This is a genomic window from Providencia sp. PROV223 (assembly GCF_028479245.1).
Lineage (GTDB): Bacteria > Pseudomonadota > Gammaproteobacteria > Enterobacterales > Enterobacteriaceae > Providencia > Providencia rettgeri.
In genome coordinates, this window is the sequence record NZ_JAMPNG010000001.1 from 230,687 (window position 1) to 288,357 (window position 57,671).

Here is a 57,671-nt window from a genome sequence, read left to right on the forward strand (position 1 = left end):
TTCATTCTTAGCCACTAGAGCGGTTAATGGCTCAAATCGCACATCACCTTCGCTGAGATGCGTATCATTTTCATCAATATAGGGTGGATTACTGATAATCATATCAAATTGTTGAATTGATAGTGAAGCAAACCAATTACTTTGTATAAAATTGACATTTGAAATATTCAAGCGCTGCTGATTTCGTTGTGCTAAAACAACTGCATCAGGGTTAAAATCAACACCGATAACCTGGCTTTGCGGCATTTCAGATGCCAAGGCTAGTGCAATTGCCCCAGTCCCAGTACCTAAATCTAAAATTTGATTTTTTTGCTCTGTTAACCTGGATAAGGCTTGTTCAACAATGCATTCGGTATCTGGCCGAGGTATTAATGTCGCAGGAGAGACGTAAAGAGGAAGGGACCAGAACTCACGTTCACCGATAATATAGGCAATAGGCTCACCTTTCTCACGGCGTTGCAAAAGACATTCAGCTTGTTGGCATTCTTCAGCATTGAGTTCTGTCTCACCAAATGCAAAAAGATAGGTACGGCTGCGACCTGTGACATGCTCCAGTAAAATTTCAGCATCTCGCTTCGCGCTGTCACTTGCAGACAGCCGATTGACTGCCTGCTTGACCCATTCGATATACTGCATTATTCCTGCTCAGACAACGCAGAAAGTTGGTCTGCCTGGTATTCATTGATGATAGGTTGGATAAGTGAATCCAATTTTCCTTCCATCACTTCATCCAAACGGTATAACGTTAAGTTAATACGGTGGTCAGTTACTCGACCTTGCGGAAAATTATAGGTACGAATACGGTCAGAACGGTCACCAGAACCTAGCAGATTACGACGTTCAGATGCTTCTGCAGCTTGGCGTTTATCCATTTCGGCTTGGCGAATACGCGCACCTAATACAGACATCGCTTTCGCTTTGTTTTTATGCTGTGAACGTTCATCTTGGCACTCAACAACAATGCCTGTCGGAATATGGGTAATACGTATTGCGGAATCGGTGGTGTTAACGTGCTGCCCACCCGCACCCGATGAGCGGAAAGTATCAATACGTAAATCCGCAGGGCTGATTTCAGGTAATTCAGCTTCTGGCAGCTCAGGTAAAATCGCTACAGTACAAGCGGATGTATGAATACGGCCTTGAGATTCCGTTTCGGGAACACGTTGAACACGATGACCACCTGACTCAAATTTTAAGCGACCATAAACGCTATCACCGGAAATTTTCGCGATGACTTCTTTAAAACCGCCATGTTCGCCATCGCTCGTGCTCATTAATTCAACGCGCCAGCGGTTGTTTTCTGCATAACGGCTATACATACGGAATAAATCACCCGCAAAAATTGCCGCTTCGTCTCCCCCAGCACCCGCACGGATTTCAACGAAACAGTTATATTCATCATCAGGATCTTTCGGAAGCAGCAACAATTGTAATTGCTGTTCGAGCTCTTCATTGCGCCCTTTGGCTTCTTTAAGCTCTTCTTGAGCCATTTCTTTCATTTCAGGATCGTCTAACAACATTTCAGCTGTTTCTATGTCATCCTGTACTGTGCGCCATGCACTAAAGCATTTAGCGACATCAGATAATTGGGCATATTCTTTTGATAAAGCACGAAAACGGTCTTGATCGGCAATTACACCTGCATCAGCAAGGTGCGCTTCAATTTCTTCGTAGCGTTCTTGTAATGCTTCTAGTTTTGCGACAATAGAAGGCTTCATTCGTTATATAAGACCTATGATTAAAATGTGGTTATTGATGGTCCAGCCCTAGGCTGTCCCTAAGTAGATTTAGACGCTCGACATCCCCATTACCTGCAGCTTGCTGCAAAGATTTGGTTGGAGCGTGAATAAGGCGGTTGGTTAATTGTTGCGATAATTGCATGATCACTTGCTCAGGGTCTGCGCCTTGACGGATAGCGGTCAACGCTTTTTCAGTCATGTTTGCCCGAATGGCCTCAGCTTGTTCTCTATAATCGCGAATTGTAGACACTGCCGCTTGTGAGCGCAACCAATCCATAAAGTGGCTACTTTCTTGCTCAACAATATATTCAGCTTCAACGGCTGCAGCTTTTCGCTGAGCAAGGTTCTGTGCAATGATAGATTCCAAATCATCCACAGTATAGAGATAAACATCTCTTAATTTTTCAACATCTTGTTCGATATCTCGAGGAACGGCAATATCAATTAATAACATCGGTTTACTACGACGTATTTTCATTGCCCGCTCGACCATCCCTTTCCCTATGATGGGTAAAGGACTTGCCGTTGAACTAATGACAATATCCGCTTCTGCTAAGCGGTTATCAATATCCGATAACGAAATGACTTGTGCATTGACCTCATTGGCCAATAACTCCGCCCGTTCACGTGTTCGGTTAGCTATCATCATTTTTTGTACGCCATGTTCACGTAAATGACGCGCCACAAGCTCAATTGTTTCCCCTGCACCCACTAACAAGATGTTTAAATGTTTGAGTGATTCAAATATTTGGCGAGCAAGTGTACAAGCCGCAAATGCAACAGAAACTGCATTCGCGCCAATATCGGTTTCTGTGCGCACACGTTTTGCAACAGAAAACGATTTCTGGAAAAGACGCTCAAGCTCGCTCGATAACGAGTGGTTACCTTGTGAAAGCGCAAACGCCTTTTTTACTTGCCCTAATATTTGTGGTTCACCCAAAACAAGTGAGTCCAAGCCACTAGCGACACGCATTAGGTGACTCACCGCGCGGTCGTCTTGGTGCCAATAGAGACTCGGTTGTAAATCTTTTTGGGTTATACCATGAAAATCACACAGCCATTTTACTAGCTGTTCTTGAGCTTGTTCTTGCGATTCAAGGCTCAAGTAAAGCTCAGTTCTATTACAGGTAGACAGCACAACGCCACCATTCACTTGAGGCTGTTTGAGAAGTTCCTCAAGTGCATGGTCAATTTTTTCAGGACCAAAAGTCACCCGCTCACGCAGGGCTACTGGTGCTGTTTTATGGTTGATGCCTAAGGCTAATAAGGTCATTGTGCTTTACGACTTGCTCACATTGCTTACAGTGCTAATTATTTTCAGTCATGCTCGATGGGTATTTCCTACCAATTTTGCAATACTGTTATTTATATTGTTCTATTGTAGATGATCCGCGTCTCTCTTTCTACGGTTTGCATAAGCCTATCCTTCAGAAAGATGACCCATGCCAAAAAATAAACCGAAATAACAGACGTAATAGCGATTTTATCAGTCAAAACTGATCGTAATTTTATCGTTTATTTATACTATATAAAACTGATTATCAGCCATATCATTATTAACAATGATAAATTAACTGCGATAAGATGCATAGAGGATGCAATTATTTCGCACAGAAAGCAAATGGTGACGAGCTTGGATTGGTTTAATAGCCACTTTAGAAAACCATTCCCGCTGTCAATGCACTATGTTATTTGTATACAAACAGTAAATCACTTACAGATTTTTATCGGTTAGGTATATCATCGAGTGCAATAGATGACTCAGATAGCCATATCGCGCTAAACTAAACCTCTTTAAATGCAAGTAACTCAATAGAGACTGCTATCAGCGCCCAATACAACTTTGAGATTTGATATGCAATTAACTCAAGCTTTACCGTTTATGCACATAAATAAGCACTTTTTTCGCCTCTTACCACTTTCATGCGTCTTGCTAACTGCTTGCGTGACAACGTCACAAACAACCACGAAAGGAACCAGCTCCGCATCGGATGCTAAGTGGAAAGCACATCAACAAGAATTAAGTCAGTTACGTGACTACCAAACACGTGGCTCCTTTGCCTATAACGGAGGAGAAACAAAAACGTACGCTAAGTTTTTCTGGCAACAATATACACCGGAAAAATACCGTTTATTGTTAACCAACCCATTAGGTAGCCGCGAACTTGAACTTACCGTTGAACCTGATTTAGCTCGATTAACTACCAAAGATGGTCAAACCCATATGAGTGACGTGCCGAGCGAGTTGATTTATCAGCTCACTGGTATGGAAATCCCAATTGATGACCTAACCGCTTGGTTAACTGGCTCGCCCGGACGTGCAACAGATTTCACCTTAGATGAAAACCACTTGCTAAAAAGTGTTACGTTTAAAAGCAATGGTGAAACATGGCAGCTCAACTATATTTCCTATGACAGCAAAACAACACCAATGCTGCCAAACTATCTCGAGTTACGCCAAGGGGATAGACTTATCAAATTGAAAATGGATAGTTGGACACTGAAAAAATGACGTTAACATGGCCTTCTCCGGCAAAATTAAATCTTTTTTTGTACATCACCGGCCAACGCCCTGATGGCTATCACGAGTTACAAACTCTATTTCAATTTGTCGATTATGGCGATGAAATCACTATCACAACACGTGATGACGACCAGTTGAATTTATTGACGGATATGCAAGGGGTTCCCCCCGAAAAAAACCTAATTTTACGGGCTGCTAGATTATTACAATCCTATTGCCGCGATACGTTGCAACACAGTGGCCCACTAGGTGCCGATGTCCGTATTCATAAAATATTACCAATGGGCGGTGGTATTGGTGGAGGCTCATCAAACGCAGCAACTACCTTAATTGCGCTTAACGAACACTGGAAAACACAGATTTCTGATGAAGTCCTTGCGCAATTAGGCGCATCATTAGGAGCAGATGTTCCTGTGTTTGTTCGTGGGCATGCAGCTTTTGCCGAAGGGGTTGGTGATATTTTAACCAAAGCTTCCCCTAAAGAGAAATGGTATTTGGTGGCTCATCCCGGAATTGAAATATCAACCCCGATGATCTTCACAGATCCACAATTAAATCGAAATTCTCCAAAACGCTCCCTAGCCGCATTATTACTGGCTCCGTACGCAAATGACTGCGAACCAATCGCAAGAAAACGTTTTCGTGAGGTTGAACAGCTTGTTTCTTGGCTGTTAGAATATGCTCCGTCTCGCCTTACAGGAACAGGCGCATGTGTTTTTTCTGAATTTGAAACACAAGCGGATGCCCTGCAGGTGTTAAATAAAGCCCCATCGTGGGTGCAAGGGTTCGTCGCTCAAGGCGTTAACGTTTCCCCACTGCACAAGTTCCGCGCTGGGATAACCCGTGTATTGCACCAATAAGCCTTGTCGCTGTTGGTCAACAATATCTCTCTGGACGCAAGCCTGAGGTTTTTCTCGTGCCCGATATGAAGCTTTTTGCTGGTAACGCTACACCGGAACTAGCACAACGTGTTGCTAACCGCCTTTACACTAATCTTGGAGACGCGGCTGTTGGTCGTTTTAGCGACGGCGAAGTCAGTGTTCAAATTAATGAAAATGTTCGCGGTGGTGATATTTTTATCATCCAGTCAACTTGTGCACCAACCAACGATAACCTGATGGAACTGGTTGTTATGGTCGATGCCCTACGCCGTGCATCTGCTGGTCGTATTACCGCTGTTATCCCTTACTTCGGTTATGCAAGACAGGATCGTCGCGTACGTTCTGCCCGTGTACCAATCACCGCTAAAGTTGTTGCCGATTTTCTGTCAAGTGTAGGTGTAGACCGTGTGCTCACTGTCGATTTACACGCAGAGCAGATCCAGGGCTTCTTTGATGTTCCTGTGGATAATGTATTTGGTAGCCCTATTCTTCTGGAAGATATGTTACAGAAGAATTTGGAAAACCCAATCGTTGTATCTCCAGACATCGGCGGCGTGGTACGTGCTAGAGCTATCGCAAAACTCCTGAATGACACCGATATGGCCATTATTGACAAACGCCGCCCACGTGCGAACGTTTCTCAAGTCATGCATATCATTGGTGATGTTTCAGGTCGTGATTGCATCTTAGTGGACGATATGATTGATACCGGTGGTACGCTGTGTAAAGCAGCAGAAGCACTGAAAGAACGTGGTGCGAAGCGTGTATTTGCATACGCTACACACCCGATTTTCTCAGGTAATGCTGTAGACAACATCAAAAATTCAGTCATTGATGAAGTCATTGTTTGTGACACTATTCCTCTTTCTCCTGAAATCAAAGCGCTGAGCAATGTTCGCACCTTAACGCTTTCAGGTATGTTAGCTGAAGCTATCCGTCGTATTAGTAACGAAGAGTCAATTTCAGCAATGTTTGAACACTAATTCTCCAATATTGGATTTTAGCGTTCAACCGTGATGAAAAAGTCACAAAAAAATATAAGCCCCTGCAATGTCATTTGCAGGGGCTTTATGATTTTGGCAGAAAAAGCCACTGGGGCTCATTTTTATATTTTATCACCGATCATAGTGGTGATTTCACATTATGAAACGACAAAAATAGCCATCTAAAATAACTAACAATATTCACGACAAAAGAGCAAAATTCTTTGGGATTTCACTCTTCTTAATGCCTAATTATCAAACTCGTTCACCATTATCAGCAATTAATTGCTCTAGACTATTTATGTTATGGATAGCGGTGATTATCTCTGCGTGAATGATATTGTTGTTTCAATTGCCAGTAACGGTCTGCAACTTTTTCACGGCCGCCGATCCTAGCACCGACTAACCATACCATCGCACCGATAAAAATGCCGAATAAGGAACCGTTCGTGATAAGTTCTGAAAGGCCTAAGTTAACGATATGAGAGAATAAGTTGACACCGATACTCCCGATCATCAACACCATTCCGATTCCCATGAAGACATTACCAAGAAGATGAGCGCTTTTCCGTTTCATATATACCTCCAGTACCAGTAAACTGATAAGCAAGCATGTGTAAATAAATTCGGTCATACTTTATATTTATGTAATGATTATAGTGCATTAAGTAAAATTTTTTGCGATAGACATCACAAGGAAGGAAGTTAGCAAGAATATCTGTACAAAAAATGCTTTTCATCAAAAAATCAGAAAACCCGAATAGTTTATTAAGCAATTATAATCATAGTTACTTTATCCATCACAATTTTGTACATCCTGCATTTCACAAGGTAAACTAGGGCATTATTTTCATAACTGATAGTGAAATCACCACCGTGAGCAAAATTAAGTTAATTGTTGGACTTGCCAATCCGGGTGCTGAATATGCACAAACGCGCCATAATGCAGGTGCATGGTATGTTGATTTACTGGCTGAGCGCCATAATCAGCCATTGAAAGAAGAAGCAAAGTTTTTTGGTTATACCGCACGTATTAATATGGGCGGTAATGACATCCGTCTGCTGGTTCCAACCACATTTATGAACCTAAGTGGTAAGTCGGTTGCCGCTATAGCCAATTTTTATCGCATCAATCTCGATGAAATTTTAGTCGCCCATGATGAACTCGATTTACCCCCCGGTGTAGCTAAAATGAAATTAGGGGGCAGCAATGGCGGCCACAATGGGTTGAAAGATATTCAAAGTAAATTCGCCAATAACCCGAATTTTTATCGTTTACGCATAGGTATTGGCCACCCGGGTGATAAAAACAAAGTGGTTGGCTTTGTTTTGGGTAAGCCACCGTTATCTGAGCAAAAACTCATTGATGATGCAATTGATGAAGCGGCTAGGTGTACAGATATTCTGCTAGCAGACGGAATGGACAAAGCCATCAATCGTCTACATGGCTTCAAAGCAACTGCATAAGAGTTCATTTCATCCGAATCGACTTTTTGTGTATAATCAGCGCCAATTTCTAAACATTGGGTGCAGCGTATGTCTGCCCCTCGCTATTAAGGTGAGAAACATATGGGTTTTAAATGCGGTATCGTTGGTCTGCCTAACGTGGGTAAATCCACTCTGTTTAATGCATTGACCAAAGCCGGCATCGAAGCAGCCAACTTCCCTTTCTGTACAATTGAACCAAACACGGGTGTTGTGCCAATGCCAGACCCACGTCTTGATCAATTAGCTGAAATTGTGAAGCCACAGCGTATTTTACCAACTACGATGGAGTTCGTGGATATCGCGGGCTTAGTCAAAGGGGCATCTAAAGGTGAAGGCCTAGGTAACCAATTTTTAACGAATATCCGTGAAACCGAAGCCATTGGCCACGTTGTTCGTTGTTTTGAAAATGACAATATCATCCACGTTGCAGGCCAAGTTGACCCTGCCGCAGATATTGAAGTCATTAATACTGAATTAGCACTTGCTGACCTTGATACCTGTGAGCGCGCTATCCATCGTGTCCAAAAACGCGCAAAAGGTGGCGATAAAGACGCAAAAGCAGAATTAGAAGCATTAGAAAAATGTTTGCCGCACCTAGAGCAAGCAGGTATGTTGCGTACATTAGAGTTATCTAATGAAGATAAAGCCGCTATCCGCTACTTGAGCTTCTTAACATTAAAGCCAACGATGTACATTGCTAACGTTAATGAAGATGGTTTTGAAAATAATCCCTTCTTAGATGTGGTGTATAAAATTGCAGAAGCCGAAGGCTCTGTAGTTGTTCCCGTCTGTGCAGCGATTGAGTCTGATATTGCAGAACTTGAAGACGAAGAGCGCGATGAGTTTATGGCTGATTTAGGTATTGAAGAACCGGGTCTTAACCGTGTTATTCGTGCCGGCTATCAGTTATTAAACCTGCAAACTTATTTTACTGCTGGGGTGAAAGAAGTGCGTGCATGGACTATCCCTGTCGGTGCAACGGCACCACAAGCCGCAGGTAAAATCCATACTGACTTTGAAAAAGGCTTTATCCGTGCGCAAACTATCGCATTTGATGATTTTATCCAGTACCGTGGTGAGCAAGGCGCAAAAGAAGCCGGTAAAATGCGCGCAGAAGGTAAAGACTATATCGTTAAAGACGGCGATGTGCTGAACTTCTTGTTTAATGTGTAAGCCTACACTCTAGTCTCATACTGTTTCACAAAGTATCACTTAATAAGAAAATAGCATAAAATTCATGACATTAACTGGGTTTTATGCTTTTTTATGTCTCATTAAGTTTCATAAAAGCTCGCGATTAAATGAGTACGCAACTGAGTACAATTTATTTATCTTCCCTTTTTAAGTGAGTATAATAATATCAACTTACATAACTCGTTGAACTCATTATGCTTACTGATACAAAATGCCGAACTGCAAAACCTAAAGAAAAACTTTATCGAATCAATGACTTCAACGGTTTGTACCTTGAAGTGAAACCTAATGGTAAAAAAGCATGGCGATTCCGTTTTCAAATAAATGGAAAATCAAGCATGCTTGCATTGGGCAACTACCCATTGGTAACACTAGCTGAAGCCAGATCTAAATGTGATGATGCCAGAAAACTCGTATCAGAAGGAATTAATCCAACACAAGCTAAGCAACTAGATAAGATTAGAAAAGCGAACGAATCTGCAAATACATTTCAAATCATCGCAAAGGAATGGTTGCAAATGAAAGATTGGGCTGATGTGACCAAATACCGTCGCCTTGATATGTTGGAGCGCATTGTATTTCCTTCTATCGGCACATTACCAATAAGAGAAATTACATCTCACCATATTCTCAAAATATTGCAACGTGAGGTTCAAAGAGGTGCTCCAACAGTTGCTGCTGAAGCTAAGCGGACTATATCCTCGATTTTTGAATTTGCTGTTGCCACATTAAGAGCTGATAGTGATCCAGTATGGGCAATAAGAAAAGCTCTCCCAGCAAACAAAACACAACATAAAAAAGCCCTCACTACGGATCAAATAGGTCAACTACTCAATAACTTTGATAATAGCCGTGGCACCTTTCAACTGAACTATTGTATGTGGTTAATGTGGTGGACGCTTTCTCGTCCATCTGAAGTCGCTGAGGCTGAATGGTCTGAATTCGATCTTGATAATGCACTTTGGACTATCCCAGCTGAGCGTATGAAAGCACGAAGAGAACATATTGTTCCTCTGCCTACACAAGCTATTACGATTCTAAGATCTCTTTATGGTTTTACTGGTAACCGCAAACATTTATTTCCCGGTCGTGATTCTTGCCATAAACCAATGTCTACTAACTCGCTAAGGCAATTTCTTAAAACGAGAGGTTGGAGTGGTATATATAGCCCTCATGCGACACGTACAACAGGCAGCACACGATTAAATGAGTTAGGATATCGACCTGATGCTATCGAAGCACAATTAGCCCATATGGACTCAAATAGCGTTAGACGTTCATATAATCATGCAACTTATCTTGAAGAGCGCAAAATCATGATGCAAGATTGGGCTGATAAACTTGATATTTGGGTAAAACAGGCCAACCTAGAATCAAAATCATGATGCATGGGTGTGTTAGCTTTGAAATATAACGATATTTATTAATTTTTCAGCAAAACCTATAATTTAACCTACACTTAATTAATCCTTTGATTTATAGGTAGTTATTATTTATTTGATGTTTTTAGCATTATAACGTACAAAATTCATACCCACACCACAAGAACACGCTTATATGAATAAATACGATGTGTTTAACAGCGAAGGAAAATTTGCTGATGGTTCTGATGAAGAAGTGCTAGCTAACAAGCTAGGGCTTTCAAACATTGATGATATCAATGATGCTGAGCTTGTCCTGTTAGAAAAACTGTATCAAGTCATTTTTGAAGAACAATTTCCCACTGAGCAAATTACCGTATCACTTATTCAGCGTTGGCACCGCCAATGGTTAGGGAATGTTTACGAGTGGGCTGGTCAGTTACGTACGGTGAATATTAGCAAGGGTGGCTTTATGTTTGCCCCTGCGGGTCGTGTTGCAAAGTTACTTGCTCAATTTGAAAAAGAGTTTCTAGCGAAGTACACACCCTGCACCAGTATGAGCCGAGAACAAGTCATAGAAGCTATTGCAACAGTACATGTGGAATTAATTCTGATACATCCGTTTAGGGAGGGTAATGGGCGCTTATCGCGTTTACTCGCGGATGTGATGGCAGTACAAGCAGGTTTCCAGCCATTAGACTATGAAAGTTGGACTCAACACCCCGAGCAGTACATCGCAGCAATCCACGCAGGGTTAAACCTTAACTATGAACCCATGAAATATTGGGTTAATGAAGCCTTAAAAGAAAACTAAATCGCCAGTTTCAAGTGTCCAAACTTCTCACGCTTAGCCTTCATCTCTTCTTCAAGGCGACGAGACTCCTGCCCTGTTTCAATAGCTGTAGAGGTTGCTACCGATCGAATGAGTTGAGTACGAGTTGGTCTTGTTACTTGAATTAATTCATTCTTTTTCATGGTAGTCTCATTTCAAACTGGCGATAGTGCATTTTATCATCATTGGTTTATATGGCAACATAGATCACTTTTCTAGTTAAAAATTTTACAGCACAATGTCACTTCATTTCCGTCTACCTTGAGCTATTAGGCTAGCTTAAAACCTGTTCACAATCTACTGCAGATATTTCTAAATTATTTAGGGATATTTAAAAAGCTGCCACAATCTCTATTTGATATTTATGCCTTAACATTGTCCTGTGGTCATCACTTAAGTAGTACTCCACCAATTACAGCATACAAAGTAAAGTTATGATAACTTGTCATATGCTGGTATAACTTATCTAAAATTTAGTGAGTTATATGGTGATTACTGAAGTAGACCTTCTTTCAAAAATTTCATAAAGGGGAATGAAATGGATGTCAATAAACTTAGAGAGATGCTCATCCAGCATAATGGTCTTCAAAATACTGATGAAGTCTATACATTTTATTATGATGAGACGAATAACATCCGAAAATTATATTTAAAAGATTCTGGCTTTAATGTTAACAAGGCAGATAATTTTATCCTTGCAGGCATTCTGCATAAAGGGCGAAACACTAGCTGTGATTATTCAACCCTATTTCAGATGATTAATCTTCAAAAAAGCACCCATGAGCTAAAGCTAAAGCATGTTGCTAAGGGTAATTTTTTAAACATGCTTAAATCTGATAAGATTTTAATTATTCTAAACTGGCTCATCGAAAATAAATTCTACATCCATTATTTTAATCTTAATATCGTATACTGGTCTGTTATTGACATTATTGATTCTATTATTGATGAGTTACATCATCCTTTTTATATTGTGAATCACATGTCACTTAAGAGCGATTTCTATGAGCTTGCTAATAGCAATTCTGCTGTTTTCCTTAATGCTCTATATGAGTTTAACTACCCAGATATTCCAGAAGAAAAAATTCATGTGTTTTGCAGATGGCTTATTGATTTTACATGCATGTACAGTTGTATGCTGCCAAATGTTCAAGCTAGTGTACTCGAAAATTTGATTAAAGAATCTCTGAAAGTCGAAAAACTACCGTTTATATCGGGATTTCATGGTCGAGAACTGATCGATAGCTTTATGGTGTTTTATTTAAGAAACTTATTTTTATTTAAAAATTCCATTCATATCTTTGATGAAGAAAAAAGCATTCAAGGTGATGTTAAAAATTTCCCGTTAACTGACAATGATATGCCAATACATAATCATGAGTTCGTTAAATCCCACAACTCAGAGGCTATTCAACTATCTGACGTTATCGCGGGATTTTTGGGTAAGTATTTTTCTTACTTAAAAGATGTAAATGATGAACAATTAGCGCTTGATAAGGTAAATTTAACTAGCCAGCAATTTAAGACTCTTTCGGCATTAAAACGCATTATTGATATTTCTGATAATGTAAGCAGAGGATTTTTTAATGTAGTTAGCAGTGAGGGAGAACAGCGAAGACATAACTTGTTCTTACATGGTGTAAAATTATAAAGGTTAAAAACTACTTTTTGCACTAAAGTGCCCTCAAATAGTTTTCAAAAGTCAGGTTTGAGCTCTGAGTTCAACAGGTGGATGCAACAGCGACACACTGGTTAAAACGTTTTATGTAAACCTGCGGGGGCACAAATTAGGCATCTTACTGTATTCTTGGTTTAACATTTATACTCGTCTAACAAACGTTGTGAAACAAAATACACATTACCTTTAGCTCTTGTACAAGCTACGTATAGCTTATTTAACGTCGAAGGTGCCAACGTAGCCAATCGTCCTTTTTTATAGGCTGTGAATGTGGTTGGGTTTAGAACTATGCAGATGTCAGCGAAATCATCCAAGCCTTTTGTATTTCCCCAATTATCAGTCCTTCCAAGATACTTGTAGCTTTCTTTAAAAAACAATTTAACGATAGAGTCGTCGGAGAATAGTCTCTTAACATGCTCATTATCGTCAATTAGGGCAATATTGACCTCATCTTGTCGATGGGAGCTTATTGTGATGCCAATTTGTTCGGTAACAAATCTACAAACTGTAGGGCTACATCTATAGCTGTGGGAGAGTGTATCTAAGTCGATTGTGTATCCAGAATCTTTGAGCTTGGTAAGATATGCTTCATAGTGGTTATGTAAGTTTTTTTGAATATTACCATCTCTGCTAGTATCAAAAGTATGTTGGAAAAAGTCACCAACGAATAATATCTCCACATCCATTTTCGACAACTGACAAAGTAAATTAAAATCATTAGCTGCGAAATCTTGAACTTCATCTACGCAGAAGAAATCAAAATACTTTTTAATACGCTCAGAGATGTCAGATACACCATCACAATCCATCATCATCTTCGCAATACGGTTATGGTAAAGCCGGTCTCCTTGACTAACGTAATGTTCATGAGTGTTGCGTTTCGCAAATCTAGGCGGATCACTATAGCTAACCCCCTTTATCTTCATGTCATTACCAACAATTGGTCGCACGCAGAACGATATTAGGAATGAAAAATAAGTGTAAACACGTACACCTTTAGGCATTACTCCAAATTTTTTTAAAATACGTTTCTTTAGATTAGTAGTATTATTTACAGTATAAGTAATAATCAACGCACGACTATTTATGTCCAATTGATCAATTATATGTTGTGTTTTGCCCGATCCTGCAACTGCTAGTACTACTCGCTTACCCATTCAACGGCCTCTTTAATGTATGGAGGTACAGCGACTTCATTCGCCTTCTCCTCAAGTAACCTAAGTGCTGCAGTAGTTTTGTTATTCAGCATATACTGTTGCGGTGTTAATTGTATCCCCCCACCGGAAAATAAGTCGTCGCAGATTTCTTTATTATCTTGATACATGCATATTTCAAAAGTTGTTCTTGTGTTATCTGTGTCTGAGCACACAGTTATACAGTCTGACTGATAATCATGATAATTATCTATACAGTTTTTTTGATAGTCACTGTCATTATCACGGATCACCGCGGTCCTAATATTCAATAACTTAGAAACTTCCATATATCGTTTAAAGCTAGTACCACCGACTGAGATGATATGAACTCCATCTTCGCTTGGTGGATGGCCTTTAGTTCGCTCGTATAAGCACTCCATCAGAATATATTCAGCATCCCCCTCAACAAGAATTACTTTTTCAGAAAGGACATGCTCTAAGATGTTATGATTAGGGGCTTTCGCAAAAAACTTAGCTGTATCCCTCGTGAGATCTGTCAAGGTAGCAGGTCTGGTTGCTGCACTATTCAGCAAAATCGACTTTCTTAAATCTAATCTAGAGCTAATTAGACTGCTATGGGTTGCAATTATCACCTGATTATCATGTGATTTCTCTACCTGACTAATCAGCTTATACATGTTAGTGTGGCTAAGGTGGTTCTCAGGTTCTTCTAGTAACAAGACATCGATTCTCTTGCCTTCATCACGCTCTCTCAATGCAAACGCAGTTTTTATAAAGCACTGCTTTCCTTTTCCACGATTTTCAATAGGAATGCCTTCCTCTGTTAGGGTTAGGTCAGTTTCCAAATTGAACTTTGAGCCAGAGCGAATAGCAAAATCGTATCCCTCTAAATTATCATTAATCACATTTAGTTGAGTATCCCTGAAGGCATTTTTTTGTTGTCTATATTCATTCATTAGACTGTAACGGACAGATTGCTCCACAGTAGCTTCATACATGGCTTTTACATACTGACTGTTTGCGTACTCGTTGTTAATTTGAGTGCTATCAATAGACAAAAAACGCAAAAATTTCCGATAATTCGAGTATGCGTCCCCATTGAATGTAATAAACTTGGCAACGTAAAATTCGAAGGGAAAGTTATCACCTTCAGTATCCAAAACTTGCCGTATCTCCGTGCTTAACTCTTCGTTCGGCTCACAGATCAATTGAAGCCCGTCAGCATAAGTTCCATCACTATTGTTTCTACCGTTGAGATCTGGGTTATCCGCTTCGTTTAGAAATAACTCAATATGAAGACTCGGAAGGCGGTCTATATTCTTCTCACCCGCTAGAAATTCTGAAACAACACTGGCATTAAGCAAAGCTTCGATACCCAAGCTCTCTACCTTGCTTCTACTACCACTCAAGACAAGTTCAATAGCCGTCAATATAGTGCTCTTTCCTGCTTCATTATCCCCAACCAGAATATTTCTTTTGGGATCAAAATGAATCTCATACTCTCGAAATTTCTTAAAGTTTTTGATTTTTGCCTTCAAAATATGCGTCATTATAGTACTTGCCTTACGATGTAAATTATTAGCTAGAATATTATATAGACTTCATAGTGATAAGAATGCTGTTGCAATCACGAGTTACAACTTTTAAAGGGATAAAGGTGAGTCAACAGGTAAGGATTTCTTACCTGTTGCTAATACGTTTTGAGGTATAACTGCTCCCCCGTTGAACAACACTGATGGTTGTTAACTACTCCCGCTTATGCCACAGAACTGTGTCTTAATTAAGCATGATTCTGTGGCATGGAGATAGTGCCCACTCCCCAAAAACTAATTTTAATTTCGATTCACCACTAGCAACCATGCTTCAACACTATATCCAAATACGGGTGTTGCCAATCACCATCAGACAGCTCATGCAAACTCACAAATCCATCATGTTCTAGCGCACAAACACCGTTGTGCGAGCTCACATAATCATAGACTGCACGGCTTTCTAGCCCTTGAATCATGTGAGCAAGTAACTTACGTCGCATCACATCACGACGCCACTTTTTCCATTCCCCATTTTTTGTTTTTCGCTTTGTCGTATTAAATGGTTGCTCAACCTCATTCACGACAGAAAGCCCATGCCTATTTTTCTTTCCTATTTTTAGATACTCGTCAATGAGTTGATTTATGCTTTCGCGTAGCTCTGTTGTCTCTAATTTCCAATGTTCCAGTATTTCTGATACATAATCGTTGGAATAGAGCTTTTGTAGCTTTTTCACCATACTTCCCTTCGCTGACAAACTAACAGAGCCAGCATTAAATATAGTACCGTAGCGGATAGTTTTAACGAGATTATCATCGACCCCTAGCGTATCTTTAATAAAGTCAGTTTCTAGTACAGATAGTGAATCAGTGCTAATTCCATATTTCTTGAATTCTTGCTCTACGATAGCTAACTGACAGCCTTTAATATCATAATTATACCCATTGGCTAAACATGCCCATTTCATCTTGCTGGGTAAATATTGAAAGCCTGTACCTATCTCAAAAGAACGGCTACCCACTTTGGCGGTTTTATACGCTTGTCGATACTCAACGATTAGCGGCGTTTCACTCATCACCTTGACACCTACCTCCATCAAATGAGAGATAAAATTAAAATAAAAGCTCTTATTCTTTGCAGTAGGATGGTCATTACAATATTCTTGTAGTTTATCAAGGTTGATCGGTAATGCTTCGAGTTGTTGATACACACCGATAATACGCTGTCTAAAATTGACATTTTCGATGGTTCGTTTCGATGTTTTATGCTTAGGAGGCTTTACATTATAAGAGCTTTTTAACATCAATTCATACAGTGTTTCGGGTTTCTTACGTTTATCAAAAATATTCGTCAAATAGGTATAGCGATCTGTACGTTTAAGATAATCCTTTCGTTTACCGGGAAATAAGGCTTTAAGGACACTTTTAGATAAAGCAAATTCTCGGCACTTATGGGTTCCATAACTATGTTGGATAATCTTAATAATTTTAGCTTGTTCTAAGCACTCTAAGCCGCGTTCTATGCCTAAATCGCGACTTTGCTTAAAAATCATAGGGAATTTCTCTTTCCCCAGTTCAGCGGAAAATGGCACAGAGTACGTCCATTTTTTATTTCCTTTAAACCTCGCTTTTTTCTTCGTATTTTTGCTAACCGTCGCACTACAGATAATATGCTGTAAGAATAAGGCAATTTCACTGTAATATTGAGGTTTTTGACGTTGATCGACGGTATTATCAAAGGGAACGCTCAGAACAATCGCTTTATAGGCTTCGACTGTAGCTTCTGTAACAAGAATGTTATCTTTGGTGATATATGCTGTCATTTCAATTTACCATGTTGTTAATAGTAAATTGAATTACGCAAATACCTTTTTTAGTGGGGTTACCGCTAACCCCATTTTTTAGTAGGTAATTAGAAAAACCGAGAAAGCGTCAAATACCCGTGCCAGCTACTCAAAACGATCCGTTAAGACGAACAACTCGCGGTCTAGGCGAAAATAGCTAATCCCAATATCCCCACGCTATAGCCCATATTAGATAGCGTTATTATTCACAGCCATTATGCTTATGATGCTTACTAAACTTGATGTTATGCTGGTAACCAGCATTGATATATATATATATTATTATGTTGAGTCGTCACACATACCGCTGCAGCGACCCAACACCATTACCCGTGATACAGGCTACTAATAACCGTGTTTGCGAGCCCACTCTTCACGCAAACTCTTCTGCCAAAGAGCTGGAACTCCAAGAATGCCGAGCTTCTCAACCAATAAATGAAAGTCGCACCAAATTTCATCTTTATCGAAAAGATCAACTTGATTGTTTTTCAATCTATTATCTAGACGTTTTAAGATCTTTTTAGCCTCCTTTGGGTTGGTTTTATTTACATAATCGCGTAGCTCAGGTAATATCATGCCCGACAGTAACAACTCCCAATCTAAATCCCCTTCTTTGGTACACAGTGGCTTTTTATAGAACCCAATACGTTCCAGCAAATTGTGAAGATTGCGAATATCTCGTAATAATAGCGCTTTACATCTCGGTTTATAACGAACTTCTAAGCGTAGGAAGCGGCGGTAATCCTGTATTTCGCGCCAATTAGTGATTATCAGTTGTAATTCTTCATCACTAAGAGAGTCTAAGTCATCACCAACATCCAGCTTCTCATAGCAAGAGGCGTGATACTCTGATTTATTGCTACCAAGCCGTTGCCCTTGAAACTCGCCTTCACTTGAGTAACGTTCGCCACAACATGCCCCCTTAAAACCAATATGATAGTCTGAGAGACGCATATCATATATGTCTAAAGCATAATCAATGCGAGTCACCCATGCGCTTTTCAATAACTTATATAGATATTTACCTAGGCGCTTCTTCTTTCCTAAATAAAGAACTAATTTATTAATATCATCAACAGTAAAATGTTGAGGACTAAATTCAAACCTAACAGCACCTCTTCCTTCATATTTATCTGTTTTCTTAAAATCCATTTCCGTCGGCTTATAATAGATCATAAATGCTTGCTTCGGATTATATTTGTTTTTCACCTTAACTTGATAGCGATAAAGTTTCTTAATATATTTACTTTTCGTTTTTCTTCTTCTAATTGAATAAAAACGACTGCCTTTCATCTTATTTAATCTATCGAACAATTCATCGGTATCATCAATTTCAAGATCACCTACAATACTAAGTTTATCAATTCTATGCATCATTTCGTAATGACCTAATTCATGAGGAATAGCAATTGATTTCTTCAAATTATCAATATTAGGTTTAAGGGTAGACATAGCTACCCCCATTACTCACTTGTTCACTATTACTCTGTATATCATCATATAAAGGGGTTATAACAGGCTTATAGAACCACATAATTATTGCCCCTCCTTTTTTACGCATTTTTCACACCATTGAACTATTTCGCTACTTTTCCAACGAACCGAGCGTCCAGATGCAGTCAATGAATATTGCGCAGGAAAATCGCCTGCCTTTATCCAACGATATAGGGTCGCGCGTGAAACCTGAGTGATTTCTAAAACTTGTTTGAGAGTCAAAAATGTATCTTGTTGCATAACTAATCCTTAATCGTAATGCATCACGACGATGCGATTAGGGATTTACAACTTCCAATACGTACCTTATGACGGTCACAACAATCAAAAAGTTAGACTTAGTGACGGTCACAGTGATTTTCTGGAATAAATTTGCTAAAATTTTTTAAAACTTTAGTGACCGTCACAAAAACATTAAGTTTTCTATAAATTATGACAGTCACAATTACTAGTGTACTTTTAGTAAGTCACTGAAACATTGAATGACAGTCACAAAGAGGATTCGTTATGGCAAAACCAATGAAAGGTAAAAAGAAAGATGATCGTAAAAGAGCGGAAAAAAGCAGAAATAACAGGAAAGAGGATTTAGGCGCACCATTCACCATTAACATGCATGATAAAAATAAAAAAAGATTGAGAGAAATATGTGTTCATTTTGGTCATGATGGAATGATGGAAAGAGAAAAAGGTACAGGGCGAATTTTCAGTCAAACAATTATGAATGTTGTCGACTACTATTATATTACTTCAATCATTAACCCTAAAAATGAAAACAAAAAATTATTAATAAAAACATTTAAAATCATCTGGGAGCTTTCCACCTCAAAAAACAATAATTTAATTCTTAAACACAAACACTTACTTATTAAGGATAAAAATCTTGATGGAAACATCAATCTCATAAAAAAGGAAAAAGAGAGAGAAAAAGTTGAAGAAATACTGAAATCAATCGCAAAATACATGACTGAAAATAAATATTACATCCCTCCATATTTATTTAATAATAAGTTTGATGCAAGAGATAAAAACAAATGGGAACCTAAAGATGTTTTATATTTATTAGATACTCAAGGTGTTATCAGTAAAATACAAAAAATGTAAAAGCAACCTACTTATAAAGGTGATATTTCAACCCAATATATTGATTCACTATACAACCGCCGTACCTTGTTACCTCGTAAACCATAACGGGTGCGGCTTACCCTGTCTTGCTGGTGGCTATCAAAGAAATAGAGATAGTCACTGTCCATATGTTCCACCAGCGACCAATGCCACTGATCACCCAGAAGAATAAGCCGACGTGACGTTGTATGAGCGCCTAAGAACGCCTGACAAGCAGACAGTATTTTTTGTGTAGTAAGCCCATCTTTGTAACGAAATGGCGTGGTGATGCGTAGAGGGGCTTGTGATGGGTATTTTGAGGTTAGGCGCTTAATCAAGTAATCCATTTCAGGAATATCAATACCTTGGGTTAAACACTTGTACAGTGACCAGTATTCGCTGTATTCACGCAAAAGATAATTAAATAACGGGCGGGGCTTAATGCGGTCGCCATAGAACCATGTACTCATATTCACCAGACTGTAAATCCCACAGAGGCAATCTAAATCCCCTTGCTTGGACGGTATCAACATCAACTCAAACCTTCTATTGATTGTACTGTACTTTATGGAATAACCAGCGCTGGTATTATTTTTTACTTAATTAGTGTGTTTCCCACTGAATACTGACTTCATAACATTTCATTTTGTTATATTGAATAAAATTGCGTTGCCACAGTTCAAACAGTGCTCCCCCCTCTTCTTCATCAATATCCCCCATCAAAAAATGATAAACATAACCCTGCGACCAACAAATATCGAGTTCCTTTTCAAGCTCAGGATAATAGCTCCCCATGAATGAAAAATCGGTCACATAATCAAACTGCCATTGCTCATGCTGCCGTAACAAACGTATTTCGACAGGATGGAAGCCGCCTGTTTCAGCACTATACAATGGGTCTCGAAAATTCATTGTAACCGCTCGAACAGTGGTTAAATCAATCGCTGAGTTAATCACTGAATTATCCAGTTCATGTAATAACAATTGGCTAAAAGCTTGTGCGATAGGCAAGCGTAGCCCTGACTGATGAATAGTCATATAAAGTTGCCTTTAAATAAAAAAGTGGAAATAAACTGTATAAGCACAACCCAATCATATTTTGGGTATAGTGCCATGCTAATATTTTACCATAACCACTAGCAAAGTAAAGCTATTTATTATTAATAATCAGGTAGTTACATACATTTAGCCATCATTGCTATTTTGATATATCTACCGTAATTTTTATTTATGGCGGGGGAATATTGACGTGGAAAGTGAATGAAAGAATAGAAAAGTCAAAGGGTAAAATGCCAGCCTAAATAATAGGCTGGCATAGCGATTAACCGTTGAGTAACGTAACTACAAAACTTTTTTTATCATCGGTAAGTTGCACGGAATAAATTACCGTGACAGAGCCTGCTTTTCCTGTTGCTTCCGCAGCACAGAGATAAACGCCTCGTTGTGTATTTTGACGTTGCGTTCGCACATTCACAAGCTGCTCATACATCGCCCAACCGACATGTTGATTGACCACTTGTAACGCTAATGCTTTTGCACCATCACTATTGCAATTAATGGTACTCTCATTACATCCCGTTAAACCAACCATCGCAGTTAATATGCTTGATTTCATCCATTGGCTAAGTTTCGTTTTCACATTGTCACCTTACAGCAGAAAATTCACGGTGATCCCTGCTAATATATCGAGTGAAATCACAACCAACGCCACGTAATACCACGCGCGACGATTCGGTATTTTCACGATAAAGTAAAAACAGCAAACATCCCAAATAAGAATCAATGCTTCTACTTTATTCAGTGTCACCTTTTTAGTAATAAAAAACTCAACGATATTTAAGAATAAAATCGGAAAAAACCAAAATAGCCAAAAGGTTTTAGCTAATCCAAAGCCCCCGTTGAGCAAACGCTGTTTAAATAAAGCTGGATCATTTAATCCTTTCGCTTCGTTTTCTTCTCGGATTTTTTGCAATTTATTTTTGATAGACATGACTGTTCCTTCAATTAAATGAATTAAGGGTTTTTTCCATGGTGTTGACGTTAGAATGGGTGCAATGCCTTACCGATAAGCAAGGGTAAATATTTAGGCTATTTCAATGACCTTCTATGATTATTAGAGGATGGCTTATTGATGTAACGACTCGGCCATATTGTTTCAGGAGCCGTGCCAATCACATCCGCAATAATCTGTTCAGCTCTGGGGTAAGCTCTCTCTAGCGCATTATTCAACGTCCGAGAAGAAAGACCATGCTCACGAGATAATTGCGCTAGTGTGACCCCTTTTTTATGCAAAGCCGCCACAATATCCGCACGGTGCCAATCCGCAGCGCTTCCTTTTCGGGGCTTTTTTTGAGATGCTACAGGGTTAGACATAGTAATAACTCCACTGTTTAATTCCTCGTCTATTAAAAACCAATTAAAGGGAATTATCAATAGATATCTTTATGATTTTAACATCTTTCTAGTGCGGTTATTTTATCCTTTTGATATATATGAGATTTATAAAAATCATGACTGATAAAAAACAACTAACTGAAATGGATAATGCGCCCAAGCTCTGGTTTACCAGTGGGGAGCTTGCGGCTATAGGAAAAGAAAAAGCTGACGATCCAACACGTTACCCTGAATATAAAGAGATGGATATCCCTACCACCGCGAAAGGCGTTAGAGTCCGTCTAGAATCAATCACAGCCCTTCATCCCCACTTTCGCAAGAAGAACCCTAATAAGCGCGGCGACCTCTATCATATTGATGCATTTAAGGTGATCCTAAACACGGATGAAAAAGAGCTCATCAAGCAAAACACACTATCTTCTGAAAGTGCAGATCTTAACCTTTTACTTGAAATCTATAAATCACTGTCAGTTGAGAAAAGAAAAGTACTATTAAAAAATGCGCTCACAATGAAACAGGAAGAATTGGATTAGTATCTTTTGATATCTTTTGTTATTTTAATAACTGTATTTTCGTCACTAACTCAGAGGCACTATGCAGTTATCTCATCACAACACGCTAGACAGCAGCTATGACCCATTGACAGCTAAAGCTATTGATTATGTCATTCTCATTAACAGAGCGTCACCGAGACGTTTACAGCGCCATTTTCGGATAGGATTTCATCGTGCTGAGCGCATTATTCATCAACTTGAATATTTGGGTGTGATTACGCCCTTGAATCAGTATGATTATCGTAAAGTGCTGGGATACCCAACTCACTACCGATCTTTTGATGCATCAGCCTTTGCAGCAGCTATTGAGACAATACAGACACCGTTATTCACTGAATTACCACTAGATACACAATCCTTAGAATACCGTTGCTTGATTCAGGCTATCGTCTGGCAGCGTATTGTGGTCTGGGTTGAAGAAATCGAGATCGAAGGTGGTACAACCAATATCTTGAAATCTGTCTCACCGTTTGAATACCTGATTGATACCCACACCGATGACATTTATCAGGATACGCTCCGCAACAACGCCAGTTCTTACCGTTTCCTTGCCACGCTGCGTCCTGAAACTCCATTGGACGTGTTACGACAACATGGGCGCATTAGCTATCAGCCCTGATGGAAGCTACCTCGAATAGCACAAAAAGAATGGCAAGGTTTATGGGTACCGAATGAGGATGGATGGGAAAACCTATCAGAGGAAAATATTCATCAGCCAAGAGGGATTGGTGAGTGGCCTGATTTACCTCATAAAAGTATGAAGCCATTGGTGCACGGGCTGCAAGAAGATGGCGGGGATTATTTGCGGTACTTGATTTATTGGAAAAGTCAGTTTTAGCCTCACGTTATTCAGAATTGTGCTAACAGTTAAACTATTAGCACAATTAAATCTGACAGTCTGGTTTGAGCGAACTGCTGACATTCCCTGAATATCGTTTCTTAACTTTTAGCTACTGGATGGGTCAGCAGGTGCTCATCACAAGTTGAGTGGCATTTTTCCAGCTGATTCTGAAAACAGGGGCATTATCTGACGAAGGCATATCGGATATTGCATGCTCCGTAATAACGCCTCCCAGCTTCAGGTAAAGTTGTGAGGCTCTGACGTTATCTTCAAAAACCCACAGATAAAGCGGTGAGTTAGAATCTTCGCTACATATCCATTCTGCCGCATGATGGAGCAATTTTTTTCCTGCTCCCTGACCTCGCAGTGCGGAACTTACATGTAAGCTGTCTATGTAACTACCCCACTGAGCGTCCTTATTGAGGATTGCACATATAAATCCTTCAACGTTACCTTCTTTCTCTGCGACAAAGACAGCCACATCCTGGCTACATTGTTTCAATACAGACTGCCAGTGGGAAAGTCGCTCATTCTGCGCATGATTTTCAAGGAAGTCTGAAGACATCACATTTTTATATGTATCTCGCCATCCGGCGGCATGCAGATGTGCAATTGCATTGGCATCACTGTACTGAGCTTCTCTTAACTGAATCACACCTGTTCCTTTTTATGTTATTAATATGAGGAAAACGCTAATGTCATCTTACTTTTCGATGAGTATTTATCGAAGAAAACAAGTGCGCAATATAACAAATCTCCGCGGATCTGGGAACGCCCGCTTCTGACACATGGCTGCCGAAACAACACAAAGGGACTGCTATGAGCGAGGAGCGGAAGCTTGAATTATAGTTGCCCCACTAAACGAAAATTTTTATTCACTGAAACATATATTTTACATGTTGGTATTTAGCCCAGAATTAATTAACTCTGGATAGATTTTACTGGGGTTCGCGTTTAAATTCCGTACTAAAATTTCGTTTATACATTAAGGCTCCTTTATTGTTCTGAGGTGAATATATCACCTCGATTCAGGTGGACAAATTTATTAAACCGCTACATGTATACTTAATTTTTCTTAGAATTTCGCAACCGTAAGTTGTAAATTGCTTTTAACTTAAAACTATCTGATAGTCCCTTTAAACGCCCCCTTATTACTATGGATATAACGGTTAAAGTAAAAAATGCAATTATGAGCGGGTATCTTTCATTAATGTCTAAAACGAAGATCATACTTACCCCGATCATAAGTGAATTAAGCGCCATTCCCCGTGCGATTCTATCTCGACTAACATAAGACTCCATAGTCCGAATTGTGTCACTTATAGAGTAGGATAATATCTCAGAACTTTTTTCATATGGTTCTGGGGAATCATTTTCATCATCAGGTGTATTTTTTTCTTTTTGATTCCCTAAAATATTTTTTATTGTTTTGAATAAGAACGAAGATATGGTGTCTATTTTTTTGAATAAAAACGAAGATATGGTGTCTATAAATATTCCCGCAATGTAGGCCAAGGGGAATATTATAATTAAGAGTACCTCCTTAAATTTATTGTAATCAATAGTTAAAAAATCAATGTTCATACTTAGGAGTAAGGCTATCCATATGAGCGAAATCAAACCTGTTATTACATACTCTATCAATGCTGCCGTATATTGCATTTCAATACCCTTAAAATTAATGCGTTATTTGAAGGTGGAACGTTAGTAATTAGATACTATGAGTGATATTGGCTGTATAATCTAAAAGAAAATATGGATACCCACAATAAAATCGTAAATTTTACACAGCTAAATGTGCGTACAACGCCTCGGTGAGCTAGAGTTTACCTATTTAAAGTTCAACTATGTCTGCTTTTGGCACCAAGCTGCCTGTCAGATTATGTTATACTCTATGCAATAGATTAGTGTTTTATACTGATGTAATTTTACTTTGATAATCTTATAAGTACTATTTTAGCAGACACCTTGTTCTAAATGAGTACACCGCTGAGTACAAAATAAATAACTTAAAATTAAATCATTATAAATCAAAATTATACGACATAAATTTAGGTTTAATGTGTAGTACCACAATTGGTCTATAACGTACCTTAAGTTTATTGAAACAGCATAAAGCTCAGGTGTTACCTTGGTTTTATGCTGTTTTTTCTATATCAGCCTATCACAAGGTTAATTTGCGTTCCTATCTTCTATAATCATCGCTGCGGCGCGTTCTGCAATCATTATCGTTGGTGCGTTGGTATTGCCACTTGGAATTTCAGGCATCACAGAACAGTCCACGACACGTAAGTTTTCAATACCATGTACACGTAACCGCAAATCAGTCACTGATGTTGTGGTATCCGTTCCCATACGACAAGTTCCCACAGGATGGTAAACCGTTTTACAAAAATTTCGGACAAACTCTTCAAGTTGAGCGTCATCATGACGTACAGAAGCAGGTGGCATTAGAACCTCTTTGCTTAGCACTTGTAATGAAGGGGAGTCCAATACATCTAAGCCAAACTTAACCGCACGTTTGCAACCTTCCATATCTTCGGGTGAGGCAAGATAATTAGCGTGAATTTTTAGTGGGGCTTGTGGGTCTGTGCTGCGCAATAAAACTTCACCACGGGACTTAGGTTGTAAGTACCCGACCTTTAATGAAAAGCCGTGGGCTGCGGGCAGAGGCTCACCAGGAACATCATCCCAGCTATCTAAAATAGGTAAAAAGTGAATTTGTACATCAGGACGGCCTTGGTTGCAGCTGTCTTTAAATGCAGCGCCTTCTAAAACGTTAGAGGTGAGCAGTCCACTGCGAAATACCATCCACTCGACCCCGTGTTTAACTGCATTTAAACCTTGGTCTGCGCCGAATAAACTTATTGGCTGCTTAGTCGTGACGTTAATTGACATATGTAGGTGGTCATGAAAATTTTTACCAACAGGTAGATTCGCATGAGTATGGATCCCCAACGAAGACAAGTGCTCCTCTGGCCCGATACCTGATAGCATCAATAATTTTGCAGAGCCCATCGCACCCGAACAGACCAATACTTCGCAACTGGCAAATGCCTCAACTTCATGGCCATTTTTCCCTTGATAGGCAACACCAATCGCGCGGCCATCGCGAATGATGATACGGTTCACTTGAGTGCCAAGCTTTAATGTCAACTTATCACTCTTTTCCACTGATTTTAAATAGGTTCTTGATGTACTGGCTCTTTCTCCATTATGCGTTGTCGTCTGGTAAAAGCTTGTTCCTTGCTGGCTTTCCCCATTAAGGTCATTGACATAAGAAAGACCATGCTCTTGCGCTGCACGAATAAATGCCATTGATAATGGGTGCCGGTATCTATTTTCACTGACAGGAAGTGGGCCTTCTGTTCCATGGTATTCTCCTGTCAGGCTTTCATTACTCTCTGCCTTTTTAAACCATGGCAATACATCCGAGTATCCCCAGCCTTCACAGCCGTAATTTAGAGCCCAATTATCATAATCTTGTTTCTGGCCTCGGATATAAATCATTCCATTGACAGAACTACTTCCCCCCAACACTTTCCCTTGGGCAATTTGCATTTTACGGTTATTCGCGTGAGGCTCTGGCTCAGTTTCATAAGGCCAACTTTTTTGGGCAATAATTTTCGCCACGCCAGCTGGCATACGAATAAACAAGTGGTTATCGCTACCACCCGCTTCAATAAGTAATACTTTGGATTGCGTCTCTTGGATCAACCGAGCAGCAAGAACACAACCGGCAGAACCCGCACCTACAATAATATAATCATATTTTACTGCGCTCATTTGTCACTCCGTCAAATAAAACAAACAATCTATTTTCATTTTTTTAACAATAGCGCTTTTAATTCATTAATGTATGAACAATATTCCACATATGTGATTAAAATCAAAAATAATTTCTTATGTAATTATTATTGGCCCTTAATAAACATTGTTTATTCAAGAAAAATTTTAAGCAAAGTCAATACTTAAACCTAATCCAATCTTTATTAATAAATGAATGTTTATAGCTAGCTAATAAGTAATCTGTCATATAGAAATATCTTATTTTATCGTGTTTAAGCGAGTCACAATCCCCTTCGATGTTATCAGCGCGACTATAAAGCTTATTTCCATGCAGGAGTTGCAAGATAATAGATGAATGCTATAGTAATGACCGATTAATATTCTTTCGGCTTGAGGACGACCTCAAGTGCGTATCAGCAACAGGGACGGCCCTTTCTTCTAAAGGAAAACAATATGGGGCGCTTCTGTTTCAATAGTCCACTCATCCCGTTAACAACTTGGAGCCGGTTAATCGGCTCTTGGTTAGTCGTCATTTTCTTTATTTTAAGTGGCGAAACATTACTTAATGACAGTCTTTCTGCATTTAGTGCAACTTGGATTTTTTTACTGCTGTTCATTACAATTCTCACCGCTTCCTTTGGTGTCGTTAAAGAGGCTGACCATCTTGCTGAACAATTGGGTGAGCCATACGGAACGCTGATCCTGACTTTATCTATTGTCTTAATTGAAGTCATTCTTATTGCCTCGGTTCTACTAGGTCCCGGTGATTTTCCAACTATTGGGCGTGATTCCATATTCGCCGTGATGATGATTATCATGAACCTCGTCGTAGGTATCTGCTTACTCGCAGGTTCAGCTAGAAATGGTGAACAAGAATATAATACGCAAGGAACCAACAGTTATCTTTCAATGATCGTATTACTGACTGGTTTAGCGTTAATCCTACCAAATTATACCTCTAGCCAAGGGGAGTATTCCCATACGCAAGCCATTGGTATTTCAGGTATTACTATACTTATCTATGGTGCTTTCTTGTGGATGCAGATGCGAGGTCACCGACGATTTTTTATCCAGCCGCCTAAAGGGCTGATGAATGTCCCAGAACAATACATTTCAGCTAGCGATGCTTTGGCAGACAATAATGTCGAAAAGAAAGATAACCACGCTGAGTCAAACAAAAAAACGATTATTATTCGTTCTTGTGTGTTAATTGGGCTGATACTCCCTATTGTGTTACTTGCGCATTATTTAGCCATCGTGACTGATTACGGAATTGAAGCCTTAGGAGCACCAGCAGCAGTCGGTGGTGTCCTGATCGCCATTATCGTATTTACACCTGAATCAATCACAGCAGTAAAAGCGGCAATGAATAATGAAATGCAACGAGCGATAAACCTTTGCCAAGGCGCATTTGTCTCAACGGTAGGTTTAACTGTGCCAGCAGTATTAATTATCGGCATTATTACCGGTAAACAAGTCATTATGGGGATTTCTAACGCGGAAATTGTTTTATTCGCAATCACCATGTTACTGACTATGCTTTCATTTAATGGTCAGAAAACATCTCCCATTCAAGGTTGGATACACCTTGCCATCTTTGCTGTATTTGGGCTTATTCTATTTTATCCGTAGTGGCTGACAAAACGTGAAGGCTGCATAAGAAAATACTCGATTGGGTATCAAATTTTATGTTAGCCTCGCTCACACTTTCCTTATTCTTAACATATCCAAAGCCAAATCATGCCATGCTTGTGCACGACGGCTTTGATGGTGATTTTTTACTGTCGCTAAAGCAATGTCGTAAGCCAATATTGGCTCAATAACTGGAATAACGGATACCCCTACTGAACTGGTGTTCTGCCACATACTGTCCGGAAGTAGCGTTATCCCTACCCCAGCTCTTACCATGGCTGTCACCAAATCTAAATGACTACTACGCCCAGAAATAGTGGGTTTTTTACCATAAACACCGCAAGCACTAACAACAAGTTCATTAATTAGAAAATCATCAGAAAAGAAAATAAAAGGCTCATCGGCTATTTCACTAAATTTAACAAATTCACGTATTGCAAGTGGATGTTGGTTGCTAACCAATAGCATTAATCGGTCGGTTGAAAAAGGGTGTACTTCAAAGCGGTCATCAGCAAAAGGTAACATCACGGCGGCAGTTTCAACTTCACCATTTAGCATTGCCTCTCGCATTTTGCGTGTACCCAACTCAAGAATTTTCAGTTCCACCTGTGGATAACGTCGGCTAAAAGCCATAATAATATCAGCAAAATAGGTCGATGCTATCACGGGTGGTAGCCCCACGGGTAGTACTCCAGATATAGGGCCTGACCTTTCCAGTAACGCTTTTTTCATACTGCCAAATTGTGAAAGAATTTGTCTAGCATGAGCCAATAAAATATCCCCTTCCTCCGTTAATTTAACGCCATCGACTTCCCTAATCAGCAAAGTATAACCAAGTTCATCTTCTAATTTTTTAATACTACGGCTAACCGCTGGTTGCGTTACAAATAAACTTTCTGCCGCGCGGCTAAAACCATTGAGCTGCACAACTTCAACAAAATAACGTAATGAACGAATGTCCATTTCGCCCCCTATAATTTTTAGTTATAGATAGAATGAGTTTAAGTGATTTCCTTTAAAGCATAATAAACGATAAAAATAATTCAACTTAGAACTATAAGCTAGACGATTAATGGAGATCAGCATGATGAATAAGACGGTTATCGAATACGTATTAGATAGACTTTACCAAATCGGTATTCACAATATTTTTGGTGTTGCTGGCGACTACGCATTCCCTATTGAAGATGCAGTATGTGAAAGTGAAAATATGCGCTGGATTGGCAACTGCAATGAACTCAATGCCTCATATGCTGCGGATGGCTATGCCCGTGTGAAAGGTGCCGCAGCGTTATCAACCACTTTTGGTGTCGGCGAACTCAGTGCCTTAAATGGTATTGCTGGCGCTTATGCCGAACATCTTCCCGTTTTTCATCTTGTTGGTATGCCAGCAAGCGGAGTTCAAAAAAACTACCGTTTAGTTCACCATACCCTAGGAAATGGTGATTTCGATGTGTTTTATCAAATGAGCCAACATTTAAGCTGTGCTCACGCTATTTTAACGCCTGAAAATTGTATTGCCGAAACAGAACGTTTAATTACAACCGCTTTACAAGAATCTCGACCCGTTTATTTAGGTTTCCCTTCTGACTATGCTGTTATGCCAATTAAAGCAGATGAAACACCTGAAACTATCACTATAAATAAAAGTCATAGCAAGTCATTATCAGCTGCGGTTACCGCTATTGTCGAAAAGCTCATATCGAGTACAAAAGCCTGCATTATTCCTGGGATTTTAACGGCTCGTTTCGGCTTAACGACTGATGTTGAGGCTATTATTCAGAAAACTGGCCTACCTTATGCCACCATGTTTATGGATAAAGGGGTATTAAGCGAATCTAACGCTCAATATATGGGGATTTATAATGGAAAACTAATGAACCCTGATGTGCGAGAATTCGTCGAGAGCTGTGACTGTGTTATGGGGATCGGTGCAGTATTAACGGACTTCAACACCGGCAGCTTTACCGCAACGATTGCCCCTGAAAGCTGTATTAACATTCTTTCTGACCATGTGAAAGTGGGTTCCGCTATCTACCCGAATGTATTGATGAAAGATGTGTTAGATAAATTAAAAGAACTTGCGCCCTCACTTAACCATGCCGGGCTCAAAGCTCAAGGATTAGGATCACCGCAGCAAGGTGAAAATGGCCAAATTACCGCCTCATATTTGTACCCTCGCCTAGAAAAAATGTTCCGTAAGGACGACATTATTATTGCAGAAACGGGAACAGCATCTATGGGGTTAGGTTTTGCTTTATTACCTGAAAATGCACAATTTCACAACCAAACATTATGGGGATCTATCGGCTGGGCCACTCCCGCAGCCTTTGGTGCAGCAATTGCAGAGCCACAGAAGCGAGTTATTTTAGTGACTGGGGAAGGTTCTCACCAACTCACGGCCCAAGAGATTAGCCAGTTTGCCCGCTTTGGTTTAAAACCGATTATTTTCGTCCTAAATAATGATGGCTATTTAATTGAACGACTTCTGTGTAAAAATCCTGAAGCCTATTACAACGACTTACCCCAATGGAATTATGCACAGCTCCCCGCCGCATTAGGTTGTAATGATTGGTATTGTCAGCGTGTAACCAACTGCAATGAATTAGACAATGCGATTAAGCAGGCCGAACTATCGAACCATGCGGCCTATATTGAGGTAGTTATGGATAGATATGCCGCATCTGAGCTTGCAGAAAAACTTGGTAAATCAGTAGCATCTTTATATTCATTTTAAATTGACAAATTATGGCAGCCATTGCGCTGCCAATGTCTTTATGATGTAAATACCAGCCCTACATCGTTTCGTGATTGGTGCAATATTTTTGAGACAATTAATGCTAATTCAAGCAATTCATCGCATTTAGCATGGTTTTTACTAGCAATTTGCTCACGAAAGAATGCAAACTCATAGACCATATGATTGATTGTTGCATCCCGAGATACGTTGGATATTTCCCCATCAATACAAACCTCGACTGACTGGCAAAGGCTTGGGGCTCCAGTGATACGAATATGCCCTTTGGTGCCTTGAATAATAAAGTAACCGGGGCTCGCCGAATCTTTCGCTCCCACACAAGATGCAACTGAACGCTCAAAATGGGCCGTTAGTACCCCTGATGTATCAATTCCATTAAATCCTTTATTACAAATATAGTGGCTACTATTGGGTGCTCCCATCAAGGCTGATAACAAATAAATGTTATATAAATTAATATCATAGAGCGCACCGCCTGCTTGCTGTGGGTCAAAAGCAGCATGAATACGGCCTTGCAAATAGTCATTGTATCGACTTGAATATTGGGAATAATTACCGTGAATCACTTTGATTTCACCTATTTTATCAATGTGTTGCTTGATAAAGTGAAATTCAGGGGTATGAATAGACGTAATGGCTTCAAACAAAAAAAGCCCCCTAGTCTGTGAAATGGAAATTAACGCCTGTAACTGTTGCCAATTTGGTGTAAACGGTTTTTCGCATACCACATGTTTGTCAGCCATCAATGCATCAAAGGTATACTGATAATGTAAATGATTTGGCAAACCTATGTATATCACCTCAACATCAGGGTCTTGTAACAACTTTTGATAATCAGTATACAACTTTGCTATACCAAATTGTTGGCAAATAACCTGCCCCTTTTCAATACTTTCCGCCCGAACACACAGTGCGACTAGCTCTATTCCTTGCACCTGTATTAAAGCATCAAGAGCCGACATGATTATTTTTCCAGAACCGACCAGCGCTAGTTTCATCTCTGTTATCCATTAAGAAAAGTGAATTTCATTTTGCCATAAGGCTCATTATTTAAGAAATATCTTCGATGCTTTTTGATAATCTCTACCATTCCCGTATTTTCTCCTTAAAAATTCAATAAAAATGACACATTTTTTCACTGGAGGTTCTTTTATTTATTACTGATGTACGAGCCAATTTCACTAGGTGAACCAAATAACCGCCATAAATGACGATTAGCTTCCCATTTACAATAATTTCTATTCACGTTGTCAGCAAAACTCTCTCATTTTACGTTTTATATAACCAATTGTTTTATCTTATAAATATTTCATTTCTCTTTTTTTTCACTGACATAAACCTTTTTAAAACCCTAACTCACATCACAATTTATTAACAACTCTCTTGAATCATTTTTTATTATTCTCCATGCTAATTTTACCAAATAAACCAATGGTTTACTGTATAAACCAATCGAGGTTAAGATGAAAGAGAATATTGTCACTGCCGTTGATGATGCTTTATTGTTATTGATGCTATTAGGTGAAAAAAACAATCTTGGATTAAGTGAACTTGCACGCTTATCTGGCATGAATAAATCCAAGGTATACCGTTTATTATGCACGTTAGAAAACCGTCATTTCGTGCAAAAAAATGAAAACCCAGTGACCTATCATTTAGGCCATCAATTATTAAGCTTGGGGAATTGCGCTCGCCAGCAAATAAACTATATCCAAGTCGCAGAAGTTGAAGCAGAGCAACTCCGTCAACGTTTTGATGAAAACATTCAAATGCGTATACGTGACAACGGTGAAATTTTACAAGTTCTTCATAAGCCATCAGGGCAATCACTTCAAGTACGCAGTGAAGCTGGCAATCGCCGGCCGTTAGGATCTGGAGCGTCAGGTAGAGTACTATTGGCTTACTCCCCTAAAGATGTTCAAGCACATTTTATTGAAAAGAATCCCTCAATTGAAAAATCAATTGCCACCATACGCTCACAAGGTTTTGCCATTACCCGAGGCGAATTAACCGCAGGTATCGGTGCTATTGCCGCACCTATCTTTTCACAACACGGGGAATGCATTGCTTCACTGAGCATTAGCTTACCACTAAGCCGTTTTTCTGATGAAAAAGAACAAGATATGACTGAACAACTGCTTCTGTCTGCTTTACGCATATCAAGGCAGCTCGGTTACGACTCATAATTAATACAATAAAAGAGACAACACCATGCAACCAACAAACAACACTATACAAACTCCATCGTCACCACCAGGCTGGCAAATGAATCCAGTTTTAGTAATGTTAACTATTGTTATCATTGCCTTTTTAATGACTTATTTTGTTAATTCAGGCCAATATGAGCGCGATGGTAAAAAAGTCATTCCGGACTCTTACCAAACTATCACTAAAGACATCACGTTAGAGCAATTATTAGGTACTGAAAAATCAGCAGAAGGTACTGCCGCTCCCGTCAGTTTACCTCAACTGTTTAAAGCGATCCCCGAAGGAATTGTTAAACAATCACCGCTTATTTATATGGTTCTATTCATCGGAGGAATGTTTGGAATTCTCAATAAAACAGGGGCAATAGAATCAGGGTTAGAACGGTTGCTTCACGTCACCCGAGGCAATATCTATTTGTTGATCCCTTTCTTAATGATTGTATTTTCCATGGGAAGTACCTTTATGGGGTTAGCCAAAGAGTATCTTTTGGTTATTCCCATGGTTATTGCCTTAGTGAAACGCGTTGGATTGAATGAACTTATTGGGCTTGCCATTGTAGCGATTGCGGTTAAGGTAGGATACCTCGCCTCCATCACCAATCCATATGCACTTTCTATCGCACAACCGCTTGTTGGTCTACCGGTTTTTAGTGGTTTAAGTATGCGGATTGCAGCGTACCTTATTTTTATTACACTCGGTATTTTATTTATTTTCTATAGTATTCGTAAAACGACACTCACAAGCTATGTGGTTGAAGAACATAATCAAACCACACAATTAACCCATCGTCATAAACTTATGTTAATTGTCTTAGCTATCGGTGTTGCATTTTTAGTCTATGCATCTAATCGCTGGCATTGGAAAAATAATGATTTATCTGCTTACTATTTATTCTTAAGTGTCATTTTAACTTTTTGTAGTGGTTTAACCGCAAGTGCTGCTGCTAACGCATTTGTCAGTGGAATGAAAAAAGTCCTTATCGCAGGAGTGTTAATTGGGTTAGCGACTGCGGTCGAAATTATTCTTTCTCAAGGTAAAATTCTCGATACCATTATTCATCAATTAGTTGGACTAGTCGGTAATCACGGTCCTTATGTTTCATCATATAGCATGTTTATTTCTCAACTATTATTAGACATTGCCATTCCATCAACTTCTGGGCAAGCCGCTGTCACAATGCCAATTTTAGGCCCCGTTGGTGAAATTTCTGGTGTTTCTCCTCAAACAACCGTTTTTGCATTTTTAATGGGTAATGGGCTGACTAACATGATCACACCAACATCCAGTGGGTTATTAATCTTCTTAGCTACGGCAGGCGTAAGTTGGACTACTTGGGCGAAGTATATTTTACCGCTATTTTTAATTTTTATGGCAATCAGTATCGGCTTACTGACTATCGCCGTGACCATAGGGTATTAATAAAATGGATATGAAGAATTACCGGATAAAAATGCGTGATGGAATAATGCTATCTACCGATGTTTACTTTCCACAAACTCAATCAGCTACGTCTTTTCCCGTTATTATAGAGCGAACCCCCTATGATAAAAGCGCACCTTCTCGTTCGGAAAAAACGGTATCAGGCCAGCAAATAACACGCCAAGAAATGGCGAAATACTTCAATGAGTATGGTTTTATTGTTGTGTATCAGGATTGCCGTGGACGCTATGAGTCCGAAGGAAAGTTCACAAAATATATTAATGAAGCCGAGGATGGTTTTGATACATTACAATGGATTATGGAAAAACCCTGGTGTAATGGCAAAATAGGTTCAATGGGCCTCTCTTATGCCGCTCATACACAATTAGCAATGGCGTGTCTAAACCCACCAGGCTTACACACGATGGTGCTGGATTCCGGTGGATTTGCCAACGCCTATCAATGTGGGATCCGTCAAGGAGGCGCTTTTGAACTCAAACAAGCAACTTGGGCATTTAAACAAGCTAAACTAAGCCCAGTCGCCCAGCAATCTCCCGATATTTTAGCTGCACTCGAACAAGAAAATATCCATGAGTGGTTCACAACAATGCCATGGTATCAAGGACAAACATTGCTTAAACACGTCCCTGAATATGAATCGTATTTATTTGAACAATGGGAAGAAGAGTGTTTTTCCGATTATTGGCAGAAAATCGGCATCTATGCTGAAGGCTATTATGATCAAATACCTGATATCCCAGTATTATTCATGTCCAGTTGGTATGATGCCTATGTCAGTTCAACATTAGATAACTATCATGCATTTGTTACTAAAAAACAATCACCTCAAAAATTAATCATGGGCCCTTGGCTCCATGGTGACCGCAATATCACGCATAGTGGTGACGCAGAGTTCGGTGATATCGCCGCATTTGATAACAATGTCAGTGAAAGTTGGCTTTCTTGCCGGTTGAACTGGTTTGAAGCCCACTTAAAAAATGAAAATTCCAAAAACAATCATGAAGATGTAACGATATTTATGATGGGTGGTGGAAGCGGTAAACGTAACCGACAAGGGCGTATAGAGCATGGTGGAAAATGGCTTAACTGCCATCAATGGCCTTTAGCAAATACTGAAAAAACTGCATATTATTTGTGGCCAGATAACAAATTATCTCTTCACCCCTACACTAAAACAGCCTCAATATCCTATTGTTATGACCCTAAGCACCCAGTCCCTACCATTGGCGGCGCCTTAACTTCAGGCCAACCGATATTTTGGGGAGGAGCTTTTAACCAACGTGAATTATCGCAATTTTTTGGTAGCAAACAAAATAACCTACCTCTTTCTGCCCGTTGTGATGTCTTAGTTTTCGAAACCGAAGAATTACAAACAGATGTCTGTTTAGCTGGTGAAATAGAGGTGTCGCTTTGGATCAGTAGTGATGCTTTAGATACGGATTTTACTGCAAAGCTTATTGATGTTTACCCACCTAGTGCCGACTACCCACAAGGTTATGCCATGAATATTACAGATGGCATTATTCGCTGCCGTTTTCGGCATGGATATGAGAAAAAGGAATTATTAACACCCAATGAAATTGTCGAAGTGAAAATTAAGCCCTTTGCCTGTGCAAATCGTTTCGCAAAAGGGCACCGTATCCGATTAGATATTTCTAGTAGCAACTTCCCTAAGTATGACTTCAATACAAATACAGGTAAAACTATCGCAGGTGACAGAACGTGGAAAATAGCCTGTAATAGCCTACATTTTTCTAGTGAGCACCCGTCAAAAATTATTTTGCCGGTGATCAACGAGGCTTAAACTATTATTAGCTAATAAACTATTTGCCCACTTTAGCTGCCAACAGCGCTAAAGCGGGCTACATGAGAAGATAATTATTCCGCTTGAACCCAAAACACACCATCACCTTCTAAGGCAGTGAACGTTTTATGTAAGTAATCGCTATCTGCTTGCGGATCAAGGTCTGCAAACAGCTCAGGGTGGATGAATTTTGCAATTGCTTCCACCGCAATAATATTAAATGGCGTATCATAATATTGCTGATAGAGTGCCAATACTTGTTTGTTTTTGAAGGCAGATAATGAACGAAATTTAGGGCGATCCATTAGCTTATTCAGCCTAGCCAAAGAAGTTTGTTTATTTCCGGTATATCCTAATGGCACAGAAGCACTACCTTTACGAGTGTTATCCCAATCTGCTGCCGTCATTAAATAGTAGTCCGGGTTGCTGTGAATCAGTTGTTCTTCACTGATTTCTCCCCCCATTCCAATACTGAACCATTGGGAACCTAGGTTATTTCCACCAGCTGCTTCAACAAATTCACCAAAATTGCCATTACCAAACGTTTTACAGCAATAATCTTCACCTTGGATACCAGCGGCTCGTTCAATAAATACGCTTGGACGTTGCTCTTGACTAAGTTTAGCCACTCTTGAACGGATTAAGTCTAACTTTTGCTGGTAAAACTGATTAAATGCTTGCGCTTGTTGTTCCTCACCAAATACTTGGCCCAATAACGTCATACTCGGCAGGGTGTTTTTCAGTGGATATTGTCTAAAATCGATAAAAATCACAGGTAAGCCACTTTTTTCCAATAATGATAGAGTGCCACTTTCTGTGAGCTTACTCTTTAAGCCAATATCAAAAATGAGCAAATCTGGCTGTGCAACCAACGCTTTCTCAACGCTAAAGTCCGTTGTATACGGGTTTGGGAAAACAGGGATCTTGCTTAATTCTGGGAATTTTTTACTATAAGCCACACTCAGGTCAGGCGCTTTTTTTATTAACGCATCATCCCAAGCAATAATCCCTTTTAGTGGATTTTGTGGATGTAATATATTCAGCGCAACCAAAACGCGGCTATCTGCCAGCATCACTCGAGATACCGGCGCATTGACGATTACGTCCCTACCCGCTATATCCGTCACCGTGATAGGTGCGGATAAGCTACTAGTCGAAAATAGTAGGCTAACTACGCCAAGAATCAGCACGAATATATTGATAATTTTTCTCATTATCATTGTTTTGCCTTGTATTTATTAAAATTTTACGGATGCTTGAACATAGTAAGTTCTTGGCTGCCCCACATAGATACCATAATTATTATCCGTAGAACGTGTAAAATAGGTTTGATCAAAAAGATTTTTAATACCAGCAGATAACGTTAAATCAGATAAACTTTTACCAAAATGGTACTCACCTCGTGCATCCCATACCATATAACCGGGGATTGTTCCGTATCGACCATCCGCACTGGGTTTTGTTACATAATGGCTTGATGTTCCTGGCGATTCTTGGGTAGATTGCGCATAGGTATTTAAGTTCCATACCCAATTTCCCGTTTCATAACGGCCACCTGCGGTAAAGACCTGTCGTGAATAAAACGGTAAATCTTTATGGGCAAAGTCACCTTTTTTACTAACCGCTTTCGTGTAGGTATAGGTGCTGTATACACTGATACCATCCAATTTATCGCTCAGGTCAGACAGGTTATACCTTGCCGCCAATTCCACACCTTGGTGAGTTGTGGCGCCCAAATTTGTCCAACCCGTTGTATTTTCAACATAAAGCAGTTGGTCATCAAAATCGATATAGAATAAGGTCGCCTCAAGGGATAGCGCGGTATTATCGTATTTAGTCCCCACTTCGTAGTTATGGGCTTTTTCTGCACTTAACCCATTCGCAGGGGAATTCCCAACCCCTTTAGTATTCAATTGAAAGTACTGTAAACTGCCGAATGACGTACTCGCATTGGCAAATAGCTTCCATTCATCATCAATATGATAGATCACGGCCAGCGCAGGAAGTGGTTCGCTATAGCGCTTACTTCTATTTTGGTTTTTAAAACTATCATTTAAATGAATATTAATGTTCTCATAGCGGATCCCGGGGATCACTGTCCAGTTGCCAACATCAATAGTGTCATCAAGATAAATCGCATGGGCTTCTGTTCCACCCGATGTGTGTTGATAATAATCATTGGTACTCGGCCGCGAACTTTGAGTACCCGTTTGGTACCAATTTGAACGGTAAGCTTTTTCGTCTGCGGTCTCATTTAAATAGCGATACCCTACTGTCACTTCGTGTGAAATATCATTAAAACGGAATAATTGCGAATAACTCGGTTCAATGGCATAAGCGGTATAGTGGCGAGGGTAAGAAACTAAACGCCTTTCATTCGCTTTATCTTTATGCTCACTTTCTATGTAACTACCCCGATAACTTTTACTAAACCATGTCATTAACTCAAATTGCTTGTCATCTTCTTCATGTTTGTATTTCAATGACATATCTTGTCGATTGCCTTCAAAACGGTCATAAGGCCGTGTTGATTGGAAAGGGTCCGCATTATATTGCGCTTGAGTCAACCCTCCAGGCATACCTGACATCGCATGATAGTAATGAAAATTAGCCAGTAGTTCGTCGTTATCTGTTATGGCATAACGGGTTTTTAAAATCAGGTCATCAATATCAGTATTATCGTTGCTTTTACGGTAGCCTTGCCCGTGTAACCCTGAGTACAGCAATAGCGCTCCCGCTGAATCATCCGCTTTTGAGCCCCCCACGGACGCATCCACCAGTGTCTTTAGCCCTCCCGTTTTAGCTCCTTGAGTTTGAAGTGAAACACCCCCAGAAAAGTCTTTCGGGATAGGTTTAGTCACAAAGTTAATTACGCCACCCACATTTTGCGGCCCATAACGCACAGAAGCCCCTCCACGGATCACATCAATAGATTCAATACTACCTAGTGATAATGGTGACATCGACAACTGAGGTTGACCATAAGGCGCAGCGGCTAATGGCATACCATCGAGTAAAATCGTTGAGCGCGGTGAAAGACGTGAGGTTAACCCTCGTACCCCTACATTTAAGGAAACATCGCTCCCCCCTGTCCCATTACTTTCGCGTACCTGCACACCTGGGATCCCTTTTAAAGCATCCCCGATGGTTTCACTGCCCGATTCTTTAATTTGCTGTTGAGATCTTACTGTTCGAGCACCTGGGTGATTAAATACCACCTCACCATCTTCAGTATTTTCAAGCCAATTACCTGTAACTGTAATTTGATCATTTCTTGAATTATCAACAGCGAAAACATAATAAGGCGCTAATGTAGCTGAAATTGCTAATGGTATGAGTAGTTTGCTAGTTTTTAAATTCATAAGGAATACGTAACAAAGGAGATTAAGAGCAATAATGATAATTAGAATCATTACAGATAATCAACTTAATTTACTATTTATTTTGAAATTACTCTAGCTTAATTCCTTATTATATAAAGGGTTATTGTTTTTGATTTAGAATGAAAAGAACTGAAGAAAACTAAAAAATCCGAGGGAAAATTTCCCCTCGGAGCATATTACTTAACGACATCATATGGTTAAAAGCAAAACAGATAATATTTTACTTCTAATAAGAACTAACCGCCTAGTGAGAAAAATACCAGCCGACCAACTCCCTCGCCAACAAAAATACAGAGTGTTGCCAGTGACATCACGAATGTTGCATTCACATTGTGCCCATTTTTTTGACACAGTAAACGACCAACAAACAATACCCCTAATGCAATAAGTATGATTCTAACAATACTTAAATTCACTAAACCATCAGGAAGTTCACGTGGCGTCATTCCCATATAAATCGGCTCTCCCATATTCCCTAGCAGAGATAATGCGCCCAGTAACATGAGTAAAATTCCTATAACCCCCATACCTAGCGCAATTTTAACCACACGTTTTAATTGCTCTTCTTTGCCATGGCGACGTAAAGAACCTACCAGTAACAATGCCGCTACCACACCACCAAGCAATAATACCGCACCAAAGAAACTAGCGTAGGTAAATAACCCATTCCATAAGTTAAACAAGGTATTAGTGTATAATGCTGACATTGCATACATATAGATAATACCGGCTAACGCACTCAGCAGCAGTAGCAACGCATTCGCATTTTGTTTAAGCAATAGCAGTGCGATAATGAAAAACAAGAGCGCCATATAGATTGCCGTCGCCCACACTTCACGGCTCATCCATGAGGTCGACACATGCAACATGGTGTAAAACATGTGTAGCGGGTTTCCCATATGAAATAGTGAGCCTAATAACCCTACACAGCCCAAAACAAAACTTGCTAAAATAGGCAGTTTAATAAACTGGACGCTTTGTCGGTTATTTCCGCCTTCAAGTACACGAAAATAGCACACCAATGAAACTAGCAAGCACCCTACAGAAGCTTGCATAAATAAGGTGAAAACCACCAATGGAAATTCATGCATGATAATTCTCCTTATCCTTTTGTACCGACAACCAAGTTCGGTTTGGTAATACTTGAACTAGGTAACCCTGCAATATCTGCATTCGAGCCATATTTTTTACGTAATTCGCTAATTAGGCCGAACTCAATCGCACGCATAGGACAAGAATCCACACACATTGGATTTCCGCCCTTTTCACGGAGATCAAGACAAGTGTCGCACTTAGTCATCATTCCAATACTGGCATCGAACTGAGGTGCCTCGTATGGACAAGCCCATGTGCAATAGCGGCACCCCACACATTTATCATGGTCGACTAATACAACACCATCTTCCTCTCGTTTGTGCATTGCGGTAGTAGGGCAATGGCTGACGCATTGCGGGTCATCGCAATGGTTACAGGCAATAGACAAATGCCAAGTCCGAGGACGTGGATATTCACCTACTTCAATATCATACACACGACGAAAGTTGCGCCCGACCTCAAGATCATTTTTGTCTTTACACGCAACAACACAGGTTTTACAACCAATGCAAGTGGCAACATTAATATAAAATCCAACTTGTTTATCCATTTCTTATTGCCCCCTAAAAAATAATACGCTGTGGAATTGCAGCATCTGGAACTAGCTGGTCTCCATGCCATTTTTCAATATTACATAGCATCGTGTTCCACCCTGACGTCCCAAGCCCTGTAGGGACCTGAATAGTTAGCGTATTGTCGGCTCCCGCCATATCTATCCCTGTTTTTTCATCAACATTTGTCCAACTTCCATGTGGTAATGCCACCACACCCGGCTTCATCGTTTGTGTCACCAATGCGGGACGCACAATTTTTCCCTGTGGGCTCGTTATCAACACAGTTTCACCGTGTTTAATACCTAAACGTTTAGCATCAGACGCATTGATATAAATTGGACTTGGCCACTGTTCACGCAACCAAGGCACGTTATCAAGCGTGCTGTGAGAGCGACGTAAGTAGTGTGGGTTATAGATTTGGAATGGATAATCCCCTTTTTCCTTCTTCGAGAAGTCGCTAAAACTTGCCTCATAACCGCTCGCGGATGGGATATATTCAGGAATTGGAGGTAATTTCGTCCAACCACATTCATCGGCTTTTTCGACTAATGTTTGGCAGTAAATTTCGAACTTACCACTCGGTGTTGGTCGTGGATTGGCTTGAGGGTCGCGAATAAAATCTTCATAGGCAATATAACCATAGTTATCACCAGAAGTACGCTTGACTTGGTATTTCCCAACAGTAAGAAATTCGTTGAGGGTAATTCGGCCTTGCTGTGGCTTACCTGTTACTTGCCATTCATCAATATCCGCTTGGGTAATGGTGATTAATGGCTCTGTGGTCTTACCATCTTCACCAATAATCGTTGCGCCATTGAGTTTATTAAAAAATTGTTGTTTTTCCGAAACAGGAAAAACCTCATCGACATCAATCCTCAGACGTTTACCTATTTCTTTGGCAATCCACTGGTCACTTCTCGCCTCATAAAGTGGCGGAGTTACATTCACTGCAGCTATAATAACTTCGCGGTTACTTGGATTTAATATGGTTCCTTCTCGTTCCCACTCTGTCGTCACGGGTAAGACGATATCCGAATATTTAGCACAAGTATGTGGAACATATGCTGCAGTTACAATCAGTTCCACATCTTTACGATAAGCTTCAACACTTTGCGAAATATTAGCTCGTGTTTGCAGTGTCGCATTAAACGGGTGAATTATCATTTGGATATTTGCATCGACATCCCCTACACCACGTTGGCGGAATCTTTTCTCTAATAATGCACGGTTAAGCTCATTGTGATTAATTTTCAAGCTAACCGGGTTTGGGATTGAAGGTAACCCACTTGCTCCGGCCATTACGAGCCGCGTGCCATTATTTCCAGCTGCGAAGTGGCAGCTGACCCCAGTCATGCGACCAGGCCTTCCCATATGGCCAGTCATAAAGCCTAATGTTGAGAATGCTTGCACCCATCCTTCACCGTTATGGATTCGAGCAGGCGCCCAACCGGTAAGCAATGCGACTCGGTTAGTGCCGCCGATTTCACGCGCTAACTTGCGAATATCGCTAGCTGACAGACCACAAATATTAGAGGCCCACTCTGGTGTTTTAGGCTCTCCCGTGTAGGTGCCTAACATATAATCTTTGAAGTTACCTTTTGGGTCAGCGCCTGCTGGCATATTATTTTCATCAAAACCAACCGTACAACGGCGTAAGAAATCCCAATCAATCAATGGGTTGTCAGGGCTATCCATTTCTAATAACGCAGACATGATACCCAGAGCTAAAGCATGGTCAGTACCGGGGTTGATAGGGTACCAGTCTGCATCCATTAACTCTGCCGTGGTCGTATAACTTGGGTCAATACTAATAAAGCGCGCTCCCGCTTTTTTCGCTTGATAGTAATTATAAGTTGGGCTACCAGGGCTGCTCCACGCTGGGTTTGCTCCCCACATCACGATTAACTGGGAGTTACGCATATCAAAGCGGTCATTGGTACCAAAAGTATAAAACCCTTCAAGTAACCCTAAATGCGCCGGTGTTTCAAACCATGCCCCCCATGAGGTTGTTCCCCAATCGCCAACAAATCCCCCGGCTTTCGCATAAACGTTTTGGATATCAACACCATTACCGCCAGTGATCCAAATCGATTCATTCCCATATTTTTCTTTAATACGTTTCGATTCTGATGCCACAATATCTAATGCTTCATCCCAACTGATGCGCACCCATTGGTCTCGGCCTCGCAAGCTTTTATCTCCACCACCGGGAGCCCAGCCTTTACGCTTCATTGGATATTTTAAGCGATCTGCGCCAAAGACTTGTTTACGTTGTGAACGGCCACGTAAACAACCTCGTTGTTGTGGGAAATCAGGTGAGTCCGCAACTACATCATCGGTTTTTTGCCTAACAACTACGCCATCAACCACCAATGCTTTATTAACACAGCGGCCACCACAGTTATGCCAGCAGGCCACGGGCTTCCATTTCCCTTGAGTGACCGCATCAGTTGCTTGCTCAACCGCTTTTTCTTCCTCTGGTGTTGCCGCATATAATTGCTTACTCAGCGGTAACGTAGCCATCACTGATGCCGCCGATGTCCAAGCTATAAATGAACGGCGACTCAAGGCTATTTTCTGTCTTTCTGACATTGCTCTTACCTCTTCATTTTGTTTATTATTATAAATTGACTAATTCATTGATTTTTTTAATATCATTGCGTAAGAAAAGCTCAACTAATGAACTTAATTGACGATAGAATAATGTGTCTGCATGGTTATGCATTGAGCGGCAAAATGGCGTAATAAACGCCAATAGATGGGTATTTAAAAATGTGGCAGACCCGAGCAACAACGCGTTTACGTTAACCCAATCAACGGTTTCATTTTCGCTATCAATAAGTTCAGTAATACGCAGGCTTAAATGCCACATAAAATCTAACTCATAACCAATATGGTCAGCGGCTTCCCTATCCCCTTCCGGTAAATGAACGCCATACTGTTCATAAAAGGATTTCACTGCTGAGGTACTTTCTTGAAATAACAGTTTGTCACGGGAAACATAAGTTGACTCCCATGGCGCTGCTGGCGGGGCTTCTGGGCCAATAAATAAGCGAGTAAAATCCCAATGCAAGTTTTCAAAACCCTCAGTATTGGCTTTTAGCTGCCTATTGTTTAAGTCTTTATGCATGTCATTTATGGCATTTCTCATCGCGGGTAATGCTTCATCACAGGGAAATAACAGCAATCCTGAATCTCTCAAATAACTTAATAACTCTGGCGTTGGTTCTTCCATAAACAAACGCCGCAATACGTCATAAGCAAATTGACGCGCATACAGAAAATCTAAAATTTGGTTGTCATTAGTCATAAATGTATCCCTACAGGTCAGTCAGTAAAAATTCAGCGGGTGTAGTGAGTTCAATTTGCACTTCTTTAATTAAAGGATTGCCCTGTTCATCGGGCTCAACAATGTGAGAGGTCAACGCAATAGGTAGTTTGTCTAGCGAGGTTAATAAGTAAATTGCTTCAGGGTTAAATTGCAAAAAACCATGTAACAAATCTTGATAATAAGAAACGCCTGTTTGTTTCAGTAAAACCGCCACCTTTTCACAATCATCACCAAAAACTTTGGCGCTTTTAAAAAAATAATCTTGAGAAGAGAAGAAGTAATGTTTTCCTAATATTTTTTCATTGTGTTCAAAAAAAGCATTACTTTGGTACACTTGCCCCGTATGTTTATTTTCTAAAGAGCAATAATGCACCCCAAGCGATAATTTATTTTCGAGTGCAAAATTAAGCACTCGAAGGCAAGCTAATTCACTCTGTGCAACCGCCAATCCACCAGCATACCAATAGTTGTAATACACCTCATAAGGTGGATTTTTAAGTTCGAAGCCTCGAGCTTGATACGCTTCACTATTTGTTAGTGGGAAACAAAACTCTAATAAATTGATACCATCAATACCAATGTCATCAAGCTGAGTTAATAGCTGATACATTTGCTGTTCTGTACCGGGGATCACCGGCATTTCCACCATAACCGCTGGAAAAATTTCACGAGCTAACGCGATGCGGTACAAAACTTTGGTGATGCGTTCTTTTGAATCATCAATTTTGATGCTAAAACGGATTTCTTGTAGGCCTGCCTTCGCTAAAGCTAATGCGGTATTACGGTCTAATGGGTCACCAGCGGTATATAAACGGCTATGAGCCTGAGGTAATTTCTGTTGGACGGCTTGGAAAAATTCGATACTTTCTTGGCGAAAAAGTAGAGGCTCCCCGCCTGTTAGTGCGATATGGGTCAGAGGGTAACCTTGCTCGGCAATTGCATCAATTTCCCCAAGCGCATCACGCATTTCCTGTTGATAACCCTGATAATTTTCTTGGTTTGGGTTAAAACAAAAATAACAATCGCGGTGGCATTTTAATGACAAAAATGTCGTATAACTCCCTTCTCCCGTACGACATTGCACGCAAGCACTCGAGAGCCAATTACAATGTATACTCTTCCCATTATTGGCAAAAGTTGCGCCATGATTCTTTATACTTAGTTTGAGTTTCTCAATTTCATGTTGCTGTGCAAAAGGGGCTTCAAAATTAAGGCCGTATTCTATGATTGCCTGCTGTGTTTGCTGTTCGATATCCAAATAGCGAATAGCGTAGCGCTTAAATTTTTGATTATTTACTGTCGATATTGTTCTATCAGTAATAGGATAGATCATAAATTTCCCTTCAATTTATGAGCAAACAGTTCCTATTATTCAGTGAATTTTCAATTAGGTTCAGAATGTAAATAATCAATTAATAGACTGTCATTATAATGCCAATAACAATTAGAAATATGCTTATAAATACTCACATCATTACCGAGCAAATTGAAAATAATTTTAAATAAGAAACATTCGCATTATATTATTTTGATTTTTAATTAATATCAGTATAGGTAAGTGACGTAATATGGTGTTGCGCAGGATCAAAAAAACTTTCCTTTCATTATTTATATATCAAATGATTAGCTATCGCTGTCGTTATGGCTAGGTTATTACTCAATCATGTTCTCATTATATGAGAATTATCTCTTTAAAAATCGCCATATAAAATTCAAATACCTCATTTAATAGCATTCTAAAATAATATTAAACTAACCTTTCAACATTAAAAGAGAGGAAATAATATTTCAATTTGTAAAATTAAACTTCAAAAAATGTTCAGCTATTCATATTTATCATATTTAATTTCTTTTATTTTATAAACCTCTCTAATAAATACAGCATAGTTATTATTTATCTTTTTATCATAATTAAAGATATAATTATAATTCATCGTTAGACACTCCCAACTCGTCACTATCACGCGGTTGGTCATTATCGTCAAAGTGGTAAAGCATAAGTCACCTTAACCGTTTCCATTGGCACCTCCGTCTTTATACTCTGAATGCTGCTAATTTGCGTTAAATGATCTGCATGAAATCGACGATAAGAGGCTAAGTCTTGCGTTACAATACGGATCAAAGCATCACATTCCCCTGCCATTAGATGGCATTCAACGACTTCAGGCATCTGTTTAATGTCTTCAACGAATTGGTTGATGGTCTTGGCATCTTGTGTTTTAAACCAAATACGTGCAAATAAAGAAAGACCGGCTCCAATTTTACTGCCATCCAATACGGCCACATAACGTTTGATAACCCCGGCTTCTTCAAGCAATTTCACACGACGCAGACAAGGGGACGGGGAAAGCCCCACTTCTTTAGCTAATTCAATATTCTGAATTTTTCCATCTCTTTGTAAAATCTGTAAGATGCGTCTATCAATGGCATCCAATTTTAGCCTATTTTCTTTCATTGGTACTCAACCTCAATTTAATATTAATTTTTGATATTAAATACCAATTATTGTTTATTTTAAAGCAATAAAAAAATCCAATATCACTGGATTATCGCTATAATTTTATTGCTACTGGCCAGTTGCGTGAATTAACAATAAACAATAATGAGGAATTGAAATGGAGTTACAGACCTTGCTCTTATTTAGCGCAACCGTAGTCCCTTTAGTCTGCACACCAGGCCCAGATATTCTTTTTATTTCCGCACAAGGATTATCAGGAGGCACCTCTGCTGCCTTGAAAGCTAATTTAGGCATTATACTGGGCTATATAGCGCATGCGATTCTGGCTGCACTTGGTTTAGCGGCAATTGTTGCGGCTTCCCCTATGATTTTCCACACCATTAAATGGGTTGGAGTGACTTATGTCACTTATCTTGCTATCCGCATGGTGTTATCTGCGATGAAAGCGGGAGACTTAAAAATTCAAACGGTGTCAACAAAGGCAGTAATAGCTAAAGCATTTCTGACGAGCTTTCTTAACCCTAAAGGGTTATTGGTGTATTTCGCTATTTTGCCGAATTTCATTAAGCTGACAGAAAGTGTGGCAGTTCAGTCTTTGATACTTTCAGCTGCTTTTATACTTTCGTGTGTCGTAATCTATGGTGTGATAGGTGCATTATTTGCTTCCATGCATAATAAGCGAGTTTATAATGATAAAAAACGCCGTATAACCGAGGGGGTTGCAGGCGGTATGCTAACACTCGCTGCTATCGGTTTAGCTACTAGTTAGCGAGGCAATAATTCAATCCAGATTAACTTGCTATCGGTGCTAAGTGGTTTTATCACCCCTTCACCGATATCAGGTAGCCACCAGGCTCCTTGTCCTTGCGCCATAAGATGACAATTTGCGCCAGAAATTTCCCATTCGCCATTGAGTACATAGACTAACCCTGCTTGGTTAGCTGGTAATTTACACTCTTCAGTGATGAAGTAGTTTTTAACCGCCCACCTATCATCTAGAAAAATAAAATTCATTAACTTAACTGATGGCTTTGGGACTTTTACCATACAAAATTGCTGGGCTGAAAATTGGACATGATCACCTGCATGCTCTAATCGGCACTCAAATGCTTTGGTATCGGTTAACAGAAGCGGCTGGTCATTCAACAATATTGCCAACCTTTCTCCTTCCGCATAACGTTTTAAATAGCTCTCTTGCTTAATGGTTGCAATACTTGCGCGTAGTGAATAGTCCGATGCCACTGGCCAGCAAAATACTTCTTGGCTGGCCCCCCCGCCATCATGCCAATCCAGGATAGGTAACTCCATTGTGTCAAAACATTTTATTTTCACATTACCTCCCATTTATTGCTGCTAACACATTTAGATTTATACTTAGATTGGCAAAGTTAATCTTTCAAGGCAATGAATTAACAATGATAATGTGACTAATCACGCCTCTCATTGATTAAAAAGTGACATAAACGGCCTAAAGTTTTCATTGCTTCTTCCACCCTTTCACTCCATGTAAACGATGCATTCAGACGAAATGCATGATTAAACTGATCACTGGTGGAAAACATACTTCCCGGTGCGATGCTGATCCCCTCTTTTAGTGCGAGTTGGTACAAACGAATAGCATTAAATGGCGGTTCAAATTCTAGCCATAAAAAATACCCACCTTTTGGTGTATTAACTTTTACTGACTGAGGCATGTATTTTGCTATTGCACTCAACATTTGGTGCTGACGTTGTTCCATCGTTAAACGCAGTTTACGAAGGTGGTTGTCATATCCCCCTAATGATAAGTACTCCGCAATAGCTAATTGCGTGGGAACGCTAGCAGAAACGGTGCTCATCATTTGTAAATGTTGAATTTTTGTCGCGTGTTGACCCGCGGCAACCCAACCCACTCGATACCCCGGCGCTAAACATTTCGAAAACGAAGAACAATGAAAGAAATTTCCTTTAGTATCTAGTGCCTTTGCGGGTATTGGCTGTTTGTTACCAAAATAAAGTTCCCCATAGACATCGTCTTCAATTAATGCAATTTGCTGCTTATTCAGGATATCGACCAATCGTTTTTTGTTCGTTTGCGGCATCGTACCGCCTAATGGATTTTGATAATGTGTCATCAGCCAACAGGCTTTAATTGGATATTTGCTTGCAATATCCTCTAACGCGTCAAGATCAATACCAAATAGCGGGTCTGTTTTAATAGCAATTGCCTTGAGTTTTAACCGCTCAATTGCCTGAAGTGAACCATAGAATGCAGGTGATTCGATAACGACCCAATCCCCGGGCTGAGTGACTGATTGTAAGCTCAGAACTAAAGATTCCATGGCTCCTGCTGTAATCACGATTTCATCAGGAGCAACATGGATCCCTTGAGTTGCATAACGCTGAGCAATGTTTCGACGCAGTTGTTCATTACCAGGCGGCAAATTAGCTGGTGTATTAAATTTCGATAAGCGCCTAGCGACAGACGCGAGTGATTTCGCGAGTTTTGGGTCATCTAATAAGGCGGGCTCTGGAAATGCGGAGCCAAATGGGATAATATTCGGGTCCTTACAAGCTTGTAAGACACCAAAAATAGAGGCGTTAATCTCTACATTTTCATTCAAATGTAGCCCTTTACCTCCTTTTGCGGCAGCAAATGCGTTATTGCGGTTTGCCACGTAATACCCTGATTGCGGGCGAGCAACGACCCATCCTTGGCTTTCAAGCAACTGATATGCTTGCACAACAGTCATTAAACTTAAACCAGACTGTTTAACACTTTCCCTCAATGAAGGTAATCTGTCGCCCACTTGCCAGATATTGTCTTCAATTTGCTGACGAATTTGCGCTGCTAATTGTTCGTATCTCGTCATAGCCGCCTCAACTGTTATAGTTAATATCTCAATAATTGTTACTATTATAGTTTATCGTCTCATGTTCTACTTATCCACACATTCACCTGACTTTTTTTTAACTATAAGCACAAAACATTTTTCGTTGGATGGCGATTATTTTGCACTCAGGTGTGAGCAATCTCTTTTGCTAAGGATTAGCGCCTCAATTGCTCTCATCAAAACGTTGAATGTTGCGTGTCATTAACATATCCACTCAGGGGTCAATATGTTTGGACTAACTGCGCTGGAACTTGCCCGTATACAATTTGCGTTTACGGTCTCGTTTCATATTATTTTTCCAGCCATTACGATTGGGCTCGCAAGTTACCTTGCGGTGCTACAAGGTTTATGGCTTAAAACTCGTGATCAAGACTATATAAAACTGTTCCATTTTTGGTCGAAAGTTTTTGCGGTTAATTTCGGAATGGGTGTTGTTTCTGGCTTGGTTATGGCATACCAATTCGGCACTAACTGGAGCTTTTTCTCAGATTTTGCGGGAGGTATTACAGGGCCATTACTCACTTATGAGGTTCTTACGGCCTTCTTCTTAGAAGCTGGTTTCCTCGGTGTTATGTTGTTTGGGATGAACCGTGTAGGTGAAAAATTGCATTTCTTCGCTACTTGCATGGTTGCGCTAGGAACGATTATTTCCACATTCTGGATTTTGGCCTCCAACAGCTTTATGCAAACACCACAAGGCTTTGAAATTATTGATGGGCGCATTGTTCCCGTTGATTGGTTTGCCGTTATTTTCAACCCCTCTTTCCCTTATCGATTACTGCATATGACTACAGCAGCTTTCCTTGCTGCAGCATTTTTTATTGGGGCTTCCGCCGCTTGGCACTTGCTCAAAGGCAACAAGTCCAGTGCCATGAAAAAAATGTTTTCCATGTCCCTGTGGTTGATTTTAGTTTTAGCCCCTGTTCAAGCTTTAATCGGGGATGCTCACGGCCTAAACACACTTAAACATCAACCGGTTAAAGTGGCTGCAATGGAAGGTCACTGGGAAAACAAACCCGGAGAAGCCACTCCGCTGATCTTGTTTGGTATTCCAAACCAAGAAAAGGAAAAAACAGAATTCGCTATCGAAATCCCTTATTTAGCAAGCCTGATTTTAACACACAGTATTGATAAACAAGTCCCCGCGCTAAAAGAATATGCCCCAGAAGATAGGCCTAACGTGTTTATGGTGTTTTGGTCATTCCGCGTAATGGTCGGGCTTGGCTTATTAATGATAGCGGCTGGAGTTTGGGGTTTATGGCTTCGCTACCGTAAAAACCTTTATGAGTCGAAAACATTCTTACGTTTTATGTTTTTAATGGCACCTTCTGGGCTGATAGCCATCCTTGCAGGTTGGTTTACAACAGAAATTGGCCGCCAGCCATGGGTTGTTTATGGGCTACAACGAACCTCTGATGCGGTCAGTGCACATGGTGAAATGCACATGAGCATCAGTTTAATCGCCTTTTTTGTCGTTTATGGCGGTGTTTTCGGGATTGGCTATATGTACATGATGAAATTAATTCGTAAAGGTATCGCGGAGGACGCAGCTCATGGGCATTGATTTACCTCTCATTTGGTTTGTCATCATCATATTTAGTATGTTGATGTATATTGTCATGGATGGGTTCGATTTAGGCATTGGGATCCTTTACCCTGCGCTGAAAGACAGCCAAGACCGTGATCTGATGATGAACAGCGTTGCCCCAGTGTGGGATGGCAATGAAACTTGGTTGGTTTTAGGTGGAGCCGCTTTATTTGGTGCTTTTCCTCTCGCTTATGCGATTGTCCTTGATGCCCTGTCAATTCCATTAACTTTCATGTTATTGGCCTTGATTTTCCGTGGTGTTGCCTTTGAGTTTCGCTTTAGAGCGGATGAATCACACCGCCGCCATTGGGATCACGCCTTTATTTGGGGTTCAATTTTTGCCACCTTTGTTCAAGGAGTGGTCGTTGGCGCCTTTATCCAAGGCTTCCATGTAGAAAACCGTGTTTACATGGGGGGGTATTTCGATTGGTTCGCGCCTTTCCCACTATTTTGCGGATTTGGCCTTGTTGTGGCTTATGCACTATTAGCTTGTGGGTGGTTGATCATGAAAACTGAGGGCCACTTACGTAGCACGATGTATCGTGTTCTACGGCCATTAACATTACTGATGTTAGCGGTAATTACGGTGATCAGTCTCTGGACTCCGATGTTAAATGAGGCCGTTTTTGAGCGTTGGTTCTCTCTGCCAAACCTGTTCTTCTTTTTACCTGTTCCGTTACTGGTATTAGGCTGTACTTGGTTGATCCTAAAAAGTGCTAAGCGACAACGATTCGATAGCGTGCCATTCTTAGCGGCTTTAATGTTGATTTTCCTTGGGTTTACTGGCCTAGGTATCAGTATCTGGCCAACGCTCATTCCACCCGCAGTCAGTTTCCGTGATGCCGCTGGCCCATCCGAAAGTTTAGGCTTTATGTTAGTCGGTGCGTTATTCATTATTCCTGTTATTTTGGTTTATACCTATTGGAGTTACTATGTCTTCAGAGGAAAAATTACCCCAGAACAAGGTTACCACTGATAACGTGGCAGCCTCCCCTTGGTGGAAAAAACTCGGTTGGATGGCCATTATCTGGTTCGGAAGTGTATTGGCGCTATTTGCCTTCTCTTCCGTGTTTAAATTGATGATGACCGCAGCCGGAATGAAAGTGAAGTAATCTACCTTTCGATATGCCGTATGCTAAAAATCATACGGCATTTTTATTAAAATCAACAATTCATCACTGTAAATTGCCTCCCTACTGTTGAAAATCTCTCTTTATAAATATCCTCTTCCAATCACTCACTAGCGGTTGCAACTTACAAAGTTATTCATGATAATGATAATAATTACCATATAATAAAATTATCATTAATAAAGGAGATTGTCCGTGGCCACTGAACAACCCGTTGAAAAAAACATCTACCGCCCGGCTCCACCACAGCTCATTCAAGTCAAATCCATTACCGATATCACCCCATCTATTCGCAGCATTACTTTCACCGGTGAAAGACTCAATACATACCCAACTGATTGTGAAGGTGGGCACCTGAAAATATTTTTAGCCCCTGATTTAATCAGCCAGCCCGCACTCCCTATCCTAAGTAAAGAAGGCCGTAGCTGGCCAGAAGACAAACCTCGTCCATTTGTTCGTACCTATACCGTCAGAGCCATCCGCCCTGAAGTTAGCGAGATAGATATTGAATTTGCTATGCATGATGGCGCAACTGGCCCTGCATACCTATTTGCACGTGATGCAAAACCAGGAAATTGGATGGGGATTACCAATCCGGGTGGCCCAGACCCATTATTGCCTGCCAGACAACATTACTTCATGGCCGGTGATTCAAGTTCTCTACCCGCTATTGCCGCATTATTAGAAAAAATGCCAGCAAATGCCCAAGGTAAAGTCGTACTACGGTTAGATAGCCCAAAAGACGTGCGAGAACTGAAAAAACCTGAACACGTTGACGTAATTTGGATCTGTGGTGATATCACCAAAACAGCTGAATTAATTAGCACGTTTAAGTCTTGGGACATTCCAAACAATGATTGCGCTTTTTGGATTGCGGGTGAAGACCAAATTATTCGTGATTTGCGTCGTTATATTCGTCGTGAAAAAGGTTTTGGTCGTGATGATATCTATGCAATTCCTTACTGGCGATATGGTTATGATGAGGAAGGTTATCACCATGAACGCCATGCTGTAATGGACAACCCTGACGACTAACTTCGGTTCAAATAGTTAGCTCGCTTATTGATTATAAACTCTACTAAGCGAGCTCATATCCTGCTCCTATCTGCCTTCATCACGTTTTTAGTCATTACATTCCTCATCAATAAACTTCCTAAAATACTTTTCATTCTCACATTTGTTATGTTATAACATAATGGTTTTTATGGTCGTTATATTCACTACAAAAATAGGAAAACCACTGTGTACAAAATGGCAATTTTAAAAACCAGTCTTTATGTCGCATTAGCTCTCACTAGCTATACAGCAGCTGCTCATGGCTCACATAGTCACTCTCATCCACAATCAGAGAAAGCACTCCAAGCTTCAAAAGGGATTTTTGAAGATGCTGACGTCAAAGATAGGTCTCTTAGCGATTGGCAAGGCATCTGGGAATCGGTTAATCCATTACTATTAAATGGAAAGCTCGATGAAGTTTTAGAAAGTAAAGCAAAGAAAAATAAAGATAAAACGGTTGAAGAGTATCGTGAATATTATAAAAAAGGCTATGCCACCGATGTTGACAGCATTGGAATTGAAAATGATGTTATTGAGTTTACCCAAAACGGTGCCGTAAGCAGCTGTAAATATGACTACGCCGGTTACAAAATTCTTCATTACACTTCAGGGAAAAAAGGCGTCCGTTACTTGTTTGAATGCAAAGATGCTAACTCAAAAGCGCCCAAATTTATCCAGTTTAGCGACCATATTATTGAGCCACAGGCCTCGGGGCATTTCCACCTGTATATGGGAAACGAATCTCAGGAAAAATTATTAAGCCAACTAGAAAATTGGCCAACCTATTACCCATATACCCTCACAGATGAGCAAATCGTACATGAAATGCTCTACCACTAATCAATTGCCTCTATAAAGATTTAACCTATACCCCGCGAACAAATCGCGGGGTATATAATTAATAACAAAACTAATTAATAGTTATAAGCCAATAAGGCTTTATGGCACAATTGTGATCTCACACAATCCTCAATAGTAAAATTCACCATCGAAACCATTTCATCAGTACTAAAACGTTGTAATGCATCGGTTAACCCTGAGGACACACCTTCAGGCAAATCACACTGGGTCACATCACCATTGACAATCACCGTCACATTTTCACCAAGCCGAGTTAAAAACATTTTCATTTGCGTGACAGTGACATTCTGCGCTTCATCTAATATCACGACGGCATTTTCAAATGTTCGACCTCGCATATAAGCAAATGGCGCGATTTCCACTTTAGCAATTTCGGGGCGCAAACAATATTGCAAAAAGGATGCGCCGAGCCTTTTCACCAATACGTCATAGACAGGACGAAAGTAAGGCGCAAACTTTTCTGACATATCACCCGGTAAAAAACCGAGATCTTCCTCCGCTTGAAGAACGGGCCTTGTCACAATAATCTTATTGATATCTTTATGAATTAACGCATCAGCTGCAAGTGCAGTGCTGATATAGGTTTTACCACATCCCGCTTCGCCATTCGCAAAAATTAATTGCTTATGTTTAATGGAATTAATATAGAGTTTTTGAGCTTCATTTCTGGGCAATATAGGGGATTCATCACGACGTTCTTTTGCCATACCGATAGCTTCAATGCCAGTAAATTCAGCAAATGATGCGACGTTATTGATATCAAAACGACCTGAGCGATCTTTGCGTGATGAACGTTTCATTTCACGACGTGCCTTTGTTGCAGCTTTCTGTCTACTCATAGTATTAACCCTTCCAGGTATCAGTGATGTCAATTCAAATGACGGACTATTCAAAACAGAGGTGAGCTCCCTTCAAGCTCAAAGTTAATATCAAACATCTATTATGTGGCTGTAACTCCATGCAATAACTCGGCTAATAAAAAAACCGGTTACCAATCTCACCATGAAAATTTCATGATGGAGTGGTAACCGGTTTTGTACTCGCGTGTATAAACACTTATTTCCCATTAGTTTCTCCTGTAACAGCGATACTTTTAAACTAATGAATCTATATGACAGTAATATGACAAGCAGCAATATTTTTAGTGCCTCAATGAGTCCATGTTTTTATTGCAGTTTTCATCTGCTTTAAATATAGCGTCATTTTTTTTGATAAAGCAACATTTTTCTAACAAAATTTTGGGCGTTTATTAAAATTTTTCGTTACCACACATAAAAATAAAAAATAAAACCGCAATAATCAGTTAGTTAACTATTGTGGTTTTAAAGGATAATTAGCGTATTTTACAATTTCCCGCTAACTCAAAACCTGCGGCTTTAGCCGATTGTTCGTCAGTGAAGATGACGGCATTTTTATCAGCGATGGTATTGAAGCTAGCACAATGTGAAAAATGATATTTTTTAGAATTACGATTACCTTTAATTTCAACCGTATTTGGTACAATAGATTTATTTTCTATTACTTGTTGCTGATTTAAAGGTGAGACTGGTGAAATATTAACACCCTCTGCGCTATTTTTATGATTTAAACTCCATTTTTTCTCCCCTGTCACAAATGGGTTATGATGGCCCATCACCTTAGCGACTCGATTATCACGCTGGATTTCCCAAGGGGTTGGAGGATATTTATTATCCCAAGCCATCAGTAACTGTTGTTGTTGACGTGACATAGATAAGTTATAGCGGTCATGCATATAGAAATATACTCGGGCTACTTGCCCTTTGGCCTCATCTCTTGGTTCAAAGACTTTTTGTTTAAAATCAACTCGACTGCGGCACATTCCGTATGGATATGGCGTATTAGCGGGTAATTGCCCAAAACTAAAATTGCTTCTATCACCATTCACCTCACCAATAGAAGGCGCTAAATTATGCAGATCGGCTTCCATTTGGCCAAAAATAGGGTCACTAGACACACAGTTTTTTCGCCCACCTTGTTGCCAACATTGTCTTTGATGACCAAACACCCATGCAGGAACAATATGCTCCCATTCAATGCGTTCGGCTCGGTTCTGTTGTTTACGCACTTGATAACCACAAGAGGCTAAATCGACTTTT

At 40.0% G+C, this 57,671-nt stretch carries 54 protein-coding genes (2 of these 54 running past the window's edge); 22 read left to right on the top strand and 32 right to left on the bottom strand.

Translation table 11 applies throughout. The features are described from left to right. The 3 genes in view from prmC to hemA are tightly spaced (at most 31 nt apart) and all read right to left on the bottom strand, a layout consistent with a single transcriptional unit that may run on beyond the window. A protein-coding gene (gene prmC / locus PR767_RS01100) for a peptide chain release factor N(5)-glutamine methyltransferase (protein ID WP_272519760.1) crosses the window boundary here: on the bottom strand, positions 1-636 show its 5' portion. Its footprint begins 198 nt before the window's first position; 636 of the gene's 834 nt are visible here — the first part of the coding sequence; the start codon lies at positions 634-636; its stop codon lies off the left edge, out of view. Then, positions 636-1,718 (bottom strand): peptide chain release factor 1, encoded by a 1,083-nt coding sequence (gene prfA, locus PR767_RS01105; RefSeq protein ID WP_004910610.1) that lies wholly within the window; start codon positions 1,716-1,718, stop codon positions 636-638. Before prfA ends, prmC begins: the two co-directional genes overlap by 1 nt. A gap of 31 nt (positions 1,719-1,749) precedes the next feature. Continuing rightward, positions 1,750-3,012 carry a glutamyl-tRNA reductase gene (hemA, locus tag PR767_RS01110; RefSeq protein WP_004910608.1) on the bottom strand — a complete coding sequence of 421 codons (1,263 nt, stop codon included), beginning with the start codon at positions 3,010-3,012 and terminating at the stop codon, positions 1,750-1,752. A 582-nt stretch (positions 3,013-3,594) separates the two neighbouring features. On the opposite strand from hemA, the gene lolB reads away from it, so the two are divergent. The 3 genes from lolB to prs are packed head-to-tail and all read left to right on the top strand — an operon-like array spanning position 3,595 to position 6,127. Beyond that, a complete protein-coding gene (gene lolB / locus PR767_RS01115) occupies positions 3,595-4,251 on the top strand; it encodes a lipoprotein insertase outer membrane protein LolB (protein ID WP_004910605.1) in 657 nt (218 codons plus the stop codon). Further along, complete coding sequence (gene ispE, locus PR767_RS01120; RefSeq protein ID WP_109911298.1) at positions 4,248-5,123, top strand: 4-(cytidine 5'-diphospho)-2-C-methyl-D-erythritol kinase; 876 nt, start codon at positions 4,248-4,250, stop codon at positions 5,121-5,123. Before lolB ends, ispE begins: the two co-directional genes overlap by 4 nt. 56 nt (positions 5,124-5,179) lie before the next feature. Further along, on the top strand, positions 5,180-6,127 hold the full coding sequence (prs, locus tag PR767_RS01125; protein ID WP_004910604.1) for a ribose-phosphate diphosphokinase: 948 nt from the start codon (positions 5,180-5,182) through the stop codon (positions 6,125-6,127). Positions 6,128-6,431: 304 nt separating this feature from the next. Here the strand turns inward: prs and ychH are convergent, their stop codons facing one another. Continuing rightward, positions 6,432-6,704: a stress-induced protein YchH gene (gene ychH / locus PR767_RS01130; protein ID WP_004910602.1), complete on the bottom strand. Its 273-nt coding sequence runs from the start codon at positions 6,702-6,704 to the stop codon at positions 6,432-6,434. Between the two features lie 299 nt (positions 6,705-7,003). On the opposite strand from ychH, the gene pth reads away from it, so the two are divergent. The 4 genes from pth (at position 7,004) to PR767_RS01150 (ending at position 10,984) form a co-directional block, all read left to right on the top strand. Then, positions 7,004-7,594, top strand: a complete 591-nt coding sequence (pth, locus tag PR767_RS01135) for an aminoacyl-tRNA hydrolase (RefSeq protein ID WP_004910601.1) — start codon at positions 7,004-7,006, stop codon at positions 7,592-7,594. A 102-nt stretch (positions 7,595-7,696) separates the two neighbouring features. Continuing rightward, positions 7,697-8,788 (top strand): redox-regulated ATPase YchF, encoded by a 1,092-nt coding sequence (gene ychF, locus PR767_RS01140; RefSeq protein ID WP_004910600.1) that lies wholly within the window; start codon positions 7,697-7,699, stop codon positions 8,786-8,788. 215 nt (positions 8,789-9,003) lie between these two features. After that, entirely contained in the window at positions 9,004-10,194 is a 1,191-nt protein-coding gene (locus PR767_RS01145) for a tyrosine-type recombinase/integrase (RefSeq protein WP_004910599.1), read from the top strand. Between the two features lie 172 nt (positions 10,195-10,366). Continuing rightward, positions 10,367-10,984, top strand: a complete 618-nt coding sequence (locus PR767_RS01150) for a Fic/DOC family protein (protein WP_272519761.1) — start codon at positions 10,367-10,369, stop codon at positions 10,982-10,984. Here PR767_RS01150 and PR767_RS01155 read toward each other — a convergent pair. Beyond that, positions 10,981-11,145, bottom strand: a complete 165-nt coding sequence (locus tag PR767_RS01155) for a hypothetical protein (protein WP_272519762.1) — start codon at positions 11,143-11,145, stop codon at positions 10,981-10,983. The two genes, PR767_RS01150 and PR767_RS01155, sit on opposite strands and share 4 nt — an antisense overlap. A gap of 395 nt (positions 11,146-11,540) precedes the next feature. Here PR767_RS01155 and PR767_RS01160 point away from each other — a divergent pair, with 395 nt between their 5' ends. Next, positions 11,541-12,653: a DUF3800 domain-containing protein gene (locus tag PR767_RS01160; protein WP_272519763.1), complete on the top strand. Its 1,113-nt coding sequence runs from the start codon at positions 11,541-11,543 to the stop codon at positions 12,651-12,653. A gap of 161 nt (positions 12,654-12,814) precedes the next feature. Here the strand turns inward: PR767_RS01160 and PR767_RS01165 are convergent, their stop codons facing one another. The 5 genes from PR767_RS01165 to PR767_RS01185 all read right to left on the bottom strand — a co-directional run bounded on the left by PR767_RS01165 (position 12,815) and on the right by PR767_RS01185 (position 18,944). Continuing rightward, positions 12,815-13,837, bottom strand: a complete 1,023-nt coding sequence (locus tag PR767_RS01165) for an AAA family ATPase (RefSeq protein WP_272519764.1) — start codon at positions 13,835-13,837, stop codon at positions 12,815-12,817. Further along, positions 13,822-15,387: an ATP-dependent nuclease gene (locus PR767_RS01170; RefSeq protein ID WP_272519765.1), complete on the bottom strand. Its 1,566-nt coding sequence runs from the start codon at positions 15,385-15,387 to the stop codon at positions 13,822-13,824. The genes PR767_RS01165 and PR767_RS01170 overlap by 16 nt, the downstream gene beginning before the upstream one ends. 299 nt (positions 15,388-15,686) lie before the next feature. Next, complete coding sequence (locus tag PR767_RS01175) at positions 15,687-17,189, bottom strand: hypothetical protein (protein WP_272519766.1); 1,503 nt, start codon at positions 17,187-17,189, stop codon at positions 15,687-15,689. 366 nt (positions 17,190-17,555) lie between these two features. Next, positions 17,556-18,662: a hypothetical protein gene (locus tag PR767_RS01180; protein WP_272519767.1), complete on the bottom strand. Its 1,107-nt coding sequence runs from the start codon at positions 18,660-18,662 to the stop codon at positions 17,556-17,558. Between the two features lie 84 nt (positions 18,663-18,746). Continuing rightward, entirely contained in the window at positions 18,747-18,944 is a 198-nt protein-coding gene (locus PR767_RS01185) for a helix-turn-helix transcriptional regulator (RefSeq protein ID WP_259493479.1), read from the bottom strand. Positions 18,945-19,211: 267 nt separating this feature from the next. Between PR767_RS01185 and PR767_RS01190 the strand changes: the two genes are divergently transcribed. After that, positions 19,212-19,805 carry a hypothetical protein gene (locus tag PR767_RS01190; protein ID WP_272519768.1) on the top strand — a complete coding sequence of 198 codons (594 nt, stop codon included), beginning with the start codon at positions 19,212-19,214 and terminating at the stop codon, positions 19,803-19,805. An 11-nt stretch (positions 19,806-19,816) separates the two neighbouring features. Here the strand turns inward: PR767_RS01190 and PR767_RS01195 are convergent, their stop codons facing one another. The 5 genes from PR767_RS01195 to PR767_RS01215 form a co-directional block, all read right to left on the bottom strand. Next, entirely contained in the window at positions 19,817-20,338 is a 522-nt protein-coding gene (locus PR767_RS01195; protein WP_272519769.1) for a hypothetical protein, read from the bottom strand. A 70-nt stretch (positions 20,339-20,408) separates the two neighbouring features. Continuing rightward, complete coding sequence (locus PR767_RS01200; protein ID WP_272519770.1) at positions 20,409-20,843, bottom strand: DUF2787 family protein; 435 nt, start codon at positions 20,841-20,843, stop codon at positions 20,409-20,411. Positions 20,844-21,126: 283 nt separating this feature from the next. Beyond that, positions 21,127-21,444 (bottom strand): hypothetical protein, encoded by a 318-nt coding sequence (locus PR767_RS01205; protein WP_272519771.1) that lies wholly within the window; start codon positions 21,442-21,444, stop codon positions 21,127-21,129. A gap of 9 nt (positions 21,445-21,453) precedes the next feature. Beyond that, on the bottom strand, positions 21,454-21,795 hold the full coding sequence (locus PR767_RS01210) for a hypothetical protein (RefSeq protein ID WP_272519772.1): 342 nt from the start codon (positions 21,793-21,795) through the stop codon (positions 21,454-21,456). A 98-nt stretch (positions 21,796-21,893) separates the two neighbouring features. Continuing rightward, positions 21,894-22,178: a helix-turn-helix domain-containing protein gene (locus PR767_RS01215; RefSeq protein WP_087802311.1), complete on the bottom strand. Its 285-nt coding sequence runs from the start codon at positions 22,176-22,178 to the stop codon at positions 21,894-21,896. Positions 22,179-22,315: 137 nt separating this feature from the next. Here PR767_RS01215 and PR767_RS01220 point away from each other — a divergent pair, with 137 nt between their 5' ends. Together PR767_RS01220 and PR767_RS01225 are read left to right on the top strand one after the other, a co-directional pair. Next, the gene (locus tag PR767_RS01220) at positions 22,316-22,732 is read left to right on the top strand and encodes a hypothetical protein (protein ID WP_004910574.1); all 417 of its coding nucleotides are present in this window, start codon (positions 22,316-22,318) and stop codon (positions 22,730-22,732) included. 61 nt (positions 22,733-22,793) lie between these two features. Next, entirely contained in the window at positions 22,794-23,372 is a 579-nt protein-coding gene (locus PR767_RS01225) for a DNA translocase FtsK (protein ID WP_272519773.1), read from the top strand. A 343-nt stretch (positions 23,373-23,715) separates the two neighbouring features. On the opposite strand, the gene PR767_RS01230 is transcribed toward PR767_RS01225, so the two are convergent. The 3 genes from PR767_RS01230 to PR767_RS01240 all read right to left on the bottom strand — a co-directional run bounded on the left by PR767_RS01230 (position 23,716) and on the right by PR767_RS01240 (position 27,380). Then, a complete protein-coding gene (locus PR767_RS01230; protein ID WP_204163279.1) occupies positions 23,716-24,159 on the bottom strand; it encodes a GNAT family N-acetyltransferase in 444 nt (147 codons plus the stop codon). A gap of 500 nt (positions 24,160-24,659) precedes the next feature. After that, the gene (locus tag PR767_RS01235; RefSeq protein ID WP_272519774.1) at positions 24,660-25,256 is read right to left on the bottom strand and encodes a hypothetical protein; all 597 of its coding nucleotides are present in this window, start codon (positions 25,254-25,256) and stop codon (positions 24,660-24,662) included. Between the two features lie 510 nt (positions 25,257-25,766). After that, on the bottom strand, positions 25,767-27,380 hold the full coding sequence (locus PR767_RS01240; protein WP_272519775.1) for a GMC family oxidoreductase: 1,614 nt from the start codon (positions 27,378-27,380) through the stop codon (positions 25,767-25,769). 456 nt (positions 27,381-27,836) lie between these two features. Between PR767_RS01240 and PR767_RS01245 the strand changes: the two genes are divergently transcribed. After that, a complete protein-coding gene (locus PR767_RS01245) occupies positions 27,837-29,015 on the top strand; it encodes a calcium:proton antiporter (RefSeq protein ID WP_110731894.1) in 1,179 nt (392 codons plus the stop codon). A gap of 69 nt (positions 29,016-29,084) precedes the next feature. Here the strand turns inward: PR767_RS01245 and PR767_RS01250 are convergent, their stop codons facing one another. Continuing rightward, entirely contained in the window at positions 29,085-29,978 is an 894-nt protein-coding gene (locus PR767_RS01250) for a LysR family transcriptional regulator (protein ID WP_110731893.1), read from the bottom strand. A gap of 124 nt (positions 29,979-30,102) precedes the next feature. Here PR767_RS01250 and PR767_RS01255 point away from each other — a divergent pair, with 124 nt between their 5' ends. After that, positions 30,103-31,752 carry an alpha-keto acid decarboxylase family protein gene (locus tag PR767_RS01255; protein WP_272519856.1) on the top strand — a complete coding sequence of 550 codons (1,650 nt, stop codon included), beginning with the start codon at positions 30,103-30,105 and terminating at the stop codon, positions 31,750-31,752. Positions 31,753-31,790: 38 nt separating this feature from the next. Here the strand turns inward: PR767_RS01255 and PR767_RS01260 are convergent, their stop codons facing one another. Continuing rightward, a complete protein-coding gene (locus tag PR767_RS01260) occupies positions 31,791-32,771 on the bottom strand; it encodes a Gfo/Idh/MocA family protein (RefSeq protein WP_109911295.1) in 981 nt (326 codons plus the stop codon). A 465-nt stretch (positions 32,772-33,236) separates the two neighbouring features. Between PR767_RS01260 and PR767_RS01265 the strand changes: the two genes are divergently transcribed. The 3 genes from PR767_RS01265 to PR767_RS01275 are packed head-to-tail and all read left to right on the top strand — an operon-like array spanning position 33,237 to position 37,225. Further along, positions 33,237-33,959: an IclR family transcriptional regulator gene (locus tag PR767_RS01265; RefSeq protein WP_004910559.1), complete on the top strand. Its 723-nt coding sequence runs from the start codon at positions 33,237-33,239 to the stop codon at positions 33,957-33,959. Positions 33,960-33,984: 25 nt separating this feature from the next. Next, positions 33,985-35,400, top strand: a complete 1,416-nt coding sequence (locus tag PR767_RS01270) for a YfcC family protein (RefSeq protein ID WP_226537839.1) — start codon at positions 33,985-33,987, stop codon at positions 35,398-35,400. 4 nt (positions 35,401-35,404) lie between these two features. Beyond that, positions 35,405-37,225 (top strand): CocE/NonD family hydrolase, encoded by a 1,821-nt coding sequence (locus PR767_RS01275; RefSeq protein ID WP_222959724.1) that lies wholly within the window; start codon positions 35,405-35,407, stop codon positions 37,223-37,225. Between the two features lie 74 nt (positions 37,226-37,299). On the opposite strand, the gene PR767_RS01280 is transcribed toward PR767_RS01275, so the two are convergent. From PR767_RS01280 to PR767_RS01315, 8 genes are all read right to left on the bottom strand, one after another. Continuing rightward, on the bottom strand, positions 37,300-38,445 hold the full coding sequence (locus PR767_RS01280; RefSeq protein ID WP_272519776.1) for an ABC transporter substrate-binding protein: 1,146 nt from the start codon (positions 38,443-38,445) through the stop codon (positions 37,300-37,302). Between the two features lie 18 nt (positions 38,446-38,463). Then, complete coding sequence (locus tag PR767_RS01285) at positions 38,464-40,587, bottom strand: TonB-dependent receptor family protein (protein ID WP_109911293.1); 2,124 nt, start codon at positions 40,585-40,587, stop codon at positions 38,464-38,466. A 257-nt stretch (positions 40,588-40,844) separates the two neighbouring features. Then, positions 40,845-41,699 carry a dimethyl sulfoxide reductase anchor subunit family protein gene (locus tag PR767_RS01290; RefSeq protein WP_272519777.1) on the bottom strand — a complete coding sequence of 285 codons (855 nt, stop codon included), beginning with the start codon at positions 41,697-41,699 and terminating at the stop codon, positions 40,845-40,847. An 11-nt stretch (positions 41,700-41,710) separates the two neighbouring features. Then, entirely contained in the window at positions 41,711-42,253 is a 543-nt protein-coding gene (locus tag PR767_RS01295) for a DMSO/selenate family reductase complex B subunit (RefSeq protein ID WP_004264054.1), read from the bottom strand. A 13-nt stretch (positions 42,254-42,266) separates the two neighbouring features. Further along, positions 42,267-44,849, bottom strand: coding sequence for a molybdopterin-dependent oxidoreductase (locus PR767_RS01300; RefSeq protein WP_272519778.1), 2,583 nt, complete (start codon positions 44,847-44,849; stop codon positions 42,267-42,269). A 28-nt stretch (positions 44,850-44,877) separates the two neighbouring features. Next, entirely contained in the window at positions 44,878-45,567 is a 690-nt protein-coding gene (locus PR767_RS01305; RefSeq protein WP_123382019.1) for a TorD/DmsD family molecular chaperone, read from the bottom strand. Positions 45,568-45,577: 10 nt separating this feature from the next. Beyond that, positions 45,578-46,921, bottom strand: a complete 1,344-nt coding sequence (locus PR767_RS01310; RefSeq protein ID WP_209101421.1) for a radical SAM protein — start codon at positions 46,919-46,921, stop codon at positions 45,578-45,580. A 648-nt stretch (positions 46,922-47,569) separates the two neighbouring features. Further along, positions 47,570-48,043 carry an Lrp/AsnC family transcriptional regulator gene (locus PR767_RS01315; RefSeq protein ID WP_115167334.1) on the bottom strand — a complete coding sequence of 158 codons (474 nt, stop codon included), beginning with the start codon at positions 48,041-48,043 and terminating at the stop codon, positions 47,570-47,572. A 160-nt stretch (positions 48,044-48,203) separates the two neighbouring features. Here PR767_RS01315 and PR767_RS01320 point away from each other — a divergent pair, with 160 nt between their 5' ends. Then, positions 48,204-48,815, top strand: a complete 612-nt coding sequence (locus PR767_RS01320; protein WP_196723347.1) for a LysE family translocator — start codon at positions 48,204-48,206, stop codon at positions 48,813-48,815. Here the strand turns inward: PR767_RS01320 and PR767_RS01325 are convergent. Next, positions 48,812-49,378 carry a HutD/Ves family protein gene (locus PR767_RS01325; RefSeq protein WP_226537837.1) on the bottom strand — a complete coding sequence of 189 codons (567 nt, stop codon included), beginning with the start codon at positions 49,376-49,378 and terminating at the stop codon, positions 48,812-48,814. The genes PR767_RS01320 and PR767_RS01325 overlap by 4 nt on opposite strands. A gap of 95 nt (positions 49,379-49,473) precedes the next feature. After that, positions 49,474-50,898, bottom strand: coding sequence for an aminotransferase-like domain-containing protein (locus PR767_RS01330; RefSeq protein WP_004910542.1), 1,425 nt, complete (start codon positions 50,896-50,898; stop codon positions 49,474-49,476). Positions 50,899-51,145: 247 nt separating this feature from the next. Here PR767_RS01330 and PR767_RS01335 point away from each other — a divergent pair, with 247 nt between their 5' ends. The 5 genes from PR767_RS01335 to zinT all read left to right on the top strand — a co-directional run bounded on the left by PR767_RS01335 (position 51,146) and on the right by zinT (position 55,533). After that, positions 51,146-52,483: a cytochrome ubiquinol oxidase subunit I gene (locus tag PR767_RS01335; RefSeq protein WP_109911286.1), complete on the top strand. Its 1,338-nt coding sequence runs from the start codon at positions 51,146-51,148 to the stop codon at positions 52,481-52,483. Next, positions 52,473-53,483, top strand: a complete 1,011-nt coding sequence (cydB, locus tag PR767_RS01340; RefSeq protein WP_109911285.1) for a cytochrome d ubiquinol oxidase subunit II — start codon at positions 52,473-52,475, stop codon at positions 53,481-53,483. The genes PR767_RS01335 and cydB overlap by 11 nt, the downstream gene beginning before the upstream one ends. A 4-nt stretch (positions 53,484-53,487) precedes the next feature. Continuing rightward, complete coding sequence (locus tag PR767_RS01345) at positions 53,488-53,619, top strand: DUF2474 domain-containing protein (RefSeq protein WP_004264009.1); 132 nt, start codon at positions 53,488-53,490, stop codon at positions 53,617-53,619. 213 nt (positions 53,620-53,832) lie between these two features. Continuing rightward, positions 53,833-54,672 carry a siderophore-interacting protein gene (locus PR767_RS01350; protein ID WP_004910533.1) on the top strand — a complete coding sequence of 280 codons (840 nt, stop codon included), beginning with the start codon at positions 53,833-53,835 and terminating at the stop codon, positions 54,670-54,672. Between the two features lie 216 nt (positions 54,673-54,888). After that, positions 54,889-55,533 (top strand): metal-binding protein ZinT, encoded by a 645-nt coding sequence (gene zinT / locus PR767_RS01355; protein ID WP_109911338.1) that lies wholly within the window; start codon positions 54,889-54,891, stop codon positions 55,531-55,533. A gap of 74 nt (positions 55,534-55,607) precedes the next feature. On the opposite strand, the gene phoH is transcribed toward zinT, so the two are convergent. Both phoH and PR767_RS01365 read right to left on the bottom strand, forming a co-directional pair. Further along, positions 55,608-56,393, bottom strand: coding sequence for a phosphate starvation-inducible protein PhoH (phoH, locus tag PR767_RS01360; RefSeq protein ID WP_004910528.1), 786 nt, complete (start codon positions 56,391-56,393; stop codon positions 55,608-55,610). Positions 56,394-56,887: 494 nt separating this feature from the next. Further along, on the bottom strand, positions 56,888-57,671 hold the 3' portion of the coding sequence (locus tag PR767_RS01365; protein ID WP_410479547.1) for an endonuclease. The gene runs 191 nt beyond the window's last position; only the last 784 of its 975 coding nucleotides appear in the window; the start codon falls outside the window, past its right edge; the stop codon is at positions 56,888-56,890.

Coding starts and splice junctions, on each gene's coding strand:
- prfA (WP_004910610.1), bottom strand. CDS start 1,718: ATGAAGCCTTCTATTGTCGCAAAACTAGAAGCATTACAAGAACGCTAC.
- hemA (WP_004910608.1), bottom strand. CDS start 3,012: ATGACCTTATTAGCCTTAGGCATCAACCATAAAACAGCACCAGTAGCC.
- lolB (WP_004910605.1), top strand. CDS start 3,595: ATGCAATTAACTCAAGCTTTACCGTTTATGCACATAAATAAGCACTTT.
- ispE (WP_109911298.1), top strand. CDS start 4,248: ATGACGTTAACATGGCCTTCTCCGGCAAAATTAAATCTTTTTTTGTAC.
- ychH (WP_004910602.1), bottom strand. CDS start 6,704: ATGAAACGGAAAAGCGCTCATCTTCTTGGTAATGTCTTCATGGGAATC.
- ychF (WP_004910600.1), top strand. CDS start 7,697: ATGGGTTTTAAATGCGGTATCGTTGGTCTGCCTAACGTGGGTAAATCC.
- PR767_RS01145 (WP_004910599.1), top strand. CDS start 9,004: ATGCTTACTGATACAAAATGCCGAACTGCAAAACCTAAAGAAAAACTT.
- PR767_RS01150 (WP_272519761.1), top strand. CDS start 10,367: ATGAATAAATACGATGTGTTTAACAGCGAAGGAAAATTTGCTGATGGT.
- PR767_RS01155 (WP_272519762.1), bottom strand. CDS start 11,145: ATGAAAAAGAATGAATTAATTCAAGTAACAAGACCAACTCGTACTCAA.
- PR767_RS01160 (WP_272519763.1), top strand. CDS start 11,541: ATGGATGTCAATAAACTTAGAGAGATGCTCATCCAGCATAATGGTCTT.
- PR767_RS01165 (WP_272519764.1), bottom strand. CDS start 13,837: ATGGGTAAGCGAGTAGTACTAGCAGTTGCAGGATCGGGCAAAACACAA.
- PR767_RS01170 (WP_272519765.1), bottom strand. CDS start 15,387: ATGACGCATATTTTGAAGGCAAAAATCAAAAACTTTAAGAAATTTCGA.
- PR767_RS01175 (WP_272519766.1), bottom strand. CDS start 17,189: ATGACAGCATATATCACCAAAGATAACATTCTTGTTACAGAAGCTACA.
- PR767_RS01180 (WP_272519767.1), bottom strand. CDS start 18,662: ATGTCTACCCTTAAACCTAATATTGATAATTTGAAGAAATCAATTGCT.
- PR767_RS01185 (WP_259493479.1), bottom strand. CDS start 18,944: ATGCAACAAGATACATTTTTGACTCTCAAACAAGTTTTAGAAATCACT.
- PR767_RS01190 (WP_272519768.1), top strand. CDS start 19,212: ATGGCAAAACCAATGAAAGGTAAAAAGAAAGATGATCGTAAAAGAGCG.
- PR767_RS01195 (WP_272519769.1), bottom strand. CDS start 20,338: ATGTTGATACCGTCCAAGCAAGGGGATTTAGATTGCCTCTGTGGGATT.
- PR767_RS01200 (WP_272519770.1), bottom strand. CDS start 20,843: ATGACTATTCATCAGTCAGGGCTACGCTTGCCTATCGCACAAGCTTTT.
- PR767_RS01210 (WP_272519772.1), bottom strand. CDS start 21,795: ATGTCTATCAAAAATAAATTGCAAAAAATCCGAGAAGAAAACGAAGCG.
- PR767_RS01215 (WP_087802311.1), bottom strand. CDS start 22,178: ATGTCTAACCCTGTAGCATCTCAAAAAAAGCCCCGAAAAGGAAGCGCT.
- PR767_RS01220 (WP_004910574.1), top strand. CDS start 22,316: ATGACTGATAAAAAACAACTAACTGAAATGGATAATGCGCCCAAGCTC.
- PR767_RS01225 (WP_272519773.1), top strand. CDS start 22,794: ATGCAGTTATCTCATCACAACACGCTAGACAGCAGCTATGACCCATTG.
- PR767_RS01230 (WP_204163279.1), bottom strand. CDS start 24,159: ATGTCTTCAGACTTCCTTGAAAATCATGCGCAGAATGAGCGACTTTCC.
- PR767_RS01235 (WP_272519774.1), bottom strand. CDS start 25,256: ATGCAATATACGGCAGCATTGATAGAGTATGTAATAACAGGTTTGATT.
- PR767_RS01240 (WP_272519775.1), bottom strand. CDS start 27,380: ATGAGCGCAGTAAAATATGATTATATTATTGTAGGTGCGGGTTCTGCC.
- PR767_RS01245 (WP_110731894.1), top strand. CDS start 27,837: ATGGGGCGCTTCTGTTTCAATAGTCCACTCATCCCGTTAACAACTTGG.
- PR767_RS01250 (WP_110731893.1), bottom strand. CDS start 29,978: ATGGACATTCGTTCATTACGTTATTTTGTTGAAGTTGTGCAGCTCAAT.
- PR767_RS01255 (WP_272519856.1), top strand. CDS start 30,103: ATGAATAAGACGGTTATCGAATACGTATTAGATAGACTTTACCAAATC.
- PR767_RS01260 (WP_109911295.1), bottom strand. CDS start 32,771: ATGAAACTAGCGCTGGTCGGTTCTGGAAAAATAATCATGTCGGCTCTT.
- PR767_RS01265 (WP_004910559.1), top strand. CDS start 33,237: ATGAAAGAGAATATTGTCACTGCCGTTGATGATGCTTTATTGTTATTG.
- PR767_RS01270 (WP_226537839.1), top strand. CDS start 33,985: ATGCAACCAACAAACAACACTATACAAACTCCATCGTCACCACCAGGC.
- PR767_RS01275 (WP_222959724.1), top strand. CDS start 35,405: ATGGATATGAAGAATTACCGGATAAAAATGCGTGATGGAATAATGCTA.
- PR767_RS01280 (WP_272519776.1), bottom strand. CDS start 38,445: ATGATAATGAGAAAAATTATCAATATATTCGTGCTGATTCTTGGCGTA.
- PR767_RS01285 (WP_109911293.1), bottom strand. CDS start 40,587: ATGAATTTAAAAACTAGCAAACTACTCATACCATTAGCAATTTCAGCT.
- PR767_RS01290 (WP_272519777.1), bottom strand. CDS start 41,699: ATGCATGAATTTCCATTGGTGGTTTTCACCTTATTTATGCAAGCTTCT.
- PR767_RS01295 (WP_004264054.1), bottom strand. CDS start 42,253: ATGGATAAACAAGTTGGATTTTATATTAATGTTGCCACTTGCATTGGT.
- PR767_RS01300 (WP_272519778.1), bottom strand. CDS start 44,849: ATGTCAGAAAGACAGAAAATAGCCTTGAGTCGCCGTTCATTTATAGCT.
- PR767_RS01305 (WP_123382019.1), bottom strand. CDS start 45,567: ATGACTAATGACAACCAAATTTTAGATTTTCTGTATGCGCGTCAATTT.
- PR767_RS01310 (WP_209101421.1), bottom strand. CDS start 46,921: ATGATCTATCCTATTACTGATAGAACAATATCGACAGTAAATAATCAA.
- PR767_RS01315 (WP_115167334.1), bottom strand. CDS start 48,043: ATGAAAGAAAATAGGCTAAAATTGGATGCCATTGATAGACGCATCTTA.
- PR767_RS01320 (WP_196723347.1), top strand. CDS start 48,204: ATGGAGTTACAGACCTTGCTCTTATTTAGCGCAACCGTAGTCCCTTTA.
- PR767_RS01330 (WP_004910542.1), bottom strand. CDS start 50,898: ATGACGAGATACGAACAATTAGCAGCGCAAATTCGTCAGCAAATTGAA.
- PR767_RS01335 (WP_109911286.1), top strand. CDS start 51,146: ATGTTTGGACTAACTGCGCTGGAACTTGCCCGTATACAATTTGCGTTT.
- cydB (WP_109911285.1), top strand. CDS start 52,473: ATGGGCATTGATTTACCTCTCATTTGGTTTGTCATCATCATATTTAGT.
- zinT (WP_109911338.1), top strand. CDS start 54,889: ATGGCAATTTTAAAAACCAGTCTTTATGTCGCATTAGCTCTCACTAGC.
- phoH (WP_004910528.1), bottom strand. CDS start 56,393: ATGAGTAGACAGAAAGCTGCAACAAAGGCACGTCGTGAAATGAAACGT.